This window comes from Vibrio sp. OPT41, assembly GCF_015163595.1.
Taxonomy (GTDB): domain Bacteria; phylum Pseudomonadota; class Gammaproteobacteria; order Enterobacterales; family Vibrionaceae; genus Vibrio; species Vibrio alginolyticus.
On record NZ_JADDYH010000067.1, the window covers coordinates 130,233 to 183,805 of the forward strand.

Below are 53,573 nucleotides of genomic sequence, written 5' to 3' on the forward strand. Positions count from 1 at the left end.
GCATTATCAAGCAAGGTGCACTGGAAGGGTCAAACGTACAAGTAGTAGAAGAGATGGTCGACATGATCACCACTCAACGTGCGTATGAGATGAATGCGAAAGTGGTCTCTGCTGCAGATGACATGCTGAAGTTTGTTTCGCAATCAATGTAAGTATGAAATTGGTGATGATGAAGGAAAAAGCAATGAAATGGCTTTCTAAGAGTTGGGCAGTAGCCGCCGTGTTGCTGGTGGGATGTGCTGGCCGTCAGGAATTTATTCCGCCTGAGCCGAATGCTGAGGAATATGCACCACCAACGCTCGATTACACGCTGCCGGAAACCCAATCTGGTAGCCTTTATCGTCACCAATACACGATGACTCTGTTCCAGGATCGTCGTGCTTACCGAGTTGGCGATGTATTAACGGTTCAATTATCAGAAGAAACCTCATCGAGTAAAAATGCGGGTACTAAGTTCGGTAAAAGTTCAGCAATTAACTTTGTGGCGCCGACCATAGGCACGAAAACTATCGATGAGTTAGGGGTTAGCGTGGATGGCAAACGTAACTTCGATGGCAGTGCATCAAGTTCACAAGGCAACAAGCTTCAAGGTGCCATTACGGTAACGGTACACGAAGTATTACCTAATGGCGTATTGCGTATCAGCGGTGAAAAATGGCTTCGTCTGAATCAAGGCGACGAGTTTATTCGTCTAACCGGTATCGTCCGTGTGGATGATATTAACCGCAGTAACCAAGTTTCTTCTCAACGAATTGCTGATGCAAGAATTACCTACGCAGGTCGCGGAGCGCTAGCTGACAGCAACGCAGCCGGGTGGCTAACTCAGTTCTTCAACAGCCCATGGGTACCTTTCTAATGAAGACAATGCAATCTTTCTTTATGTCTCTCCTATTGGTGTTGACCTTGGGACTACCAGGCACTTCACGTGCTGAAGCGGAAATTCCGATCATGGACTTGGTCGATGTTCGCGGCATTCGAGAAAACCAACTGGTTGGTTATGGTTTGGTAGTTGGCTTAGCCGGCCAAGGTGACCGAAACCAAGTGAAATTTACCTCTCAATCTATTACCAACATGCTACGTCAGTTTGGGGTTCAAATTGATGACAGTATGAACCCTAAGCTACGAAATGTGGCTTCTGTGAGTGTGACAGCGTCCGTTGATCCAATGGCAGGCCCAGGACAAACGTTGGATGTGGTTGTGTCTTCAATCGGTGATGCAAAGAGCCTTCGTGGTGGTACGTTATTGCTAACGCCTTTACGTGGTATTGATGGCGAAGTGTACGCGATTGCGCAAGGCAACGTGGTTGTGGGGGGCTTATCTGCAGAGGGGCGAAGTGGCTCCAAAGTAGAAGTGAACACACCAACGGCGGGTCGCGTTCCGAATGGTGCGACTTTAGAGAGAGAAATCAAAACCGATTTCAACCAACGTGATGAAATCACCCTAAACCTGCGCAAGCCTAGCTTCACTACAGCAAAAAATATTGCGCGTGAAATTAACAACACTTTTGGACCTAACGTTGCAGTTGCGATCAATAAAGCGCGCATTGATATGCGTGCACCAAAAGATACACAGCAGCGTGTCGTCATGATGTCGATGCTTGAAGAAATGAGCGTCGTTGAAGGCCGTAAACCTGCTCGTATTGTCTTTAACTCTCGCACTGGCACCGTGGTGATCGGTAAGAGTGTCAAAGTGAGTGAAGCAGCAGTAAGTCACGGTAACTTAACCGTGCGAATTTCTGAATCACAACAAGTTAGTCAGCCTAATGCGTTTGCAAATGGCGATACGAAAGTCGTTAACCAAACGGATCTTGATGTGAATGAAGATCTCGCTCAGATGGTGATTTGGCCTCCAGGCACGGAACTTAACACCATAGTTAATGCGGTAAATAGTTTAGGTGCCACGCCTACAGACTTGATGTCTATCCTGCAAGCTTTGAGTGAAGCGGGTGCATTGAACGCTGAATTGGTCGTGATATAAGGAGTTAAGGATGAAGCTAGACAGTACCAATGAACAAACTCAGTTAAATTCGATGCTTTATCACGACAATAGTGCATTGGCTAACATCAAGCATAGTCGTGATCAAGAAGGCGCACTTGAAGTCGTCGCAGGTCAATTTGAGGCAATGTTCCTACAAATGGTGTTACGCCAAATGCGCAGCAGTAGTGATGCTCTTGCTGATAAAGACAGCCCGTTTGCCAGTCAGCAACAAGGGGTATTCCGTGATATGTATGACGGTCAGCTGGCGATGGAACTAGCAAAGAAACAGAGCTCAGGCATTGCCAATATGCTCATCCAGCAGCTGAGCCCGTCTATGCGTGAGGTTGCTTTCGATGCTGCGCGCAACATCTCATCCGCTAACGATGGTAAAGCTTCGAATTCTGAATCTATCTCACAAGTAGATTCTAAAGAGGTGGAGAAGAATTCAAGCCTATTTAATACCGCTTCTCAAGCCGTCGCCTCTGTTAAACAGGTATTCGGTGAGGCCGGTATGACTACCGCGTTTTCTCAGCCGTTGATCAGAAAAATGGAGCTGTAAATGAACCTAGTTAATATTGCCCTTTCAGGTTTAGGCGCGAACCGTGTGGCCCTAGACGTAACCGCGCAAAACGTGGCAAACGTGAATACCGTGGGTTACAGTCGTCAACAAGCGTTGATGGCATCTGTCGATGATGGTAAAGCCAATCGCTTAAGTCCAGGTTTAGGGGTAGAAGTCACTAGCATTCGCCGCGTTACTGATCAATTTCTGATTAAGCAAACGTGGTCGACTAACAGTATGGCGGCATACGCATCTGGATACACCAGTAACATGAGTCAGCTGGAGAATACGCTTGGTGCCGATGGTTTCAGTATATCGGCTGGCTTGGACTCGCTAAACGCTGCGCTTAACGATGCGACCGTTAAGCCGGAATCCATACCTTACCGCCAGCAGATCATTAACGAATCTGAAGCTTTGGCCCGCCGTTTTAATACGCTTACCGAGTCTTTATACAATCAACATAAAGACATGAGCGACCAACGTAATGCAGCGCTTAACCACGCGAATAGCCTTATGGAAAATATCGCGAAGGTGAACAAGCAACTGGTAGAGATGCAAGGTACAGGTGGTAACCCATCACAGTTAATGGATGAACGAGATAGGTTAATCGGTGAGTTATCTCAAACCATTGAAATCAAAACAACACAGCAGCATGACGGCAGTGTTCAGGTCACACTAACCTCTGGTCAACCGCTTGTGATGGGTACGGACCATGGCAAACTGGAAGCCATTCCTGACCCGAGTGATCCTTACTTGGCGGACTTACACGTCACGTTCTCGAATCAAAGTTTTGCGATTGGTGACTCGCTTGGTGGCAAATTAGGTGCGATTAATGACTATCAAACCGAAGTGTTGAAACCAAACCAATTGGCTCTGAATGACATGGCGAAAGCTCTCGCGGATGAATACAACGCCGTGCTTGCGACTGGCAAAGACTTAAATGGCAACCCAGGTAAACCTTTGTTCAGCTATGACCCAGCAAACCCTGCAGCCAGTTTGGATATTACCAAGCTAACTCCAGATGAGCTTGCGTTCTCAAGTGATGGAACACCTGGTAACGCAGATGCGTTGCAATCATTGATCGAGTTAAGCAACAAGCCAGTGGCGGTATCAGGTTACGGCTCAGTAAGCTTGAACGATGCCTTTAGTTCAATGGTGGGTCAAACCGCAATTAAAGCACGCCAAGCTAATGCTGATTATCAAGCGAAGTTAGCCATGAACAAGCAAGCGCACGCAGCTCGCGATAATGTTAGTTCCGTAAACAGCGATGAAGAAGCGGCTAACCTAATGATGTTTGCTAATGCGCACAATGCCAACATGAAAGTGATCAGCACAGCAAATCAACTGCTCGATTCTATTCTGCAGTTATTCTAAGAGGAAAGTTTAGATGCGAATTAGTGACAATCAATTTAGTCAAATGATGTTGCACAGCTTGCAGAGCAATAGCGCGGGATTAGGCGAAGCTCTGCAACAGATGTCTACTGGCAAGCGCTTAACCAAGCTGTCTGACGATCCAATGGCTTCGATCAAGTTGCTTAACTTAGACCGAGAAACCAGTGCGATTGCTCAGTACAAAAACAACATTGAAAACGTAAAAACGACGCTATCGAGTCAAGAAACCCATTTAGATTCGATCAAAGAAAGCTTAAAAAGCATGCGAGACATCGCGCTTTGGGGTGCGAACGGCTCTCTTACTGACGAAAGTCGTGGCGGTATGATTACAGAGCTTAAGAGTTACCGTGACTCTATTGAGTCGTCTTTTAACGCGCAGGATGAAGAAGGGCACTACCTTTTCTCTGGTACTAAAACGGATACTGCGGCTGTAAGTAAAGCGAGCGGCAGCTACGTAATTGAAGGTAATAGTGACAAGCGCGTAGTAACAATTGCTAAAGGTGTCACGATGGATTCCAATATGACTGCAAAAGAAATATTGGACCTTGGGGGAGGCCATAACGTGCTTAACCAAATTGATGCGCTGATCAAAGAGTTTGAGAGCCCTACCGCCAACTTCAGAGCTGAAGTTGAGGCGAGTATCAGCGCTATCGACGATACTTTTTCAAACGTACTAGGGACCATGACTGAGATTGGTGGTCGACACAACAACTTAGATCTTGTTGGTGGCGCGCACAGTGAAAACAAGCTGTTCGTTGACAAGGTATCTGGAGACCTCTCTGCTCTGGACTATGGTGAAGCGTCGGTACGATTGAGTAATTACATGGCCGCTTTGCAAGCAACGCAAGCAAGCTATGTGAAGATCGATGGTTTGTCGCTGTTTGACCGTTTATAAGGTTAGGAAGTTCTTTTTATGGTAATGAGTACAGTAGAGGTTAGACCCCATAGCATACGCTTAGGTGGACAAGAACAAGCCTCTATCATGCCGACCCGTTCTGCAGACTCAAGTACGGCAATTAAACCGCGTCCGGCGCAAATTCAGGCTGACACTGCGTCAGCCTACTCTGTATCTGGTATTCAGCTTACGCAGGGTCAGCAGCAAGCCACGGCGGTTCAGATCGCGTCCAAATCGCTGCAGGTGATTGGCAAAGAGCTCACGCAAATTAAACGTGGTTTGACGCAAGCTATTAATCAAGGCGTACAAAATGTTCCTGGTTTGCAGGATACATTGGTTCGTTCTAAAGCCACCATCCAAAAAGTCGTTGAGCAAGCACGTTTCGATGGCCAGAAAGTCCTAAATAACGAACTGCACTTAAAACTGGATAAAGCGGACATTCGTCGCTTTTCTATTCCAGGTTTGAATGTTCATCGCTTAAGCGACAAGGCCGAGCAAATCCGTTTGGATTTTCCTCAAGGTCAAGCGGTGATGATTCAGTTTGATGGACAATCAGACGGTGAGCGAACGGTCAAAATGCTGGATCGCAGCTTGATTGCGTTAGGAATGCGAGCCTCATTAGCCGATGATGGCAGCATTTTATTTGAAGCCAGAGACAACGCTTATCAACAAATGCAGCAAAAGGTGATGGTAACGGGGGAAGGGCACCGATTCCCTGCGGGACAGCCTAACGTTTTGAACTTAAAGTCTGAGCCAGATGGTATTGCGGAGCTCGGGTTTGATCTAGGCTCACGCGACGGCATCAAGCAGACGATTGCCAAAGTAAATCAGCATCTGAAACAAGTTCAAACGAGTTTGCAAGAAGCGAAAGCTTTTCATGGTGAACTGAATACTCAAATGCGTTCTATCCAAACCAAAACCGCACAGCTTTCAGTCAATGAGGTGAATGCAAAACTGGATGGATTCATGCAAAAGTCTGGCGAGTTTACTTCGACTTTTCAGGCATTGAATGCGCAAGCAAACGTGCGTCGTCATACCGTGGTCGCTTTACTGAAGTAACGAACACTCCAATGATTCCCTGCTTTACACTGTTATCGTCCCCCAATAACGAAAACAGCGCACTGTCGGGAATCTCTCTTCGACTCGTCTAGGGCTCGAGTGCTTTTGCCACCGAACGATTCAATTTCTGGAATAGCCATCCAAGTGCTATCAAAGACGCACCTAAGCCTAAGAAGCTTATCGCTCGCCAGAACCCATCCAGAGAGCTCACATCCCATAAGAATACTTTCAGTGCGACACAGGCAAGGACCACTAGACCGACACGCTGCATCATCAGCCCCTGTTGGGTCACGCCGCGCCAAGTCAGCAATCCACCTACGAGCAAGCCAGCCACTGAATAACTGAACAACTCAGCCATGCTGGTTGGCTGATACAGCATCATCGATGTGGTTTGCCAGAATTGACGGATAGACATCCCCAACCAAATGGCTGCAAGTAAAAAGCCTAGACTAGCAATCGCAAATCGATGAACTTGCAACGTATTCCAGCGTTTAAAGGCTGCGATAAGCAGGATGCAAGCTGGTAACAGCCAGCCGATACTCAGCATGTTAAAGATGGGAAGTGCTTGTGCCGAGACGTTATCAGTCACCAACGGCGATTCTGCCGTATTAAGCAAAATAATCAATATAGCGAACGCGCACCAAAGCAAGTAACTATAGATTTCGTAGATACGGCTTAAGCGTTGCGCAAATTGGCTGCGGTAGCTGTATACCAAACCCATAACTAATGCTTGATTGGCAAAGACTGCCGCACTTGTGAAGTCGATGTGCCCCAAGTAACCATATTGCCCCGTTAACCAGTAGTTAGTTTGGGTGAACAATGCCATTAAGAATACATGTAAAAACGCCCCTTCAAACCAGTTGGTCAGTTCTCGGTCCACTTGTTTTAGTGTTGAACGAGCATAAGACAAGATGAAGAGAGAAGGCAGATAACTCACCAGAACCCAAGCCCAATGCCCAGCTTCTACCGGTTGCCATTCGGGGATGAAAGGTAGCAGCGTGAGTCGGATAACCAGTATTCCCATTGCCACTTTAATCGCCCAACTCGCAGGTCGAAATAACCCGAATTGAGCCTGTAAGGCCATTATCGCAACTTGTATTGAGATTGCTGTTGTTAACCAAGTATCACTCAACCAAACAAAAGCGATACCTACGATTAAAGCATGCATAACGGCAGAGCATTCTAATGCCAACGAACGTGCACGCTGACCAAGCACAGCATAGTAAGTGGCCATCAATGCGCAGAATGCAGTCCAATACCACAGGTAGCCTTGCATAAATTCGTCAATATAAAACAACGTAATTAAGCTCATCGCGGGAGCCAGTACCAGCAGAAGCAGCCCACTGAGTTGCGAACGGTCACTAAGTGATTGGCAATATGTTCGATAGCAGATCAGCGCAATACTCACCGCCAATGCGAATAGGATGCTAGCTTCTCGCTCTAACATATACAGCGCATCAAAAGCGATGGTAAGAACAATCAGCGCGGTTGCCGAGACGAGAATGGATGGCAAAAATACACGTAATGACCAGCCTGTACGAAGTGCTGGTAGCCAGATGATCGCAACAAGCAGCGTATAACAGTACGCCATTTGTAGAGCGTTCAGCTCCGGCATTCTGGTGACGGCAGAAAAGGTCAATAAAGTAGTTGCGAGAGCGGTAGCGGTCGGCGAGTTTGTCCACTTGCTTTGATAGTGACGAAAGCGAGGATTGAGCATCCAACCCATTCTCGGAACCGCGAAAATGAGATACAAAGTGATGGAGAGATAAATCGCGAGCCACGAGAACAACCGTTCTGTTGGTACACTCTCAATCAACAGCAACATCCAAATGACATGTGGAATCGCGATACTTGGCGTAATCCATGCCCTACGCACTTTTTGCATCAATAAGGTCGCCGCAAACGAAATCGCGCAGATGTATCCGGCTAACAAAAAGTAGTTGGGTTCACTACCTCCAATCCACAGTGGTGCTGTGTAGCCACCAATTAAGCCAAGCACGGCCATTAACGGCCCTTGTTGCAATGATAATGCTAAACTGAAAAATGCCGCTGAAGCCAAAATGATCAACGAGATACTTGGCGTTAGCATTTGATAAACCACAAAGGCAAAAATGACGGTGCAGTAAATGCCCGTTAATCCCGTACCGGTAACGGCAGCAGGAACATACGTAAAGCCTTGGGCTCGTGCTGCCCGCTGCGGATTCTGTTGTTCTTTACGGTGAAACCACTCGCCAACAAGCACCATAAGTAATGAGATCACAAAGGCAAAGGACACTCGCATAAATGGCGAAAACTGGATGTGACTACCAATCACCTGTACGAGATAACCTCCACCGATCAGCATGGCCAATGCGCCTACCCAAACCAACCAATTTTCTTGGATGTTGCTAAGCAGGCTCTGAACTTTACTCTGAAGGAATGACTCATTTTCTTGACTAAAAACATCCAGTTGCACTTCTCTTATCTGGGCGTACCCTTGATTCGCAGCGCTCTGGTCCAAGTCTAGGTTGGCAGCTGGATCATGTTCCCCAGAGGATGAGACATTTTTCTGTTGTGATTCTATGTGAGGTGACGTCGCTACAGATGGTGTGTCTTTTTCGATGCTGGATTGTTGGTGCACTTGTGGGCTTGAGCCCCCATGGACACTGGCTCGTAGTGATGTGACTTCCTCACGAAGTTTGGTTAGTTCTTTTTCTAAAAGTGCAGCTCGGTTGGCGGCTTTCACTCCGATGAGGATGGCGAGACACGCCATGAACAGTGCTAGTATTACGTACAATCCATTTCTCCTTGCGTACGTCGCGTGACCCACGATTCTTAACTTTGAGCACTTACGCTAAAGCTTAGTTCATGCTCTATGCCTTAGCCTCATATAGTGCTAGGTTCCGCGCTTTCTTTAGAAATCATTCTACATAATGAAACTCAATGCGTAATGATGAATTCGACAAAGTCGCACACTTGTGTGCCACTTTAAGACCTGATGAACAAAAATGAGTCGTTAAGTCATTGGGGGTCAACTATATTCATAGTTCTGATGCGATCGCCAAATGACTTCAAACATGTGCGTTTCGTAGCGATGTCATCGAAGGTCAGTCGTTTGATTTGCACGTTCGGTAGTTTCTATCTGACCGTAAGGCTGAATGTATTCGGGTATAGCGCATTCACGCGAAAAAAGACAAAAACAGGTAATTATTGATGCAAGTGGGTAATGAAGCGCTGGTGCTGTCAGCGGTTGGGGTTATTGGTTTAGGTTGCCAATGGTTAGCTTGGCGATTGCGTTTGCCAGCGATTTTATTTTTGTTGTTGGCAGGGCTGATCGTCGGGCCATTTATGCAGTGGTTAAATCCTGATGAGATATTAGGTAATTTGCTCTTTCCGTTGGTCTCTTTGGCGGTGGCAGTGATTTTATTTGAAGGCAGTTTGACCTTAAATTTTAAAGAAATTCGTGGCGTGAGTGGTTCGGTATGGAGCATTGTTTCCATCGGGGCGATCATTTCGTGGGCGGCGACCAGTATCGCAACACACTATTTCCTCGGCTTTACTTGGGAGCTTGCCATGTTGTTCGGCAGCTTAACCGTAGTAACAGGGCCGACGGTCATCGTGCCACTTCTACGAACCGTAAGACCTAACAGTACGCTTGCTAACATTTTGCGATGGGAAGGGATTTTGATTGACCCGCTCGGTGCGCTTTTTGTTGTGATGGTTTACGAGTTTATCGTATCTCACAGCGCGATAAATAGCGTCGAAGTGTTTGGGACGATCATTGCTGTCGGCGTCATGCTAGGTGCGGCCTCAGGCTATGCAGTTGCGACGATCATGCGTCGCTCTTGGCTACCGGAATATTTGCAGCCATTTGCGGTTTTGATGGTGGTTCTAGGTGTATTTTCGGTCTCTAACCACATTGAGTCTGAAGCTGGGTTACTAACCGTCACCGTAATGGGTATGTGGCTCGCAAACGCTAAAGACATCAATATTCAGCAAATTCTGCACTTTAAAGAGCATTTAACCATTTTACTGATCACCGGATTGTTCATCTTCCTTGCGGCTCGAATCAGTCTGGATGATTTTGCTGCGCTAGGTAGCGGTGCGTTATTGTTGTTTGTATTTATGCAGTTAGTGTCGCGTCCGTTATCGATTTTTCTTTCAACCTTCCGCAGCAACTTGCGTCTCAAAGATAAGCTGTTTTTGTCTTGGGTTGCACCGCGCGGTATTGTTGCTGCTTCGATTTCGTCTCTTTTCGCGATCAAATTGAACGAATACGGCATTGATGAAGCGATTTTACTGGTCCCTATGACCTTCATGGTGATTATAGGAACGGTCGTGTTACAAAGTGCGACGGCACGTCCTATAGCGCTGACATTGGGCGTCGCAGAGCCAGCACCACGCGGCTTCTTGTTGATTGGTGCTAACCGAGTTGCAAGAGAAATAGGGCAGGCGCTAGCGCGTTATGACCGTCGCGTATTAATGACTGACTCAAACTGGGAGTACATCAGTCAGGTTCGTATGTTGGGATTGGATTACTATTACGGCAACCCTATTTCTAGTCACGCGGACGACAACTTGAACTTGATAGGAATAGGTCAAGTGGTTGCATTAACGCCCGATCAGCATTTCAACATTATGGCTTGCATGCAATTCGTCGACGAGTTTGGGGAAGATAAAGTTCACTGCTTACAAAAAGTGAAAACCAACGGCAATGGCAGCGAGAAGCACTCCGTGGCTCAGGAGTACCATGGTAAATTGCTGATGGGCGGCAATGTAAGCTATACCCAGCTAGCCAGTATGTTAAGTCGTGGTGCAGAGGTTAAACACACGAAATTGAGCGATAACTTCACGTATCAAGATTATTTAGCGCATCACAAAGGTAGTTCAGTTGTACCGCTGTTCCATGTAGAAGAAAAAGGAAAAATTCAATTCTGTGATGATCCCGAACAGTTTGAACCAACGACGACAAGCACTGTTGTGTCGCTAATTCTGTCGGACAGCGTAAAGTAAACTACAGAGCAATGTGATCCATTTGCATCATGGGTATCGTACGCTGATTATCTCAATTTGAAGAGAAACTTGCCGGCTTGTTGAAAACGGAAAGCGAGTTTCTTTTCTTATAATGTCAGGGGCAGTCGAGATTCATTACTCGTTTCGGAAAAGTAATCCGGCAAATTCACAAAATTCGCATTGACGTTACTGATAAGGATCGCAATACTGCGCGACTGTTTTACTTTAGGGTGACATTATGGCTCCGCAAACTAACCGAAAAGATTTACACCTAGATGCTGTTTTACATCATGATATGAGCATGAAGCATAAAACGGCGGGTTTTGAGTCTGTCGAGTTCGAACACTGTGCGCTGCCAGAATGTGACTTTCACGCGATCGATTTATCGACAGAGTTTCTTGGTCATCAATTAGCGCTACCATTTTTGATTAGCTCGATGACTGGCGGAGCAAAAGACGCAGAAACGATCAATTGTCGTTTGGCTGAAGCCGCAAGCGAATTAGGTATTGCCATGGGTGTGGGCTCGCAACGGATTAGCTTAGAAGAAAGTCAGCATTCGGGCTTGGGTAAAACCATTCGTGAGTTGGCGAAAGAAGTACCGTTGTATTCCAACCTTGGAGCCGCTCAATTGCTCGATAAAGGTAAACTCGATAATGCGCAACGTGCGGTTGAGGCGATTCAAGCAGATGCCTTGTTTGTGCACGTTAATCCAATGCAGGAAGCGTTTCAGAAAAATGGCGACCACAATTGGGTTGGTGTTTTCCAGGCAATTGAGATGCTTAAATCTCGCGTGAAGGTTCCTATCATTATCAAAGAAGTCGGTTTTGGTATTAGCGGACACGTTGCGCAGCGATTAATTGATGCTGGTGTGGATGCAATTGACGTTGCGGGCGCGGGTGGTACAAGCTGGAGTGCGGTTGAAGGGTATTGCCAAGACAATCCGAAAATGCAGCGTGCAGCCGAGCTTTTCCGCGATTGGGGTGTCCCTACAGCAACATGTTTGGCTCAAATCCGCGCACTGCATCCTACATTACCGTTGATCGCCTCGGGAGGTGTTCATAACGGACTTGAAGCGGCGAAAGCCATTCATTTGGGTGCTAATCTCATTGGGCAAGCTGGTGCGGTATTAAAAGCTGCGACGATCAGCACGCAGTCTGTCGTCGAACACTTTGAACAAATGGCATTAGAGCTGCGTTTAGCGTGCTTTGGTACTGGCTCTTCTAAGGTTGGTGAGCTAACGAAAGCGCGCTGCCTATAGCTTTTAGAATGGCGCGCTTTACACAGAGTCGCTCAATAATTTTTCGATGTCTTAACACGTAGACTGATAATTTCGTTATAGTTGATACAAAAGTCACTTCAGCTAGTGACGCCTTTATTCAGACACTTGAATGGGCACGTGTTGAAGAGATTGAGTTTAATTTTACTATTGTTTGCAACTGGAACCTTAAATTTATGAAAAAACTAGTCATGCTGATGTTGGCGGCTTCTGCTTTGACCGCTTGTAGTGATGAAGTGGGCACTGAAGGCTGGTGTAACGACATGCGCGATAAGCCAAAAACAGAATGGACAGCAGACAACGCGGTAGACTTTGCAAAGCATTGTGTTCTGCAAGATGGTGTCGGCAGCGAGCAATGGTGTGAAAACCTGAAAGATAAGCCGAAAGGTGACTGGACTGCAAACGAAGCGACCAGCTTTACTAAACACTGCATTTTTTAAGCACAGCGGAAAGCGCCTTTTCTGAGGCGACATTCTGTGAGGTAAACACCAAGCGTTATTGCTTGGTGTTTTTGTATCTAAAATAGCTCGATTTTTCACGTGTCAGCGCACCTCCCTCTGAATGGAAAGTTTTACATTTTCGTTTCATTTTTGAAAACCTGTATTGCCTGTCTTTAATTTTTCGTATTGCAATGGCATGGTGTCGAGATAGCCATCTAATTCAATTAGATTCATAACAAAAAGGAATTCAAATGGAAGTACTAAAAGGCTCATGTCTGTGCGGCAAGGTAAAGTTGGAAGTGGCAGATGAATTTAAGTACATGGGAAATTGCCATTGCTCTGAATGCCGCAAGTTCACAGGTTCTGACTATTCATCTGCCGGTGGTATTGCGTTGGATAAACTGCTTATTATCCAAGGGAAAGAAGATATTCAAACTTATCAGAAAAGCGAAAATACCATGCTATGCTTTTGTCGCCACTGCGGATCAAGTCTGTATTCGAAAAAGAACAATGGGATCGTCAATATTCGCCTTGGTATCTTGGATGACACATCTTCTCACAAGCCTGATTTCCATATTTTTGTCGCGTCGAAAGCGCCGTGGCTCGAGATATCGGATAACCTGACTCAATTTGATGCAGGGCCAAAGTAGAGTTGTTGTAGATAAGTATTTAGAAACAGAGCGCGTTACAATACGCTTGCGACACGCTCTGCGCTTTTACTTTGTATATTAGAACGGAGACGACTATCTGGCGTCTTGTAGTTCTTCTAAGCCACCTGCATTGTGCAGATTCGTAAAGCCTTGCGTTTGTAAGTATTGATACGCTTTGCCAGAGCGGTTACCACTGCGACAGTACAACACGATAGCTTGATCTTTATCGACGTCTTGAAAATGTTTATCAAGTTCAGATAAAGGGAAGTTGACGGCATTATCCAAATGCCCTTCAGAAAACTCTTGCGGCGTACGCACATCGACAATCATCGCGCCCTTGTCAATCAATTGCCACCCTTGTTCAGCGCGTTCAGAAGCCGACACGTTGGGGGAGAGGAAGCCAACGCACAACGTTGCAAGAAATAGAGATACGGCCTTTTTCATTGTTTGATTATCCTTTTTAAGAGTACGTAACCACTCTAGATTTGATTGAGCATATTTTCCATCATAAAGAGATGCTAAGTAGTTGTGAATGCGATAATTCGATAGAAAATTTTATTTAATTTAATAAAAAATTTTTATCAAATTCACCTCTTGAACTCTAATTTTTCGACCTTATTATTTTCATCGAAAGCGAGCTGTCGACTCGCAAATCCATCTTGATGTTTATTTTGTCTTTTATTTTTGGTTCCAAGTAGGAGGCACTTAAAAATGAAAATTCGTCCTTTAAATGACAAGCTAATTGTTGAAAGACAAGAGGTGGAAAATAAATCTGAAGGGGGAATCGTTTTAACTTCTCAGTCGGTGAAAAAATCAAACCGCGGGAAAGTCATTGCTGTTGGTTTAGGTAAACGTCTTGAAAATGGCGAACGCGCTGCGATGGAAGTCAAAGTGGGCGACCAAATCATTTTCAATGACGGTTACGGCGTGAAAACCGAGAAAATTGACGGCGCAGAATACTTAATTCTGTCCGAATCTGATGTGTTAGCAATCGTTGAGTAATTATTTTTGTAGTAGTTTTTTGAGGAGATAACCATGGCTGCAAAAGACGTATTATTTGCTAATGACGCACGTCAAAAAATGCTGAAAGGTGTGAACTTACTGGCGGACGCAGTAAAAGTGACACTAGGCCCGAAAGGCCGCAACGTTGTGCTTGATAAATCTTACGGCGCGCCAACCATCACCAAAGATGGCGTGTCTGTAGCGAAAGAAATCGAACTGAAAGATAAGTTCGAAAACATGGGCGCACAAATGGTGAAACAAGTGGCGTCCAAAGCGAATGATGAAGCGGGTGACGGTACAACGACGGCTACCGTACTGGCGCAATCTTTCATCAATGAAGGTCTTAAAGCGGTAGCCTCTGGCATGAACCCAATGGACCTAAAACGTGGTATCGACAAAGCCACTGAAGCGGCGGTTGAGAAACTACGTGAAATGTCTAAGCCATGCAGTGACAAAGAATCCATCACCCAAGTGGGTAGCATTTCTGCAAACAGCGATCGCGCGATCGGTGAAATCATTGCAGAAGCGATGGAAAAAGTGGGTCGCAATGGCGTGATTACGGTGGAAGAGGGCCAAGGTCTAAACAACGAACTGTCTGTGGTTGAAGGTATGCAATTTGACCGCGGTTACTTGTCGCCATACTTCATCACTAACCAAGAAAATGGCAGCGTCGAGCTAGACAACCCTTACATCCTATTGGTGGACAAAAAAGTCAGCAGCATCCGCGAGCTATTGCCTGTACTAGAAGAAGTGGCGAAATCTTCTCGCTCGCTATTGATCATTGCTGAAGACATCGAAGGTGAAGCGCTAGCGACATTGGTTGTGAACAACATGCGCGGCATCGTGCGTGCGACCGCGGTGAAAGCGCCTGGCTTTGGTGACAACCGTAAAGCGATGATGGAAGACATTGCGGTACTAACTGCTGGTACGGTCATCTCTGAAGAAATCGGCCTAGAGCTCGAAAAAGCAACGTTAGAGCAACTAGGTAGTGCGAAGAAAGTTACCATCACCAAAGACACAACAACCATTGTGGGTGGTGCAGCAGAAGCAAGCGCGATTGCTGATCGTGTGGCTTCGATTGAAAAACAAATCGAAACAACCACTTCTCAATACGACAAAGATAAGCTTCAACAACGTGTTGCGAAGCTTTCTGGCGGCGTAGCGGTGATCAAGATCGGCGCTGCAACCGAAGTTGAGATGAAAGAGAAGAAAGACCGCGTGGACGATGCGCTACACGCTACCCGCGCAGCGGTTGAAGAAGGTATTGTTGCTGGTGGTGGTGTTGCCCTAACTAAGATCGCGAAAGAATTGGCGGATCTAAAAGGCGACAATGATGACCAAAACGTGGGTATCCGAGTTGCGCTACGTGCAATGGAAGAGCCTCTTCGTCAAATCGCAACTAACGCAGGTGACGAAGCTTCTGTTGTGGCGAACGCTGTTAAAGCGGGTGATGCCGATTACGGTTACAACGCTGCAACAGGTGAATACGGCAACATGATCGAAATGGGCATCTTGGACCCTGCGAAAGTAACACGTTCAGCGCTTCAATTCGCAGCGTCTGTTGCTGGCTTGATGATCACCACTGAAGCGATGATCACCAACCACGTTGAAGACAAAGAACTTGATATCTAACGTCATCAATCGTTAGTGATTAAGTAAGCGTTAAAATAACAATAATATTGCAAAACCTAAGCGGGCTCGCTTGAGCCCGCTAATCAGTCATTTGAGGTAAGTGTTATGACCCGTTTACCTGCGTTTTCTTTCTCAATATCTGAGCCGGGCGGTAATGAAGCTTCGTCAACGTGGCCGACTGCTATTCACTTCCCCCTCGTTCCAGCTGGGCCAGAGTTTTCAATCGAAAATGCTCTGCCTAAACGTCCGACAGTGACGATATTCACTATCGATCTGTCTCAGTTATTTAAAGGGGACGCTCGGGTCATCCATTAACTGTATCGAAACAGCCAGCGCACGTTGGCTGTTTTTTTCTAATTTAAAGTATTGATAATGTTGATTTTTATTTGATTGCTGCCACTTGTTCAATGATCAATTTGAACTGGGGTAATCGGACCGCAAGCGTACTACACCTTTAAGCCCAGCATTGCGCCGAAAATGATCAATCCCGCCCCACATGCTTGATTGAGTCGATGCTTAATCTTCAACAAGAAAGCTTGTAGCTGGGGTGACGTGAATAAAACAGCAACGATAGAAAACCAAATACCATGCAGCGCAATCATATAAATCCCGTAGAACAAGGCGATGTGTTGCTGACTAGAGTCGGGAGAAATCACTTGGCTAAAAATACTCAGAAAAAACAGCATCGTCTTGGGATTGAGTAAATTACACAGAAATCCCTGCATGAAAAATCGCCACATTGAATACTCGCTCTGTTGAACGGTTTCTGAGTTTGATGCAGGTTGCGAGGAGAATATTCCTTTAATCCCAAGGTAGACAAGATAAGCGGCCCCAAGATAGCGCACGAGATTAAACAACCATTCATTTTGTGAAATTAAGTAACTGATCCCCAGCATGGAGTAAGCGATGTGGATGCTGATCGCCATGCTGATACCAATCGCACTGTACACGCCTGCTTTTCGTCCTTGATTTAAGCTATTTCTTAATACCAAAACAAAGTCTGCGCCAGGGCTAATAACAATAAGCACACCTAATAACGCAAGAGTTACAAATTCCATATCGATTTCCTGTTTGAATGATGAAGTCTGGGATGTAGCGGAATTGTAGGCGTCTTTATTACTGACTATAATCGAAAAATATTCCCATATTGGTGAGAAAAACTCACAGATGCGTCACCTGAAATCTTTTTATGTATTCCACGTTGCGGCGAGCTCTTCAAGCTACACTGAAGCGGCTGACAAACTGAACATTACCCACGGAGCCGTGAGTAAGCAGATCAAGCAACTTGAGCAATATCTGTCTCAACCTTTGTTCTTCAAAGAGGGCAGGAAAGTCGTGTTGACGGCAGAAGGCGAATTACTCAAGACATACACAGAAACGGCATTCCAAACGCTAGAAACAGGCGTGAATACGCTTATTCAAGAGAAGCATCAGCATCTTGAAGTGTCTTGTGAACCGACATTAACCATGCGCTGGTTGATGCCAAGGTTGGCCGCGTTTAATGATGAACACCGTGCTGATGTTCGTTTGTCGACGGCTGGTGGCCCGGTAACATTAGGATCAACTGGGCTTTCGATGGCGATTCGTCGAGACGATTTTGCGCAGCATCACGATTACGACAAAACCATTCTTGTGGAAGAGTGGGTGGGGCCGGTATTTTCTCCTGAGTATTGGCAATCCATTAAAGACAATTTGAAAGCAGCTCGATTGTTGAATAGCCAAACCAGACCGAATGCTTGGGCGGATTGGCAGCAATCAACACGTTGTGAAACTTTCAACGGCAACACTCAGCAATCATTCGCGCATTTTTATTTTTGCATACAAGCCGCAGTGGATGGCTTAGGCGTCGCAATGGGATCGTATCCTTTTGTCATGGACGATATTAAGCGTGGTAATTTGGTCGCACCATTTGGGTTTTCTCCATCAAGTTGCAATTACGTTTTATTGAGTCAAGATAAAAAGCGTACAGAACTCGAACATAAATTTATCACGTGGTTACAAACGCAAATGGCAGAGTGTGTGCCACTGTCATCACAGCAGATTACGCAAGGCGAATAGAAGGCATAGAGCGAGATTACGTCAGTCAGTTTTATGGAAAAAGGCTTAGGAAATTGGAAATGGAAAACCTCAATATTGTTGAAATCAAATCATTTGTTCCGGCGAAAGATTACGCGCTATCAAAACGCTTTTATGAGGCGATTGGCTTTGAAATGGCGTCGGACTTCGGTGATGTAGCATACTTCTCTCAAGGTAGCTGCGCGTTTCTTTTACAGAATTTTTATGAGCCAGAACACGGCAATAACTTCATGATGCACTTGCTCGTAGAAGACGCAGAAAGTTGGCATCAGCACTTATCCAAAGTGGGTCATGAGGAATTTGGTTCGCGTTTGACAGAGCTAGTCGAGCAACCTTGGGGCATACGCGAATGTTGTTTGTTTGACCCTAGTGGCGTTTTATGGCGAATTGGCCAGAACATGAATACTGACTAAAGCCAGTCTTATTTTCACCGCATCTACGCGCAGGTATTGAGATCTCGATATCTGCGCGTTTTCTTTTTTACTTAGCCTTGCCAACGTTTGTAGCGCACTCACGCCTTTTTCGAGGTGGTGTGCGATGGGCTAACGCCAAAAAACTCCTCAAGCAGCATGGCTTTGAGTTCCGCTCTGACTTCTGCGCCACCGATTAACGCCAAAAGTGCGAGTCCTCCTGGAATAAGGATGACCATTAATATCGGTCTTAAAATATACGAAAAGCAGAAGATGGTCGGGAAGAAAATCAATCCTTGGCCTAGTTTGTTTAATACGTACATGAGCGATTCCTTTTGTTTTTATATAAAATGAGCATGATCAATTTTATAAATGAGCGCGCTCAATTTGTCAATCTCAACCACGCAAGGTATGATCCTTTCAGGCTCATTAAGCAGACACATCAATGACGAAGCGACAACAAACCAGAGATAAAATTCTAAAAGCCGCATGGGCATCTTTTGCTCAAAATGGCTATGACATGACGACCACAAGGCAGATAGCGAGAGAAGCAGGAGTAGCCGATGGCACAGTGTTTAGCCATTTCCCGACTAAACTGTCGATTTTGCGCGAAGGGATGCTGGCGCAACTGCAACAGATCAGCCAAGAAACGCTAGTCAGTGTGGAAGGTAAAACCGATATCGACATTGGTTTGGCGCTGACGGAGAAATACTATCGCTACTATTTTGCGAACGTTGAGCTGAGCCGAGCTTTGTTGAAAGAAGTGATTTGGGATTTGGATTATTATCAGTCGTTTAACCAAGCTTTGTTTCAATCTGTAAACGGAAGCTCCGTCCTTGAGGGAAAAATACCGCTGATTTTTGACTGCTATTTTATGACGTTAATCTCGCACTTGAGCCGTGCAGAACCGGATGTTGAAGCGGCACTTGAAGAGCTTCATGCTAAGTTTCAGCAAATCATTGCGACTGCATAACATGGCCCCAACGCAGGATCTGAAAGAATATACTGCCTGTCATCTTATTTGCTGGACTCCCATTTTCTCGTTTCAGTTGGTGTCTCACCAAATAGCCGCTTGTAGCTTTGACTGAACTGCCCGAGATGGAAAAAACCAAAGTCAAAAGCGATTTCTGCAATTGTTCGATTATCTTCAGGGCTTTGTAGCACTCTACGTACTTGATTCAGGCGCATTCGATGTATGAACTGCTTTGGGGAAGTATTACAGCAATGTTCAAAGGTGTACTGTAGTGTGCGACGACTGACGTGTACTGCATCACACAGTTCACTGACGGTTATCGGTGTACGGTAGTCTAGATCCTGTAGCTGTTGTTTTATACGGTGCATCACGTGTTGACGATGAGAGATTGATATCGGATGGCTCGTGTGCAGTGAACTGAGTGAGAACAGCTCCAGCACAATATCTTTTAAGATTGCTTGATGTGTGGTTTCAGACCATCTTGGTTCGGCGGAACCAAGTAACATGCCTAAGTAGTATTTAAGTTGTTGAATGTGTTTTTCCGTCAAACCCGTTAAGTGTAATGTGTTGTTTTGGATACTCCCAAGCTCAAGTTGATTTTCTATGATGTGAACGAAGTTTTTGTCGAGCACTATTCCATAGATAGAAAACTGCTCCGGTGTCATTAACTCAAAATCAGCGCCACCTTGCCTAAGCAAAAGTTGGCTTGAATTAAACTGACTGTGATTTAGGTGTAGCGGCTTATTTTCCGCACTCAAACCCAACCAAATACCTCCCTCTTCAACCCTGCATTGCTGTCTTAGCGAGCGGTTACTGTCTTCACGAAATACATGGAAATTGGGAAATCGTCGTTCTCGAATTTGACCTAAAAATCGACCATCGCTGAGTTGGTCATATTCCTGTTGCCAGTTTATCAGACTCGCAGCTTGTTGGTTTGCATCCTTAGTGTGATGGATGCACAGCATTGGTGCAGTTTGGGGCATTTGGTTACTCATCCTTGTGATGCTCATTCCTTTTTTGTGAGTCATGTTGGAGCAGTATTTACATAACTCATTGTTTATTATTGGTTTATAAATGTTGCCAGTTTTTGATAACGCTACGGAACACATTTAGCAATACTTTCTTAAAGCTTATTGATAGTTCAGCAAAAAGCGAACCAAATAGTGAAGAGGAAGAGCAATGACGGCAACTTATCGTCGGCAACAAGGAAGTAAAGTCTATACCTTTAAGTCATTAGCTGACTTGATGGCGAAAGCGACACCGGAGCGCTCAGGCGATGCGTTAGCCGGGGTTTGTGCTCAGTCAGCGGCAGAACGTGTAGTCGCACAAATGGCGCTGTCTGAGTTACCACTTAAAACGTTTCTTAACGAGGCGGTTATTCCATACGAAAGCGACGATATCACTCGCCTAATTATCGATACGCATGACCTTGAAGCCTTTAAGCCGATTGAGCACTTGACGGTCGGAGATTTTCGAAATTGGCTGCTGAGTGAAGAAGCCGATGGTGAAACGTTGGCTAAAATTCGTCAAGGTTTAACACCAGAAATGGTGGCCGCAGTCAGTAAGATTATGCGCAACCAGGATTTGATTCTCGTTGCTAAAAAATGCCAAGTTGTCACGGCTTTTCGGAATACGATTGGTTTGCCGAGTCGCCTGTCTACTCGCTTACAGCCGAATCATCCCACTGATTCTCTCAACGGTATCGCAGCGACCATTTTTGATGGTCTGATGTACGGAAATGGCGATGCGGTTATCGGTATCAATCCGGCAACAGATAATGTACCTCAAGCTATTAAGTTAATGAACTTAATGGATGAGGTGATTCAACACTATCAAATACCGACTCAGTCTTGTGTGTTAACTCATGTCACGAACACGATCGAAGCCATTGAAATGGGTGCACCAGTCGATCTCGTTTTTCAGTCGATAGGCGGCACGCAAGGGACGAATGATACCTTCGGAATCGACTTGTCGATTTTGAAAGAGGCCCATGAAGCCGCGTTGTCTTTGAATCGAGGCAGTGTAGGAAACAATGTGATGTATTTTGAGACCGGACAAGGTACAGCGCTGTCTGCGAATGCATTTCATGGGGTCGATCAACAGACTTGTGAAGCCCGCGCTTATGCTGTCGCGAAACAGTTCGATCCTTTGTTGGTTAATACTGTCGTTGGGTTTATTGGCCCTGAGTATCTGTTTGATGGCAAACAGATCATTCGTGCTGGGCTTGAAGATCATTTCTGTGGGAAGTTGCTTGGTTTACCTATGGGTTGCGATATCTGTTACACCAATCATGCCTATGCCGATCAGAATGACATGGATAACTTGCTGACACTATTAGGTGTGGCCGAGTGCTCGTTCATCATGGGTATTCCAGGGTCTGATGACATCATGCTCAACTATCAAACTACCTCATTTCACGATGCCCTTTACGCAAGAAAAGTACTCGGTTTGAAGCCAGCACCAGAGTTTGAACAATGGTTAATGGAGATGCAGATTTTCGAGAGCGTGCAAGACGTTCGGTTAAGTGAGCAAATCTCTCGCTCGTTTTCGGGAGCAATTAACCAACTGAATAAGGGGTATTCTCATGGGTAAAGTAATCACCATTGCTCAGTCCCCACAAGATGAGTCTGAAGTTGTCACACATAACCCTTGGGGCAAGTTACGCGACTTCACCTCTGCTCGGATCGCTCTGGGTCGCAGCGGGAACAGTGTACCAACCAACGAGTTACTCTCATTTCAGCTGGATCACGCCCAAGCTATGGATGCAGTGCATTGCAGTTTGAATATTGAGTCTCTCGTTGCTGGTTTGTCGGACTCTTACTCGATTCTTGAAAATACCTTAGAACCTCCAGTGGTAGTGAGCAGTCAAGTGAGTGACCGGCTTATGTACCTGCAAAGGCCCGATTTAGGAAGGCTGCTTGATGAATCTTCTTGGCAAACGCTCAACTTGATAGCAAATGAGCATAACACTGACATTGATCTTGCGATTGTTATTGCTGATGGACTTTCTTCCGTCGCAATTCAAAACCATGCCGTGCCTGTTGTTACTCGATTGATTTCTCTTTTAAGCGCTGATGATGAACATCAATGGAAATTCGCACCTATCACAATCGTAAAGCAAGGAAGAGTAGCGGTAGGGGATGATGTTGGTGAATGTTTTAACGCCAAGGCCGTGCTGGTTTTAATTGGAGAGAGGCCCGGTCTAACTTCTCCGGATAGCATGGGTATGTATCTCACTTGGGGGGCTAAACGAGGCTCTAAAGATTCCCAAAGAAACTGCATTTCCAATGTGCGTCCCCAGGGGCTCAACTATGACGATGCCTGTGAACGCGCATTTTACTTGCTCAAGGAGGCTCGAAAATTACAACTGTCAGGAGTGAACCTGAAAGATCGCTCCGATATCAATGAGCCAAGTGGCGCAAGCGTTGAAGATAAACACAGCGACAACTTTTTAATTTCATCAAAGTAGAAGGATTTACTATGTCTAAACATCAGGAGTACTTGGCCAAAAGGCAGCTAAAAAGAGGCACCGCAGGTTGGATTTTACTTGCTGGCTTAGGTGTCTCGTATGTTATATCTGGTGACTTTGCCGGTTGGAACTTTGGCATCGCTCAAGCAGGATGGGGAGGCTTTCTTATTGCTGCTATCGCGATGGCAATAATGTATTTCACGCTAGTATTGTCTTTAGCTGAAATGTCTGCGGCGATTCCTGCTGCGGGTGGTGGTTACAGCTTCGCAAGACAGGCGATGGGGCCGACAGGCGGCTTTTTCACTGGCTTATCAGTTTTGATTGAATATGCGCTCGCGCCTGCTGCGATAGTGATTTTTATTGGCTCAGCAGTGAATGAATTGGTTGGTATCGATGGCCCTGTTGTTTACGCACTTTTCTACGCCGTCTTTATCGCTATTCATATGGCAGGGGTAGGCGAAGCTCTCAAAGTAATGATGGTCATCAGCGGTTTGGCTGTGCTAGCTATTCTCATTACTGCTGCTGTGCTTATTGGTCATTTTGATGTTAACAACTTATTCGATATTGCTCCGGCGACGGCTCAGGCAACAGAAATCTTGCCGTTTGGGTGGTATGGCGTATGGGCTGCGTTGCCATTTGCAATGTGGTTGTTTCTTGCGGTTGAAGGTGTGCCTTTAGCGGCAGAGGAGGCAAAAAATCCGGCAAAAGATGTTCCCAAAGGCATCATTGGTGCGATGCTGTTTTTATTGCTAACCGCAACTCTCGTAGTCGTCCTTTTGGCTGGTGCGGTTGGCTCAAAGGTCATAGGCGATAGCGCGGTGCCATTAGTTGACGCCCTAAAGCTTACGGGCAATTCAACGGTAGCAATGGCCGTGAACTTACTTGGATTGGCTGGCCTTATCGCTTCTTTCTTTTCAATCATTTATGGTTACAGTCGCTTGGTGTTTGCGCTTTCCCGCGCGGGTTATTTACCGCAAACTTTGTCATTAACCAGTGACAAAAAAGTGCCTTCTCGTGCGCTTTTGGTTCCGGGCGTTTTTGGGTTCTTGGTTTCACTTACGGGTGAGGGGGACTTAATCTTGGCGATGGCTGTTGTCGGTGCGACTGTATCGTACGCATTAATGTCCTTGAGCCATATTTTATTGCGAATTAAACAGCCGGAATTAACTCGTCCATATAAAACGCCTGGTGGGATAATTACTTCGAGTATTTCTCTGGTGCTTTCTTTGATCGCAATGACAGGTGTTTATGCTTTTGATCCCTCAGCCTTTTTCATGACAATGGGATTGTTTCTTATCGGTGGTGTTTATTATGGGTTATACAGCCGCAACAAACTGGTGGCAGCAACCGCCGAGGAAGAGTTTGCCATGCTGTCTGTAGCAGAGCTAGAGCTTGAATCAGATGTCGTACGATAGTCACTTTGATTCTTGTTATTCAGCATATTAAGGGAGCCATAGGCTCCCTTTGTCATTTCTATCAAAAGTGCATAGCGCACAAATGCATCACTTTAACTTTATAAGCGGTTAATCATGTGAAAGTCTAGTCTGGATAACGATGGCGCAAATCCATCACAGGTAAAGGTTAAGTTTTCAAGGAAAGGTCATGATAAATAAGATATTTAATACACTTTTGGGAACAGAGTTACCGATTATTCAAGCACCAATGGCCGGTGTGCAAGACAGCCAAATGACCATAGCCGTCAGTAATGTTGGCGGGCTTGGCTCGTTACCTTGTGGAATGCTGAACAAAGACGCCATCGTAAAAGAACTTCAACTTATCAAGCAGGCAACTAACCGACCGTTTAACCTCAATTTCTTTTGCCATGAAATGCCGGAGTATGACGGCAACAAGCACGAAAAGTGGCAAAAAACGCTGCAACCGTATTTTTCCGAGGTTGATGCAACCGTTCAGGCTCAGCCAAACGCTCCGACAAGGATGCCTTTCAATCATGATATTGCTGACGCGATTGAACCATTTGCACCGCCAGTGATCAGTTTCCACTTTGGTTTGCCAGACGATGATCTGTTAGCTCGAATTAGAGGGTGGGGAGGGAAGATCCTTTCGTCAGCGACCACGGTGGACGAAGCACTTTGGCTAGAAGCAAAAGGCGTTGACGGTATTATCGCCCAAGGCTTGGAGGCTGGTGGACACCGAGGTATGTTTTTATCGGATGATTTAACTACTCAATTAAGTTTGATTGCGTTATTACCACAAATCGCCAAACGGGTGAATTTGCCTGTTATTGCTGCAGGCGGAATCGCTGATAGAAGAGGGGTGGAAGCCGCGTTGAGATTAGGAGCGAGTGCCGTTCAAGTTGGCAGCGCCTATTTGTTGTGTGATGAGGCGAAAACATCGTCTTTACATCGATATGCCATTGCCAGTGAACGCGCGCAACATACCGCTGTGACCAATGTTTTCTCGGGCCGACCAGCGAGAGGCATTGTGAATCGCGCAATGTCGGAGCTAGGCTACATCAGTGAGTTTGCGCCGAAATTCCCATACGCATCCATTGAAATGGCTCAACTAAGAGCGCTTATGGAAAAGCAAAACCGAGATGAATTCACACCGTTGTGGTGCGGACAAAACTCGTCGGGTTGTAAGGAAATATCGGCGGCAGAAATGACATTGTCATTAATGGAAGGCATCGATTTTAACTGATATGCATCTTGCCTTTTAAAGCGATGCTGACTGAATGGTTACGAGTTATCCCTGTATTTATGTAGTAAATCTAATGGGATGTGGCAGTAATCATTCGGAAAGTTTGTGAGTCTGTCTTGGTGCTCATCATCACTTGGTACATAATTTGTGAGTGGCAGTACTTCTACGGCGATCTTGTCGGCGTCCGGTCGTGCTGCGATAAACGCTTTCGCGATGGTGAGATGCTGTTCGTTTTGGCTATAAACACCAGTACGGTACTTCTCACCTACGTCTTCACCTTGCTTGTTAACGCTGTAAGGGTCGATTATCTCAAACAAATACCCCATTAAAGTTTCAACCGAAACTTGCTCAGCATCGAACTGGGTTTTCACGCACTCTGCGTAGCCATCGTATTCGGATTGAGTGTTATCCGTTGTGCCATTTGCTCGCCCGGCTTCTGTGTTGATTACGCCCGGAAGGTGGCGCATAAATTCTTGCACGCCCCAAAGGCAGCCGCCAGCGAAGTAAATTTCTTCCATCACTTTTATCCTAGTCTTTACCGTTGTTGGGATGTAGGGAGCTAACCCCTCTTCTTCTATCCCATTTCCGTTGCCCTATTATCTGTTGATGGGAGCGAGATTCGCAAGGTACAGCTTGGCTAATCAGACCACGCGTTTTTTCCTTTTTACTTTCAATTTCTTTTCATATGAAACATCAGGTGAGTATACTGTAAGCCCATCAATAAGGAGCGAACCTGTGAACCCAAGACAAAATGAAATCCTGCAATTAGTGAACGACCGTAAACGCGTTCAAGTCACGGAGCTTTCTGACATCATTGGCGTGTCGGGTGTGACCATCAGACAGGATTTGAACTTTCTGGAGCAACAGGGCTACCTAAAGCGCATTCACGGCGCAGCTACCGCGTTGCAAAGTGATGACATTGATGCCCGCCTAGAAGTACGTTTCGATATTAAACAATCGCTCGCAAACCAAGCTGCGGATTTGGTCGCACCGAATGAGACAGTGCTGATTGAAGGAGGCAGTGCCAATGCGTTGTTGGCTCGGACATTGGCTGAGCGCGGCGATGTGACCATCATTACGCCATCGGCGTATATCGCCCATCTCATCCGTAACACTTCTGCCAACATTATCTTGCTTGGTGGCGTATATCAGCACCAAGGCGAGAGTTTGGTCGGACCGCTGACTAAGTTGTGTATTGAGAACATTCATTTCAGCACAGCCTTTTTGGGTATTGACGGCTTCCATCAAGACACTGGCTTTACTAGCCGCGACATGATGCGCGCTGAGATTGCAGAAACCATCATTGCGAAAAAAAGGCGCAATATTGTTCTAACGGATTCTAGTAAATTTGGGCAGATTTATCCCTCATCAATTGGTAAGACTGACGAAATATCAGTGCTGCTGACTGACAAAGCCGCTCCGAAAAGTGACCTTGAACAAATCAAAAAGCGAGGTGTGGAAGTCATATTAGGCTGATTAAGCCACGCTTCGTTTTCGCTTCGCGAGCATTGCTGTTGGGGAGAAACCGGTGACTAGCATAGTGCCGCTAAGCACTAGAATTGTTCCAATGATGGTGTTAGAGCCGACGGGCTCATCTAGCACCAAGTAGCCCCATAAGATACCAAAAACAGGAACAAGAAAAGTGACAGTCAGTGCTGACGCTGGGCCGATATCAGAAACTAAGCGGAAATAGAGCAAATAAGCGAACCCTGTGCATACAACGCCGAGCGTGACAACAGAGCTCCATTCGAAATGACTTGGTTCTGCACGCATTGGTAAGAATGGTAGCAGCGGCAGTACCCAAATAACCGCCGCCCACATGCTGCCGTGAGCATTGTCAAAAGCAGGTACTTGTGGCGCATTTTTAGTGTAGTTGGTAGCAATGCCATAGCTGAAAGAAGCCATCAAACTGGCGGCAATAGGGAGCATGGCTTCTTCACCTATGGTTGAAGTATCTAAGCCGACCAAGACTGCAACGCCTCCAATGCCTATTAGCATACCGAGAACAGATTTCGCTGTGAGTGGGCTGCGGTACCAAACAAAGCCAACTAGTGCTCCCCATATTGGGGCGGTTGAGTTCAATATTGCTAAAGTTGATGCATTCAGGGTCTGGGCTGCGTACGCAAAGAGTAAAAATGGAACTGCGCTATTGAATAAGCCAATAATAAAGAAGTGTTTAGTATGCGCAGTTAACGTGAGTTTCTTCTTCAAATATACGGCGATCAATAACAAAGCGACGGCGGCAAATGTAACTCGAAATTCGATTAAGTAAGCTGGCCCGAATGTGTTGGCGGCGACTCGCATAAACAGAAACGAGCCACCCCAAATAGCAGCGAGGCAGAGTAAGCGAAAAAAACTGACGGCAGTCATTTGACATCCTTGGTCGAGGTCTAGCGCCTCATCGATTAATTGTTGCGCTAACAGTGAATTAAACCAAGGATGAGGTCAACCAGAAATGTAATGCCAGTTCCGGATCTGGCTAGCTTGGGCTCACGTTGATGGTGTGTTGTTGATTTGTGATGACTTAATGGCTCTCTGACCATACTGCGAATTCATTTCCACTCGGTTCAGTGAAGTGGAATCGACAGCCGCCGGGGAATTCGAAAATAGGGCGGATAATTTTTCCACCATGCTGCTCTACTTTTGTCTGAGTGGCCTGAATGTCTGAGCTATAAAATACTAAAAGTGCGCCACCATTTGCGGTTTGGTTTATAAACTCAGATTTGAAGAATCCGCCATCCAACCCTTGTCCTGAAAATGCAGAATATTCTGGACCATAATCGGTAAAGCTCCAGTCAAAAGCACGCTCAAAAAATTGTTTGGTCGCACTGACATTAGTGGAACCAAATTCAACGTAATTCAATTTTTCGTGTTGATGCATGGTGAAATCCTTCTCGGTTACTATCGTTTCTAGGCGAACTTTTCTACGATGATGTCGTCCGCTTTCTCGACAAATAATGCGCCATTATCTCTGAGCTCTGTCAGCACATTCTCTACATTATCAGGCAGCACCGCTCGAGTTGAAGCAAGATTAACTACCACATTGTAGCCAAGTTCCAGCGCTTGCATGACGGATTTTTTCACGCAAAAGTCCAAGGCAAGGCCACCGATAACTAAGGTATCAATCCCGTTGAACTTTAGAAATTCATGCGCACCTGTCGTTTTGGTGTCGGCAATATCATGGAAAAAAATACCGTAAGGGTGCGCATCAGGATCCATGCCTTTATTAACTTGAAAATCGTAGTCCAACACGGGTGGTAAACCATCTAGCAGCTCAGAACCTGTTGTGCCAAGCACACAGTGACGGTTCCACTTTATATCCACATTCGGTAAACCAACGGGCTCAAGCATATTGGATGGCGATTCTGCATCCCATTTTGCTTTCGGTGGGTGTAAGTCACGACTGACCAGTTTTAATCGGCCTTTGGCATGATTACTCAGAAGCTCCGGTACGATTTCCAACGCACCTGCAACGGGCAGTTCATTTGGACATAACTCACTAAAGCCTTTCTCTGGATCAACGTCGATCACTGCTGTAGTTTGATAGTTTACTCGAACAGTCATGGCAGACTCCTTGTCTGTCAGATTGTCTGCGTTTATCCACGCAAACAGTTTTGAAAAAAGGTTACTTCGTCGCTAGTCAGCGTATATACCATTGCGGGTTTTCCACCTTTGCCTTTGTTGGTTGAAGCGACTTTATTAGTGGGTTTTAGTACGCCTGAATCTATCAAGCGGCGCTTAATCGTCATTCGGCTGATATCAATACCAAACTCTTGATAAGCAGAAATGATGTCCGCAACCAAAAACTCTTTGTCTAATGCAAACAAAAGAACCGATGTGTATTCAATGGATGCACGAAGCTTTTGCCACGCTTTTTCAATGGTTTTTTGATGATCAAATGCGAGGGTTTCTTCTCCATTGAGAATAGCCTGTAGCGAAAACCATTTAAGTTGGCATTCCGGTACACCTGCATTATTTATTTGCTCTACATTGTTACGATCAACTAAGGCGTAGTGCGTAATGTTTAAGCTCCAGTCTTCTGGATCGCGTTTTGGATCACCGTCGATAAACGCTTCGCTAAAATGGCGAGGGTAGGTATGGATTTTCTCACGGCAAATTCGGCGACGCGCCGCTTCAAAGTTTTCATCGGCCGGGCGTCCGCCTTCACTGGTTAAGTCTTTATCAAAGACAAATCCGCCCGGTAGTGCCCAGACTCCATGGTATGGCCGATTTGGATTTGAACGTTTAATCAACAACACTTCCAATCCCTTATCGGCACAGCCAGATAGCCTGAATGGAATAATGTCGACAGATACGATCATGGTTGGGTCCTAATATTGATTTGTAAGTAATCTAGCGCATAACAAGTGGTCAATCAATGGGTAAGTAACGAGTTGTTAGAAACGTTTTTGGTAGTGTTCGTAATACGGTTTGAGCATAAATTTACGGATGACTCTGACTTATTCACAATGCTTGCTCGAATTCTAGACAAAAAAACCTTATAAAAATGAGTGGTTAGTAACAAAAGTTGACAAACTATAGATGGGTGTTTATTGTTTACGCAAATTAGTTAGTAACAAAAAGTTATATACCCAGGAAGGGCATGTAGAAGGGCACCTAATGACCACCAAACTATTTTCTTCCCGCATCATTCAAAGTGCTTTGGATTTCGATGTCTACAAAGTCAATATGATGAGCGCTGTAACAGCGCTTTACCCTGATGCGATGGTGTCATATAAGTTTATCGTGCGCAGTGAGGAAGACCTCTCTGAGCTTTTGCCCGAGGTAAAAGCCGAAGTCCTTAAACTGCAAGATATTCAATTTACGCAAGAAGAAATTGAATATATTAAGCGTGTCGCGCCTTACCTGAATCCTGACTTTGTTGATGCACTGCGCCATTTCCGTTTCAACCCACAAAGCGATGTCTCTTTCCATAACAAAGCCATGGCTGATGGCTCAAGCCAGTTAAGAATTACCATTAACGGTTTGTGGCGAGACACCATCTTGTACGAAACGATCATCATGAGCATCGTGTCTGAAGTTCGTAGCCGTCAGCGTTGGTCAGATATCCCTGTTGCGCAATTTACCACTGTTTTAGAAGAGAAAGTTCGACACCTAAAGTCGGAACTAAAACGTCGTAACATTACTAACTTTAAATTTTCTGACATGTCGACGCGTCGACGTTTTTCCTTTCAAGCTCAGCGCACTATGCTGGAATATTTGTGCCAGGAAGTGCCGGAATGTTTGACAGGAACAAGCAACTATCACTTAGCAAAAGAGCTAAACTTGACGCCTATCGGCACGGTTGCTCATGAATGGTTTATGGGACACCAAGCTCTGGTGAATGTGCGAGATTCGCAAAAAGTGGCGTTGCAACGTTGGCAAAAAATGTTTAATGGTGCACTAGGTATTGCGTTAACCGATACGATTGGTATCGATGCTTTCCTTAAAGACTTTGATGAAGAACTAAGTAACGCGTACTTCGGTGTACGTCACGATAGTGGTTGCCCTTATAGCTGGGGTGAAAAAATGATTGCACACTACCAGTCGCTGAATATAGACCCATTAACAAAAACACTGGTGTTTACCGACGGACTTAACTTCGAACAAGCGTTAGATATTTGCGAGTATTTCCAAGGACGTATTCAGGTGAGTTTTGGTATCGGTACTTTTCTTGCCAATGATATGGGTGATTATGTCAATAAAGATGGTGACGCCTACCAGCCACTTTCTATCGTGATAAAAATGGTCACGTGCAATGGTTCACCGGTCGCCAAAATCAGTGACGAACCTGAGAAAGCCATGTGTGAAGATATCTTCTTTTTGATGAATCTCAAGCGCCGCTTTGAACAACCTCTTGATTTAAATGAGTGTCGTAAAATGATTGATCGTTTAGAAACTGAAGGTCAAAATTATCTCATCGACGTGTAGGCGTTATCCTCTCTCCTTGATAAGCACCCTCTATCGTTACGACAAATTTATATAGGTAAACGTGGAGGGTGATTTCGTTATAGTAATATACAGAAGTAACCAGATACAGCGCAGGAAAGCACTCAAAAGTTGATGTGTTATCTGCCTTTGATTGGTGTAAATCGATACGTTACAGCATTGTGGACGGTGTATCTCATCCGACACTAAACTCAGTCTAATCACGTAGTTTATTCCCACGTACCATGAGCTCACTCGGGTATAGACGTCTATCTGCTTTTATGACTTTGGGCTTCACGTAGTTGCTTGAATCAGGAGTCAAAATGAACCTAGTAGTACATTTGCAAAAGAAAGCGATCCGAAAATATGGCTATGAGATGGCCACTCGCCAAGCATGGAGGTGTGGTATCAAGGCAAATCTTGTAAAGCGCGTGATTGGCCTTTTTAAAGGACAAATTGTTTGTGTGGTTGAAGGTTGCCGAGCAGAGTTTTCTTCTCCTCTTAATAACCCCCTTCACGAAGATGACAAGCAGGGGCGATATGTGTTTGTTGGCGGTGTATGCTGGGAACCAAATAACATTATAGCGCCTGGTTTCCCTGATTTTATGTTTATGCACGTGCGTAATCTAAGCCACCGTCATAAGTATTTAACGGATGACGAACTATTTTTGAGCTTGGCTTAAAAATAAATCTCATAGACTAGTCCAGCCCAATCATAATCAGTAGTGATACAGTTTTATCTCTGTTGACATTCTGCTGAGTGTTTCTTGACGTACCTCTTATAAAACAGTGTTTCTTTACTTGTTAATAACAGAGGGTTTGTTTTCGTCTGATGTGATTTCCCTTTTGCGATTTACCATAACGCTCATCAAAGCAAACCATACTGGGATGTAAATCATGAATATGAAATCTATCGCAATTGCAACGGCAGTTGTTGCTGTACTAGCAGGCTGTAAAGACAAAACGCCACCAGCTTCAACTCAAGCAAACATTACTTTGGTTGAAGCGGTGACTGAAACGGTGAAAAAGCCGCACCAAGTATGTAAAGACGTGGTAGTAACCGAGCAAGTTGCCCCTGCGGATGACAATAAAATTATTGGTACGGTTGGTGGCGCAGCAGCTGGAGCAGCGCTGGGCAACCAAATCGGTGGTGGCTCAGGTAAAGTGATTGCAACTGCAGCTGGTACGATTGCTGGTGCACTGACAGGTCGTAAGATCCAGGAAAATGTGCAAAAAGGTGATGTAGTAACAACGACGAAAAAACAGTGTCATACAGAATATACGACATCTGATAAAGTAGTGGGTTACGACGTCACTTACGAAGTTTCAGGTGCACCAACGACGGTTCGTTTGGCGAGCAAACCAGCGACAAAAACGTTCCCAATTCAAGATGGTAACGTTGTTCTACCACAATAGTTAGCGACTTAACCGAAGCGATTAACAAGCCCTTTTATCTTTGAGATGAAAGGGCTTTTTCACATAAGCGGCGTTTTCATCTGTTTTCCCATTGGAATGTGCGGCCAGAAATACCCGTTAATTTCCGCGTTCGATACAATCACTTTTCTTAAAGTACGAACGGAAAAAACATGGAAGATTTTTACCTGACCGAGCACGGTTTGGCTGGTTATTTCGAGGCGCAATGGTTCGACAAGTTCATTGAGGAGCAACAGATTGAGATGATAACCAGTCGCTCAAAACAAGTCCCACTTTCTTTTTTGTCATCACCTCACTGCTCCCAAGTTGCTGATTTTATTGCGCAAGCGGTAATCGAAAGCAGCGTTCAGCCGTACTCCCTACTTGAGGTTGGGGCGGCGCTGGGAAGAAATTATTATGAGCTAGTGCAACGCTTACCTAACCTTAAAGAAGCGACGCTTGTGGAGCCTTCAAATAGGTTAATGGATGGCTTGAAGCAACGATTAATAGAAGAACAACGCGTCGGGCTTACTTACCTTCACGATGTGAACACCTTAAACACTTTAGAGGTAGAGAATAGAGATATCGTACAGAAATGTGCTCATGTTGATTTGACGCTAATTAACCAGCCTTTTGAGCTCGATACTCTCCAATCTCGCTTTGATTTAGTCGTATGTTTAAATGTGATTGATCAATGTGAGTCGCCACTTAGCGTGATCAATGCTCTAAAAAAAACCACCAATGTGGGTGGGCTGATCGTTGTCTCTTGCACTTATCAGTGGAACGCGAAACACATCAAAAATAAAGAAGAGGCGGTTGATGATATCAAAGAATACTTTGCTGAAGGCTGGCGTCTAGTATCGGAAGCCGAGCATGAATATCGCATCCGGTTTAATGATCGCTTTGCAAGGCAGTTTTTATCTCACGTAGTCGCTTACGTAAAAACCGATTAGAGCCACATAAAAAAACCGAGCGCTTACGGCTCGGTTTTTTAGTCTTTGGGTTAGAGCACAACTTTAAGTAACGTGCGCTTCTTGTTGCTCTTGCAACTTTTTCTTGCGACGCTCTCGTTTAGAAAGCCAAACCAGAGGCACAACAATCATAATGGTTCCTATTGCCATAAATATGTCTGGCACTTCTCCAAACCAAATCAATCCCACAAACACGGCACCAATTAAGCCACTGTATTCAGCGCTGGCAATTTTGTTGCTATCGATCGAGCGGTAAGCGATGACACATGTTGCTGCATAAATCATGATGAACAAACTTGAGCCAGCAGCAACAGGGAAAGCACTCCAGTCCCAAGGTTCTGCTTCGATCAGAACAAGCAAGAAGGCTACTGGAATACCTGCCAAGTTTGTCATCAATAACGTTTGCATCACAGACTGATTTTTTGGCAGTTTTCGAATGAGCAAGTTATTGATTGCTAAAGTAATTGCAACAACTAAAGCTGAAATGGCTGCCCAATCGATTTGGTCTGGACGAATGATGACCAATACACCGGCAAAGCCCATTATCGCTGCGGCGACCGATTGCTTAGACAACTGTTCTCCAAAAAAGATTGCTGCAAGCGGCAACATGATTAATGGCGCGGCGTAAAAGATCGCGTTCGCAGTTGCGAGCGGTAAAGATGAGATCGCCAAAACCATGAATATTGCACCAAGTAACCATACGTGAGCGCGAACAGCATGCCACTTAAACCCTTCAAGAAAAGGCGCATTTTTTGTTAGCAAGTAGACTGGCAGCAGGAAAAGCACCGCTGAAATTTGTCGGAAAAAGACAAATTGAAAAATAGGCACTTCATTTCCGACACTTTTAATTAAAGAGTCCGAAAGCACCGCAATGAGATTTCCAACAATTAATAGCAGCATCGCTGCTCCGACCGATGTAACTTTCACTTTTTCCTCTCCTCTGTCTTTGCCAAAGAGTAGGTGATGTCATAGGATGAAGTGAAGTGATATTTATTAGTTTAAGTATGAGATTTTTAGATAATGAAATTGCCACCACTCAGAGCTGTTCACTGTTTTGAATCTGTTGCCAGAAACTCTAGCTTTTCGCTTGCTGCTGAAGAACTCAATGTGACGCAAAGTGCCGTTAGCCACCAGATACGATTATTAGAAGATTACTTGGGTGAATCATTATTTATCCGCCAAGGCAGAAAGCTCTCTTTGTCCGATACGGGCACCCGCTATTTAGAGGATATTAGCCCAGCAATTAGCTCAATTGCGATGGCCAGCCAAAAGGTGCGAGAAGGGGACAAAGGCAGCATACGGTTGGCGATTTATAGCTCGCTCGCCGTAAAGTGGCTTATTCCGCGTTTGTCTGATTTTAAGCGCCTACATCCAGAAATCGATCTGACACTCAATATGGTCGTTGGTGATCCTGAACAGACAGACAGCGTTGGCGATTGTTTTATCACGGTAGAGAAGCCAAAGCGAAACTACATGTCGGTAAAGTTATACGCGGAGACGTTGTATCCGGTCTGCAGCCATAAAATTTGGAAAGAGTTGCAAGATCAACCTATTCCAGAAGCGCTTTGGCGATACCCTATTTTGTCGACAGACTCAATTTATCGAGAGAGAGGAAAAGATTGGGCAGAGTGGTGCAGAGCGGGCGGTTACACCTTGCCGAAAGATGTCGATGTTCAACATTTTAGTCATATGTTGTTGGCAATAGAGGCGGCGCGTTATGACCAAGGCATCGCATTTGCGAATGATTTTATGCTCAATGAAAGAGATAAAGCACATGATTTGGTGTACATCCCTTCTCATGGATTGGAAACCGGCGACAGCTTTTATTTTATTCATAAAAAGAGTCGAGCCAAACAAGCGGAAATCATCAAACTCACTAACTGGTTGAAGCAGCAATGCTTGTGAAATGACTAAATTGTCAAAATTAAGAAAGAAAGTGGCAAAGTTGTGTCTAAATATTTCATGTTTTATTGAGTTTTTATTCATTAACATCCACTTGGTTTTGAAACCAAGTGAAATGGATAGCATGGCATGCTTAAGGATGGGCAAAACACAACCTCAATAATTAACAGGCAGTGAAATACAATGTTTAAAAAAACATGGCTAATGACAGCCCTTCTAGCAACATGTTCTGTTGCAAACGCAGCTCCTTACGTTGGTGCATCTGTAGGTCAAGCATCGTTTGGTGATGTTAATGGCTCTATCAATGGTGGTGGTACTAACGCTAGCACTAAACTTAAACTTGAAGATGACTCAAGCCTTTCAGGCAAAGTATTCGGTGGTTACAAATTCAACGAATACATTTCTCTAGAAGCAGCCATTGGTGGTTACGATGCTTTAGACGGCAAAGTTGTTACTGTTGGTGATATGAAGTATCTATCGATTCAGCCAAAAGCGACTCTACCGATTGGCGATCGTTTCAACCTTTTTGCTAAAGCTGGTCTTTCTTACTTCAATGCTGAATTCAAAATTAGCAACTCTGTGATTGACGGTAGCGCAGGCCATACCACCATTTCTGACAGCACTGTAACAGGCATGTACGGTTTAGGCGCAGAGTTCGCTATTACTGAAAACTTTGCTCTACAAGTTGAATGGGAATACATGATGCCTGAGCTAGACATTGCGAAATTTGGCAATGAAAAAGTAACGGTTGATGCAGACATCAATGTGTTCTCTGTAGGTATGAGCTACCGTTTCTAAGAATACTTATTCAAGTTACCTCTTGGCTTAGTAAACGTTTTTGACTTCTGTTGGTCGAGCTGAGTCCAAGCTTTGAATTTGTTTAGATATAGCACAGGAAGTTTAGTTGCTAAGCGTCCTGTGCTATTTTTTTTGCTTTGGAATAACTCTTAGGAATCTTTGTGAACGATGTCAATCTTAGGTATCTGGATCTACTGTTAAAGCACTTTGAACCTCACCAGTATCACCTTGTTACGCTTTCTGAGCTAGAAGCGGTGATTTGCACGTCGAGGCGCAATGTTTCTATTGTGATGAAAAAGCTTGCCACTTACGATTGGGTCGATTGGCAACCTGCGATTGGCCGAAGTAACGCTAGCCGTCTCAGTATTAATATTTCCCTCCAACAAGCGATGACCGAGTTTTTGGTTGAGGAGCTTGGCAGAGGAAGAATGAACTCAATAACGAAACTTATTGATTGGTTCGGTCAAACCGCGGTTAGAGCACTGACTATCGCTTCTGAAAAAGTGAATCGATTGAACGAATCAAATAACGCTATTTTGATTTCTTCTTACCCTTGGGTATCCAAAATCGACCCTGCGAATACTTACCGTCACACTGAATTACACGTCGCGAAAAGCGTTTATGACGTATTGCTGACCCAAAATTCCAATGGTGGTATCGAGCCATCGTTAGCACACGAATGGAAAATGGAAGGCAAGGTAATGACGTTATGGTTGCGGCCGGGCATATATCGCCATGATGGTGAACCCCTTAACATACAGGATGTGGTTTGGAGTATAGAAAGACTCAGGGAGATAAAAGGACCAGTTCACGAGCTCTGGCAATGCATTGATAGCGTGGTTGCAGAAACATCTAACTGCTTAAAAATCATATTGAAGCATCCGAACAAGTTGTTTCCATACATGCTAGCAACTCCTCATGCGTCTATTCTGTGTCGAGATGTCGTCTCTTTCGGTTCTAGTTATTCCTACCACATAGGGACTGGACCATTTAAAATCAGCGGCTGGAACCAGGAGAGTATGACTCTTGAAGCGCACAAAGAGTATTTTTCAGCACGCGCATTGTTAGATCAAATAACGCTGTCTCATGGAGATGTTAAAACCTTAAATATGTTGAGCTTTAACCAAAGCTCCGATCACGTTGAAGTGGAAAAAATTAGCGCATTTTCATATGTGACCTACCGCGAACGCGTGGAATCCCAACTCACAAAAGAGACTTGGTATCAACTCGCTGATTACATCCATGTGCAAAAGCGAATTTATGATGCGCCAAGTGCCGTTGACAACATTCAGTTAGAGACTCATGAGCAAGATTTATCAATAACAGATGGTGGTGTGATACCTAAACTGAAAGGTAAAGTGGTATTAGCTGAACCTGTCTGGACGATACCGAGTCTAATTCGCCATTCCGAATGGTTGCACAGTGTGATTCGTGCAACGGGATTAGAGTTAGAGATCATTGTTATTGATGACATTAGTTTTCCTGAGGTAGTGTCTCACCAAGCAGACTTGCTCTTCATTGAGGAAGTCATGGAAGCACCATTTGAATATGGCATCTTCGAATGGCTGTCGATAGCAACTGGACTGCGTTTTAGTTTTGATCAAAGCCAGATGTTAAGCCATAGAGAAAAGGTTCGCAGAGCGATGGCAGATGATCACTCGCTACAGTCTTTATTAAACCTAGAGAAAGCGCTGCGCGATCAGTACCTATATTTGCCTTTGTTTGTTGGCTACGAAGAAGTGACAAAAACACAGCAAGTGCGAGGTGTGCAGGTGAAGAATACAGGCTATAGCGATTTACATAGGTTATGGATTGCTCATTCACACTAGAGTCTGTGTTCAAGATTATGCAAATGTCCAACGCATAAAGCCATCGAAATGATGGCTTTATAAGGGCGTATCGGATTAGAAGTTGTACGACACACTTGCGCCAACAACCCATTGGTTTGCACTATCAATGATAGATGAGTCGCTGATACCGCTGCCTAGGCGCGTGTATTGTGTCATTTGGCTTACTTGCCAGTTGTCGTTGATTGGCATAACAAGTTTGTAGCCCACACCATAGCTTACCGTTGAATCACCTTTGTATGCTTTGCGGTTTGCGTTTGCTTCGCGTTGTTTTACACCAAAGTAGTAATCTACGTAGTCTTCACTTTGATAAGTTAGGTTAGCAAAAGGAACAAAATCAACACTACCGAATTTCATGATGTGGAAGTAAGTCGCGCCCGCTAAGTAACCTTTGTAAGCACCACTGATATCGTGCTGAAGGTACGTAGAAATGACGTTGTTTTGATCCAGTGTAAAGTCTGCGTTTAAACCTAGATCGACGGCGAAGCGGCGTTTATCTGTGCCTTTCAGGCTTTTCGCTGTATCACCGTCGCGCATTACACCGCTACCTACAAGGTAGGCACTCATGTTGATTAACTCATTGGTGTTACCGAAGAAGCGGTAGTTAATGCCACTTAGGTCGGCATTAAAGTCGTCACCATGGTAACCACCGTTGAGAATTGGTGCTGTATTATGCTTTTGATCTTTGAAAAGATCGCTGCCTTGAGCCACACCAGCTTCTACGTTCCAACCGCCTTCGTTGTTGTAGATGTTACCGTTACGAATGTAAGTATCGCCAGCGAAAGCTGAGCCAGCAGCTGTCAGAGTAAGTAGTGCAATTAATGTTTTTTTCATCATTTTTCCGAGTTGTTCTGTTTTGTTTTGAACACTGTACAAAATGACGTTGTAAGCATCTATCGGCAAAGCGTATGGAAATGTAATGAACAATCAGGGTAAGAAGCAGAATGTTGCTTCAGAATAGAAAGGTTGCTGGAATAGCTTTCGTTAAAACAGCGAAAAAATCCGAGCTGGGGTGGCTCGGATTTTGGGTATTTATCAGGTATTGATACTAGCTTCTTACTGTTTCGTTAAGTTGTATAGTGGTGCTAGGTCACCCGTTACTTTTTCGCCATTCATGTCTAGCTTCATAAGTACGTTTTCACCAACAAAGTATTGGTTTGGTGCATCTTCATTTGTCAACGTTACGATGCTGCCATTTGCGTCCCAAGTGAATTGACCTTCAGATTTTGATTGACCGTCTTCTTTGTCTTGGTAGCTTTCTTCAAGTACGTAAGTGCCATCTTGATTTAGTGTGATGGTCATATCGATACCAGCACAATCCGCGCAAGGTAGTGTTCCTTTGTAGGTGCCGTTCCAGTCCAGAGCACTTTGTGCGTTGTGTTCAGAGTCTACAAATGTCTCTTCAGTAATTACCTGTTCTTCTTCTACTGGTAACGTGTCAATTGTCTCAGTCGTAACGTCTGCACTGGTGGTGACTTCAGTTTCCGTTGCCTGAGGTACTTCAACTGCGCTTGTTTCGGCAGGTTTCTCATCTTGACAGCCTGCAAGAATGATTACCGCGCCTGTTAGTGCCAACATTGTCTTTTTCATTTTATCCCTCTTTAAATCAAGATTTTGTATGAGAGTAATAGTAGACATTTATCGAGGATTTGCGTCATCAAAAAGCAATAGAATGATCTAACTATGTCAATAAAACCGGATATGAGCATGAAATTGTCAGGAAAATCAGAACAATGTAAATGTTGCTTTGGGTATCAAGCTTGAGCCCACAGACAAATATCTAAAAGGGGATTGTGAGCGAGTTAATTGATAACAGCCCACATTGTTGTGAGCTGTATTATCAACATCATCTAAGAAACGTTATTGAAGCTTGAGCGTGAAGTGCCTCGTTTTGTGCTTCGTTGATCAGAAAACAGCTCCGCAATAACCTGACGATTTAATTCGCCTTTCAAATTGCCGTGCTTATCGATGACGGGCAGTGAATATTCACACGACATGACTTCAGTCAGCACTTGCTCAATGGCTAAATGTGGAGAGATGGTAGGCACCTCTTCATAGATATCATCACGCCAATCTGATAGGTGAGTTAACTTCGCTGCGTTTAGCAATCCTTGCTGTGTTATCACGCCTTGATAGCCTGCATTGGTCTCATGGTAGGCATAATCACGTTTAACACGTTTCATTTCACTCAGCGCATCTTCAATGGTTTCAGCGCGAACACAGTACGAAGGTGGCTGCATCAGCGTTTCGACCGTCAGTGCTCGCGCTCTATTGACGTCTTTTACAAAGGCTTCAACGTACTCATCGGCAGGATGCAGTAAGATTTCGTCCGGTGAACCTTGTTGGACAAGTTCACCGTCTTTAAGAATCGCGATGCGATCGCCAAGTCGAAGCGCTTCATCTAAATCATGAGTAATGAAAATAATGGTTTTGTGCAGCTTCTGTTGCAGCTCTACCAACTGATCTTGCATTTCGCTCCGAATCAGAGGGTCCAATGCTGAGAAAGCCTCGTCCATCAACAGTATTTCGGCGTCGGTAGCCAGTGCCCGTGCAAGGCCCACACGCTGTTGCTGTCCACCCGATAGTTGAGCAGGATACTGGTGCTCATAACCCGTCAGTCCAACGGTTTCTAACCATTCATTTGCTTTTTCTAAGCGCGCCTCTTTATTTATTCCCTGAACTTCTAAACCATATGCGATGTTGTCGATAACAGTGCGATGAGGCAGCAAGCCAAAGCGTTGGAACACCATAGACATCTTGTGACGGCGAAACTGTTCAAGCTCTTTGTTAGAAAGTTGCATGACATCCACCCCTTCTACCAAAATCTGCCCCATGGTTGGATCGATTAATCGGTTGAAGTGGCGAATCATGGTGGATTTTCCAGAACCGGATAATCCCATAATGACAAAAATTTCACCCTTTTGAATTTGCAGGTTGATGTCTTTTAGTCCGACCGTGTGGCCCGTTTCCGCTAAAACCTGCTCTTTACTATGTCCCAACTTAACGCGCTCAATCACGCTATTGGGTTTGGGGCCGAAGATTTTATACAGACCGCTGATTTCGATAAGTGGACTAGTCATGTTTTGAGTCTCCTAAATGAGCTTGAGTGCGTTTCGCATACGCTTGTGAAGCACGGTCAAAAAGGATTGCTAGGGCGACAATTGCTAAACCATTGAGAAGACCAAGAGTGAAATATTGATTGGTAATAGACTTTAGAACAGGCTGACCTAAACCTTTTACCCCAATCATTGATGCGATGACCACCATTGACAGTGCCATCATGATCGTTTGGTTAATTCCCGCCATGATGGTTGGCATTGCAAGCGGAAGCTGAACCCCAAAAAGCCGTTGCCGAGTGCTGGCACCAAATGCGGTTGCGGCTTCCAATACTTCTTTATCAACTAGACGAATGCCCAAATTGGTTAAACGAATAACCGGTGGAATCGCGTAGATCACTACTGCGATAAGGCCAGGAATTTTCCCGATGCCCAATAACATCACAACTGGAATGAGATACACAAATGCCGGCATGGTTTGCATGACGTCTAGTAATGGTGTTACCACCGACTGAATGCGATTAGAGCGCGCCATAGCGATGCCGATAGGGATACCAAGTGCGATGGCAAGCATAGTACATACAGTGATGATACTGAGCGTGCGCATAGTATCTTCCCACATTCCAAAATAGCCAATCAGAATCAGCGAACCAAAACATGCAGCGGCCAGTTTCCAAGAGCGGCTAGCGGCATAAACGAGAGTGGTGCAGACACCTAAAATAATGAACCAAGGTGTAGAAATCAGAAGTTTTTCAAACCAGACAAGAAACGCCAGGAGCGGATCAAACAGAGACTCAATGAGTTCACCATACTCGCGAGAGAAATCTCTGTAGGCGCCGTCGAGTGTTTTGCGAATCGCCCTGAGATCAGAGGCATCCATTTCCGGGAATTCGCTGAGCCAATTTGAGTCAGACATATGTACTTCCTTTTTCTGATATACCTAAGCGCTTTCAAGAAACTTAATTTGGCAAGAAGAGTAGGGCACCTAGGCCAAGTAATGGTCGTTCGACAGGTTCTTTATCGAACGTATTACTCTTTAAGCTCAGGCGAATATCGTCAAACTTCTCTTTTTCGTTCCTTAGGTATACATCCTTTAAAATAAAACAATCATTAGTGTTCAAACTAATGATTTGCTTGGATTATAGTTTTTCTTCTTCAATAAAATGAACACATTAGCGTGTATTTGTATGAAAAATCTGCGCAAACTAACGTTTTTATTATCCGGTTAATTAGAATTGATCTTTTTGCTCGTTTGTCATCGAAATTTCTAAATTATTAGATGTCTAATTAATGCTGATGTATTACGTATTTGTCGTGTTGATTTTTGCAAACTTAGTTTATTGGCATATGCTAAAAATGTTATTGGCATATGCCAGTTTAAGGCGTAATTTGACTCCGTGTTTTTGAGGGACAATGATGGCAAGACCAAAGATAGAAAGACGAATATGCGGACGTGCGGCTCACCACTGCTTTAAGCCCAATGGCATTCCATTTAATCAGTTGGAGCAAGTCGCCATATTACCAGAAGAGTTAGAAGCGCTACGTTTAGCCGACTTAGAGGGGCTTAGCCAGCAGCAAGCTGCGGAGCAGATGGGCGTTTCTAGACAAACTTTTGGTAACACAGTAAAAAGTGCAAGGTTGAAAGTCGCAAAAAGTTTAGTTGAAGGTCATGCATTAGTTTTTCCGAATGAGGAGTCAAACTTATGATTTATGCTATTCCTAATGATGGTGAGCGGGTGGCAAACCACTTTGTAAAAGCACCATACATTGCTATTTATTCTGATACTGACGGTATGCTAAAAAACTTAGCGAACATAGCTTCTATGCCACAAGCGGGTTGTAATGCGAAGTCTCAGTTGATTCAGTCTCTAAAAGGGTACAATGTGGATGCTGTTCTTGTGCGAAATATCGGTGAACGTGTATTGGCAAAGCTACTTAGCAGTGGCACGCCAGTATTTAGGCTGTCTACTCGTAGTTCCTTGGAAGATGTGCTTGCGGTTCCAAGAGAGCCTTTGATTGAGCCCTCTCAAGGACGTCCATCAAACAATCATAAGAAAAGTGTTCACAAAGAAAAAGGCGGCTGCGGCTCCTGTGGTTGTGGTGGCCAAAAATCAAAAACCTCCTTGTTGGCAAGACCTAAAGCGCTACTCAAAGCAACATCTAGCCCTGCTATACTTAAGCTAGAGTCGATGGCTAATAAGGCAGGTTAATATGGTTTGGTTATTTACCTTTCTTGGTTTTCTCGCAATCATTTTGTTGATGTCACTTGGTGTCATTTTTCATAACAAGCGTATTCAAGGAAGTTGCGGCGGTTTAAACAACGTCGGTGTTGATAAAGTATGCAACTGCGAAACCTCATGCGCAGAACCTGAAAGGCGTTTACATCAAATCTCAGAGCCTAACTCATCACCTGAGCACTAAGGCTTTTGGCCCATTGCGGCAAGGTTTGCCGAAACCAGTCCAAATACTTGCTGGTCTGCGGATTCTCTCTGGAGACCAGTATGTTGACTACCTCGACAACGATCCACGCTTTTGCTAGTCCGATATCGCGCGCCAATGCTGTTGTTTCACCTTTCTCTGCGCACTTTATATACTTGCCTGCTACGTTCAAGTAATCATCAAATGTGCCCATGCCCTCGATGAGCGGCGCTAAATCTATCGCGACATGCCCTGTAGAGAAGCGCTCCCAGTCGAACAGCACCAGCTCGCCATTTCTACGCTGTCCCCAGTTTCCAGCATTCGAGTCTCCGGAGATCAAGTTCTGTCCATCGAAAAGGTGCGCCGATCGTTGTTGGAGGTTGTGGAAGAACTGTTCTGTCTCTGAGCCCAGTTCAAGTGTTGCGAGTGCTTGTTGGGTCGCTTGTGGTGTCCACTGATGGCGGTGATAAATACCATCTGATATTGGTGGAAGTTGGTGCAGTTTGACGAGTTGTTCAATGACTCGAGGATCTTCAAGTAAGAATGCTTGCTCGACTGCGTGGGGAACGTATTCAATGTGCAGAACGTTTTTCTGGTCGTCGAGTTGAATCAAGCGCGGTACGTGTATTCCAAGCGCGTTAAACTGCTCGGCATAGCGTTGATAAAACGCCACTTCTATTTGAGTAGGGTTACGTTTTTCTATTACTTGGACGCCATCTTTTTCGATGAGAAAAACTTTGGCACTGCCCATTTGGTTGAGTTCTTGTTGCGACACCGGACTTCCTGTGTTCATGTAGAGAAATCTCACCTTAATCGCTGCACTCACGTTTGCCAATAGCCACGACAAAGTGCCTCAAAAATATTAAATGCAACCGTTTAAATATGATTTTGCTGTGAGTGTCTAAATTTTACACAGTCTCGCCTGTACTCCGATAAATTCGTTCTACGCTTACTATTCGTCTTAATAAAGGAGAACCAAAATGGCTGTAATGAAGCAGGATATTCCAAATCGTGTAACGGTTTACCATGACAATATCGATCAAGAACAAGAGCTGAAAAATGCGATGCTGCCAGAGAAACCGCGCTACTTTAACGGTGCTCCGACTTACAAAGCGAACAGCATCGAAGAGTTTGAAAGCAAAATCAGTCAGATAGGTTTGTCTCTCGATAAATAATTTTTCTTTTACCTAAAAGCGCCCTCAAAATGAGGGCGCTTTTTTGTTTATGTGATTGATTTGAATCTTAGGGAATTAACCTTGTTGTGCACTGCCTTGGCAGACCTGTTTTTGCACTGCTGGTGGCGCGGGCTCGTAATGGCTTAAAGTCATACTAAAACTGCCTTCACCACCCGTGATGGAGCGCAATCGACGAGCGTAATCTTGCAGCTCATTTACTGGTGACTTGGCTCTGAGTAAGGTGAAGCTGCTGTCTATTGGCTCGGAGCCTTCGATTAAGCCTCGGTTTCCAGATAAATCACCAGAAACATCGCCAACATTCGCGGTTGGGATGTGCAGTTCCATCTGGACAATGGGTTCTAGCACAATAGGATCTGCGTTGTTAATCGCATCTAAAAAGGCTTTCTTACCTGCGATGACAAACGCTATTTCTTTCGAATCGACGGAGTGATATTTACCGTCATAAACGGTGACTTCCACATCCTTAATTGGGTTGCCAGAAATCGCGCCTTCCTCTAACGCTTGCAAAATACCTTTTTCAACAGCAGGAATGAGCGCGGTTGGAATGGCGCCACCCACCACTTTGTTGATGAACTTAAATCCGGCACCACGTTCGAGTGGACGAACCTTCAATTGCACTTCACCAAATTGGCCTGCACCGCCACTTTGTTTTTTGTGTCGATAATGCCCTTCGGCAGGTTTGGTGATGGTTTCAAAGTATTCGACGCTTGGTTGGCAGGTTTCGACGTCCAGTTTGTACACGTTCGCCATCTTTTCTAATGCGACTTTGAGGTGAAACTCCCCTTGGCCGCTGATGATGGTTTCGTTGGTGCGAGCGCGATGTTCGATGCGCAGCGAAGGATCTTCACTGGCAATTTTATTCAGCACATCTCCTAATTTTTGCTCATCTCCACGCTTAAGAGGCTTCAAGCACAAAGAATACATGGAGTCAGGAAGGTCCAACGTTTTGAGTTGAACACCATCTTCTTCGTGAGAGTCATGAACGATTGAATCGAATTCGAGATCATCCACTTTGGCTAAAACGCAGAAGTCGCCTGCAAGCGCGCGAGGGATCTCGGTTCTATCTTTGCCCTGCAGTTGATATAAGTGCCCAACTTTAAATGCCTTGTTGCTTTCGCCAATATAAAGCTGGCTGCCCGCATTGATTTCACCCTGATACACACGTAAGTAGGCAAGTTTTCCCATATATGGGTCGACGCTGACTTTGTACACGTGTGCGACGGTGTGCTCTAAGGTTTCGCAATTTACTTTGATTTTTTTGCCGTTCTTTTCCAGTAGAGGAGGGTTACCCTCGTTTGGCATGGGCATGATCTCCGCCAAGGTGCGCAGCAGCAACTCGACGCCCGCGCCGGTTTGTGCTGAGACAAAACAGACCGGAATCACATGTCCAGTTCTCAGTGCTTCTTCAAACGGATCATGCAGTTGCTCTGCGGTGAGTTCAGAGCCTTGTTCCAGATACAGTTCCATCAGTTCTTCATCGACTTCGATGACTTGGTCAATTAAGGTCTCATGAGCTTCATCTACTGTTGCAAGTAAGGTTTCTCGTCCCAATTCTGGTTCGAAATAGCAGTCAACTACAGATTCCCCGTCAGTCGAAGGTAAGTTGATCGGCAAGCAGTGGTCACCAAAATGCTCAACGATGTTCTCCATCAATCTCTCTAACTGATTACCGTGGTTATCGAGCTTATTGATGATGATCATCTGACATTTTTGCTGCTCTTTTGCAAAGGTGAATAAGCGATCGGAAGTTTGGTTAAGCGGTGTTTGAGGGTCGATGACAAGGGCGGATGTTTCAACGGCAGGAAAAACGCTGATAGTACGGCCAAGTAACTCGTTTTGTCCCGGAGTGTCGATGATATTGAGCCGGTGTTTATTCCAGCGCAGTGCGACTGGCGTTGCTTCAATACTGTGTTGATATTGGATGGATTGAGGGTCGAAGTCGGTAACAGTATCGCCTTTTTCTACGCTGCCTAAATGGTGGGTGGCATCGCAGGTGAAGAGCAGTTTTTCTATCAGTGTGGTTTTACCGGTCCCGGTTTGACCGACAAAAGCGATATTGCGTATTTTATTGATAGGCATAAAGCCTCCTTGCAAGATGGCGTGAAAAACCTACGAATTGCTAGGAAGTGGGTTGTTATAGAAACCCACGCACTGCATTGGAGTAGGGCGGGATTACCGCCTATTCGTTTTCCACGTCATTTTCCGGATGACTCGATGCATAAGACCACCTTCTTGGACTACTGGAATCTTAGCATGCCTCAATAACCATATAATTTATGTGATTTATTTCATGATGGGGCTGATTGTTTTTTAATCGAGATCATAAACTCAGAGGTTCTGACTTTTGGAGCAAAACCTCTGGATTGTTTAGGCTATTTGGAAAGAACGATTTCGCCGTCGCGATAAACCAAGCTTGGCGTTACATCTTGTCCTAGTAACACCGGGCCATCAAGATCGACAACGCTTGCCTGAGCAGCAATAGGTAACGCGGCTCGCATCGCCAGCGACGTCCCCAACATACAACCGGACATGAGGCTAAAACCGAGTTTTTGGGCGTCGTCGGCTAATAATAGTGCTTCAGTGAGCCCGCCAGTTTTATCTAGCTTAATATTCACCATTTCATATTTGCCAACCAACTGATGCAATTGCTCTCTGGTGTGACAACTTTCATCGGCGCAAAGTGGAATGGGGTGCGGAATGCTGGCGAGTACGTCATCGCAGTCTTGTGGCAACGGTTGTTCGATCATGGTGATGTCTAGCGGTTCGAGTTGAGCAAATACCGTCGCGAGGTCGAGGTTTTGCCACGCTTCATTCGCATCTAAGACAATTTGTGCGTGCGGCGCGGCATCGCGTACTGCTGCAACGCGCTCAATCACGTTTTCACCATCCAGTTTTACCTTAAGCAGTTTTGCGCCTTGGCTAAGGTAAGCTTGTGCCTGTTTTGCCATCGCTTGCGGCTTGTCGATAGAAACCGTCATCGCCGTCACAATCGCCTCGGGTAACGTAAAGAGGTCGTGAACCTGCTGCTTTTGGCTCAAAAGCGCGTGAAGATGCCAAAGGGCGCAATCCAATGCATTTCTTGCCGCCCCTGCGGGTAATAACGATTGAAGCTGGCTTTTGAGAACCATGACATCAGCTTCGCCTTTGGCATACAAACTTTGCAGTTCATGCGCGGCGTGAGAAATCGCCTTAATCACCGATTCAACCGATTCACCATAACGAGGGTATGGCGTGCATTCACCTTGGGCGGTCATGCCTCGATGTTCAATTGTCACGCGGACTACGTGGCACTCTGTCCGACTGCCGCGAGAGATGCGAAATGGTGTCGCCATGGCAATCGTGACGGGTTCTACATGAATTTTCATCTCACTAGTTTTCCCTAAACCGCAGTTATTTTCTAAACCGTAAATGTTTCTTAAATCGTAAGGAGCCTATCTGCAACCGCATCAACGCCAAAACGCACAGGGTCGGTGACGGGCACCTGGTATTTGTCGCTCCAATCCTGGCATAACTGGGCTGCATCTTCTTCGCTGATCGCCGAAGTGTTCAAGCAAATACCCACTAATTGAGCGTTTGGATTTGTTAGGCGAGCAGCGGCCAGATTCGCTTCTATCGTTTGTTCAATGGTTGGTAAGTTCGCATGTGGTAAGTTGCGGATGTGCGGGCGACCAATCTCATGGCACAGTATCAGAGCGTCAGCTTGTGCGCCGTGAAGTAAGCCCAAACTTACGCCAGCAAATGAAGGGTTAAACAATGAACCTTGCCCTTCGATGATGTCCCAATCGTGATCGGTGAACTCAGGGCTGATCGCTTCTACTGCGCCGGAGATAAAATCGGCAACTACAGCATCAATCGAAATGCCACTGCCTGCGATGAGAATTCCGGTTTGACCCGTTGCTTTGAACTCTGCACGACAGTTTTTACGCTTCAATGCATGCTCAATGGCAAGGGCAGAGTACATTTTTCCAACGGAGCAATCTGTCCCTACAGTAAGTACTCGCTTGCCTGCGCGAGCTTTGCCATTGCCGACCTTGAGCGGGGCATCATAATGGCGAACATCATACAGTTTGGTTAATCCGCGTTGTTCTAGATCGGCAAGGGGAGCAAATTCCGCCAAACGTTGGTGCATGCCCGATGCAATTTCAAATCCCATCTCTGCCGCTTCAAGTAAGGTTGCTTGCCAAGCTTCGGGAATGACGCCTCCTGGATTTGCTGTGCCGAGCACCAGCGTTTTTGCTCCTTGCTGCTGCGCTTGTTGTAGTGTCATGTCGGTTAAACCAAGCGATACGGTTTCTGGCGTCAGGCGGATTTGGCCAAGACAAATCTCAGGTCGCCATTGATATATGCCACGCGCGGTTTTTGCTGCGAGTGGATCGGTTACATCGCCAAGAAAAAGTAGGTAAGGTTGAGCAATTTGCATGATGGTTCCCTTCGTCATCGTTATTGCTCATTAATGTAGCCAGACTGATTTAGGAAACCGAATGCTTATTTGTTAGGCAGGTATAACTTCAGGTTATACCTTTAAACCATCTGTTGTTTTAGGGCGGTGATAAATTGCTTTGTCGCAATGGATTGAGGTGTGTGCTCTGCGAATAAAATAGAGACAGAGAAGGACATATTTGGCTCCAAAGCATGCACGGAAACGGCATTATCTTGGCGATATTGTTTTGCAGTCCAAGGGTCTACAATCGCGAATCCTGCTTCGTTTTTCACCAGTTCAGCCGCCGCGGAGTAGCTGCGGACGGTAATGGCATGTTGATAATGCTCGTCACGCGCTGACAAGGTTTGATGTAACAGCAAGCCCAGAGGGTCTCGGCTATCTAAACCGATAATGGGTAAATCGTGACTGATGAGTTCTTCTAAAATGACGGTTTTTTCTGCGGGTATCGCTGCGCTTTTAGGAGCGATCAGTGCTAAGTTTTCTTTCAATAACACGTGCCCCATGATCGCTGGTGGTGTTTCTTCACCGAACGCAATGGCGACATCCAGTTCATGTTTCAGTAATCCTGAGCACAGCTCATCGCGATTGGCCGTTAATAGCTCAAAGGAGATGCCGTGCTCTTTCGACAACAACGCGACAGTCGGCGCTAACAAGTGCGCGGCCAAAACAGGCGGGGCACCGACTCGTAAATGTTGAGTTCCCTGTTTGACTTTGTTGGTCAGAGAGCGAAATTGTCCGAGTTGTTGATAGACTTTTTCAGCCTCTGGCAATAAGGCTTTGGCTTCTTGAGTGGGAACGAGACGGCCCTTTACACGCTCAAATAAAGCGAAGCTCAGTTGTTGTTCTGTATGGGCGAGAACTCGAGTGACATTAGGTTGGGAAACGTGCAGTAAGCGAGCCGCGCCTGACACCGTTCCTGCTTGCATAATGGCGTAAAAGACTTCTAATTGCCTTAAGTTCACTGCGATTTCCCCCTGCTCATGTTGGTCACTTCAGAATACCCAACCTTGCTGATAAGCGATAGAGGCAAAAGTGCTGGCGTAAAAAAATAGGAAGACGATGTTGGTTGCCTTCCTATCTCGCTTTTTCAATTTCTCAACTTCTCAATTTCTATGCTTCACTTTGCTGCTGCATGAAGGGGCAGGTCGTTAAACGGCTCGACGTCTCGACTGAGTAATCCCATCAAAATCACTGCTAACACCATGACAGCAGCTGCGATTGCAAAACCGTATTGTGTTAGTTCGTAATGACTCAACATTGCAATCAGGACGTAACTGAGAGATTGAATGGTGGTGGCAAACATGCTGATGCCGCCATCGACGCGACCTCGTTGATGAACCGCTACGGTGTGATGCATCCAGTTGACTCTCGCAATGCGATTTAGCGCGTTAAATACGCCAAACAGCGCCGTAAACAATAAGATGGTCAGCGGGCTCATCGCAAAACTCATCCCGATAAGCGCAAAAGATACCATAACCATCGAAGCGAACATAATGTGGCTATGGGAGGCACGGCTTAGCACTTTGGTGACAATAAAGCCGGTTAGCAACGAACCGAGGCCAAAACTGATGTTGAACCCTGCAAACCAATCGCCAGAGATGCCTTGTTCAGAAAACCAAATCGGCACCAGTTTGCTCAAATACGTCAATGCAGGATAAGAGAGGCAAGAGAGCAGAATAAAGCCATAAAATCGGGGTTCGAGACGGAATATTTGTTTGCTCTCTTTGAGTTGCGCGATGAAAGCAACGGATTTTGACGCCCTTAATTGTTGGGTATAAGGCGTCAGAATATAGAACATCGCTGCTAACGCAGAGGCGCTGGCCGCAAACAAAGCAAACTCTTTCATACCCCACATTTCAAGCAAAACAATACCCAACGCGCCAGCTCCGAGGGTTGTGGATTGCATTACAATTTCTTGCTGACCCGAAATTTTCGCATACTCATGGTGCTGATAATTTTCTTGGGTGAAGGCGTTGTTGGTCGTCCATGCAAAATTACTCGAAACCCAATACACCAATTGCGCAAAAGCCAGCAACCAGTGTGACTCAAACCCTAACCAATAAGCAATGAACACCACCAAAGCCATACCCGATTGAATCCATTGATTGAGCACGAGTAGTACTTTGCGTGAATGTCGGTCAATTAAAGTGGAAAAGAAAGGCGTTGCTAGAAAAGAAATCGCGGTGCAGCTCAGAGAAACTAAAGCTACGAAAGTGCCCATGTTAGGTTCGGAAAGCATGACCCATGGCAGCGCCATCATGAATAAGCCAGAGGAGATACTGTCGAAGAAGCGGCCAGCTAAGTACGGCTGAGTTTTATTTTTCATTATGTTTGCCTCTAACTCCCGATGGATTTCAAAAGGTTGATGTCCAACTGTCTTGTGGTTAACAACCAAGTCGTTCGCGCTGAATACATTATCTTGAGATCGCCGGGGTTTAGCGTTAATTAAGATGGTGCAACTTTAAAACCTCAAGTAAACTTGAGGTAAAGCATTTTTTTAACAAAATTGATACGCAGGGAGTCAAGGATGGAAATCAGCGTAGGAGAAGTGGCAAAACGTTCTGGAGTGAAAGTATCTGCCCTACATTTTTACGAGCAAAAAGGACTGATTTCGAGCTGGAGAAATCAAGGTAATCAGCGTCGCTACCATCGCAGTGTGTTGCGCCGTGTTGCGGTGATCAAAGCAGCGCAGCAAGTTGGGTTGTCGTTAGAAGAAATTAAACATGCGTTAGATGAACTGCCGAAACACCAAGCCCCTAACAAAGCGCAATGGGAAGAAATGGCAAGCCATTGGCATGAACAGTTAGAACAAAAGATTCAAAAACTTAAAGCGTTGCAAAACGATTTAGGCGGATGCATTGGCTGCGGGTGCTTGTCGTTAGAAACCTGCGCACTTCGAAACCCAGAAGATGTATTAGGGAAAGACCACTCGGGGTCGAACTTAACGTTAGAAGAAGAGTAGCGATTATCTCTATTCTTTGTCGAAACTGTCGACTACGATCGCGCCCATCGAAGCAGGCATTGTGATGACGATAACGCGTTTTATCGCAACCAAAGGCTCATTCATGAGTGGCAGTTTATCAAGACAGAAAAGTACTAACGCTACCACAACGGCCGCAATGAGGTACGCGATAACCACACGAAAAATAAAGATGGATACGCGATTCTTGATGTGGCTTTGAAACACGCTTTGATACGCGAAAAAACTGAGGAAAATGACAGAAAGACTTAACAGCATGAGCAAGTTTGCCATTGGTAGGCTCTCACCCAATCGCCACGCTTCCTCCGAAAATGAGATCGGGACTGCTAGGGCAAAAGCGCCAACCAATACTTGGCTAGCGTCTTCTAGATTAAAGTGGCTGCTCATGCTGTTTATTCCATTATTCGCTTGCTAGATGTAAGAGCTTTTCAAAACGCTCATTACCGTGCAGCAATTCGAGGTCTCGTTCTTCGGCAAGTAAATCACGAATGGATGGGCTGTATTCAATTGCGCGTTCCAAGTCTTCAATAGCTTGCTCTTCGATACCAAGGCGAGAGTATGCACACGCGCGTTGATACAGTGCAGGGCCGTTGGTGTAATCGACTTCAAGTACGCGGTTACAAATGCTAAGTGCCCAATGGTATTCGTTGATTTCCATCGCTGCGTCGGCTTTGTAAGTCAACGCTTCTAAATCACCTGGACGAATTAATAAGATTTCATCATAGATCTCAATACGTTGTTCTGGAGTTTGAGAGCTTTGTGCACGTAGCCATAAGTTATGGATCTCGTTGATTTTCTCAATCTCTTTGTTGTTTTCGCTGATAATGCGAGTTTTGCGTTTTAAATCTCGCTCAAGGGCGACAAACTTTTTCTCGTATTCTTGGGCGATCTTCTCCAATCGTTTATCAGCCATCTCTTTGGTGTTGTGTTTAAACTCGCGCAGAGATTGCCATCCGACAAAGGCAATCAGCGATGCGACACCAGCAATGATGTAGAAGAAGTATGTAACGGTCACGTTGGCATAGTTCAACGATTTATCTGCGACCGTTAGCTCGCGATCGGTGATCTCTGTGATCATTCGCTTTTCTAGGCTTTGATAGTCCTGACGCAGCGCTTTTAGTTCATCTAAAATATAGCGTTCCATTAATGGTCTATCTAACAGA

The 53,573-nt window shown here is 45.2% G+C and carries 57 protein-coding genes; 34 read left to right on the forward strand and 23 right to left on the reverse strand.

What is annotated here, in order from left to right:
- The 7 genes from IQP38_RS26730 to IQP38_RS22350 form a co-directional block, all read left to right on the forward strand.
- Window positions 1-152 (forward strand): flagellar basal body rod C-terminal domain-containing protein (locus tag IQP38_RS26730; protein ID WP_322621762.1); only part of this gene is annotated, 152 nt, incomplete at its 5' end.
- Between the two features lie 32 nt (window positions 153-184).
- Window positions 185-856, forward strand: coding sequence for a flagellar basal body L-ring protein FlgH (flgH, locus tag IQP38_RS22325; protein ID WP_017635111.1), 672 nt, complete (start codon window positions 185-187; stop codon window positions 854-856).
- Window positions 841-1,977 (forward strand): flagellar basal body P-ring protein FlgI, encoded by a 1,137-nt coding sequence (locus IQP38_RS22330; RefSeq protein ID WP_086026720.1) that lies wholly within the window; start codon window positions 841-843, stop codon window positions 1,975-1,977. The genes flgH and IQP38_RS22330 overlap by 16 nt, the downstream gene beginning before the upstream one ends.
- Window positions 1,978-1,987: 10 nt before the next feature.
- Window positions 1,988-2,536, forward strand: coding sequence for a rod-binding protein (locus IQP38_RS22335; protein WP_005374002.1), 549 nt, complete (start codon window positions 1,988-1,990; stop codon window positions 2,534-2,536).
- Window positions 2,537-3,910, forward strand: a complete 1,374-nt coding sequence (gene flgK, locus IQP38_RS22340; RefSeq protein ID WP_005374000.1) for a flagellar hook-associated protein FlgK — start codon at window positions 2,537-2,539, stop codon at window positions 3,908-3,910.
- Window positions 3,911-3,923: 13 nt separating this feature from the next.
- A complete protein-coding gene (flgL, locus tag IQP38_RS22345; RefSeq protein ID WP_005373998.1) occupies window positions 3,924-4,823 on the forward strand; it encodes a flagellar hook-associated protein FlgL in 900 nt (299 codons plus the stop codon).
- 18 nt (window positions 4,824-4,841) lie between these two features.
- A complete protein-coding gene (locus IQP38_RS22350) occupies window positions 4,842-5,882 on the forward strand; it encodes a flagellin (RefSeq protein ID WP_005373996.1) in 1,041 nt (346 codons plus the stop codon).
- A gap of 88 nt (window positions 5,883-5,970) precedes the next feature.
- Here IQP38_RS22350 and IQP38_RS22355 read toward each other — a convergent pair whose 3' ends face one another.
- Entirely contained in the window at window positions 5,971-8,634 is a 2,664-nt protein-coding gene (locus IQP38_RS22355; RefSeq protein WP_416222593.1) for a DUF2339 domain-containing protein, read from the reverse strand.
- A gap of 440 nt (window positions 8,635-9,074) precedes the next feature.
- Here IQP38_RS22355 and IQP38_RS22360 point away from each other — a divergent pair, with 440 nt between their 5' ends.
- The 4 genes from IQP38_RS22360 to IQP38_RS22375 all read left to right on the forward strand — a co-directional run bounded on the left by IQP38_RS22360 (window position 9,075) and on the right by IQP38_RS22375 (window position 13,240).
- Window positions 9,075-10,874, forward strand: coding sequence for a cation:proton antiporter (locus IQP38_RS22360; RefSeq protein ID WP_104980407.1), 1,800 nt, complete (start codon window positions 9,075-9,077; stop codon window positions 10,872-10,874).
- A 238-nt stretch (window positions 10,875-11,112) separates the two neighbouring features.
- A complete protein-coding gene (gene fni / locus IQP38_RS22365; protein WP_025768016.1) occupies window positions 11,113-12,132 on the forward strand; it encodes a type 2 isopentenyl-diphosphate Delta-isomerase in 1,020 nt (339 codons plus the stop codon).
- Window positions 12,133-12,326: 194 nt separating this feature from the next.
- On the forward strand, window positions 12,327-12,590 hold the full coding sequence (locus IQP38_RS22370; protein WP_005373992.1) for a DUF3012 domain-containing protein: 264 nt from the start codon (window positions 12,327-12,329) through the stop codon (window positions 12,588-12,590).
- A gap of 251 nt (window positions 12,591-12,841) precedes the next feature.
- A complete protein-coding gene (locus IQP38_RS22375) occupies window positions 12,842-13,240 on the forward strand; it encodes a GFA family protein (RefSeq protein ID WP_017635116.1) in 399 nt (132 codons plus the stop codon).
- 93 nt (window positions 13,241-13,333) lie between these two features.
- Here IQP38_RS22375 and IQP38_RS22380 read toward each other — a convergent pair whose 3' ends face one another.
- Window positions 13,334-13,684 carry a rhodanese-like domain-containing protein gene (locus tag IQP38_RS22380; RefSeq protein ID WP_042523331.1) on the reverse strand — a complete coding sequence of 117 codons (351 nt, stop codon included), beginning with the start codon at window positions 13,682-13,684 and terminating at the stop codon, window positions 13,334-13,336.
- 267 nt (window positions 13,685-13,951) lie between these two features.
- Between IQP38_RS22380 and IQP38_RS22385 the strand changes: the two genes are divergently transcribed.
- The 3 genes from IQP38_RS22385 (at window position 13,952) to IQP38_RS22395 (ending at window position 16,189) form a co-directional block, all read left to right on the forward strand.
- A complete protein-coding gene (locus IQP38_RS22385; protein ID WP_005373989.1) occupies window positions 13,952-14,242 on the forward strand; it encodes a co-chaperone GroES in 291 nt (96 codons plus the stop codon).
- Between the two features lie 33 nt (window positions 14,243-14,275).
- Window positions 14,276-15,874, forward strand: a complete 1,599-nt coding sequence (groL, locus tag IQP38_RS22390; RefSeq protein WP_005388702.1) for a chaperonin GroEL — start codon at window positions 14,276-14,278, stop codon at window positions 15,872-15,874.
- 105 nt (window positions 15,875-15,979) lie between these two features.
- Complete coding sequence (locus IQP38_RS22395; RefSeq protein WP_005373984.1) at window positions 15,980-16,189, forward strand: hypothetical protein; 210 nt, start codon at window positions 15,980-15,982, stop codon at window positions 16,187-16,189.
- A gap of 131 nt (window positions 16,190-16,320) precedes the next feature.
- Here the strand turns inward: IQP38_RS22395 and IQP38_RS22400 are convergent, their stop codons facing one another.
- Window positions 16,321-16,932, reverse strand: a complete 612-nt coding sequence (locus tag IQP38_RS22400; RefSeq protein ID WP_005388704.1) for a LysE family translocator — start codon at window positions 16,930-16,932, stop codon at window positions 16,321-16,323.
- Window positions 16,933-17,041: 109 nt separating this feature from the next.
- Between IQP38_RS22400 and IQP38_RS22405 the strand changes: the two genes are divergently transcribed.
- Together IQP38_RS22405 and IQP38_RS22410 are read left to right on the forward strand one after the other, a co-directional pair.
- A complete protein-coding gene (locus IQP38_RS22405; RefSeq protein ID WP_005388706.1) occupies window positions 17,042-17,932 on the forward strand; it encodes a LysR family transcriptional regulator in 891 nt (296 codons plus the stop codon).
- A gap of 59 nt (window positions 17,933-17,991) precedes the next feature.
- The gene (locus IQP38_RS22410) at window positions 17,992-18,363 is read left to right on the forward strand and encodes a VOC family protein (RefSeq protein WP_053304622.1); all 372 of its coding nucleotides are present in this window, start codon (window positions 17,992-17,994) and stop codon (window positions 18,361-18,363) included.
- A gap of 98 nt (window positions 18,364-18,461) precedes the next feature.
- Here IQP38_RS22410 and IQP38_RS22415 read toward each other — a convergent pair whose 3' ends face one another.
- Window positions 18,462-18,683: a hypothetical protein gene (locus IQP38_RS22415; protein ID WP_017635120.1), complete on the reverse strand. Its 222-nt coding sequence runs from the start codon at window positions 18,681-18,683 to the stop codon at window positions 18,462-18,464.
- A 122-nt stretch (window positions 18,684-18,805) separates the two neighbouring features.
- Between IQP38_RS22415 and IQP38_RS22420 the strand changes: the two genes are divergently transcribed.
- On the forward strand, window positions 18,806-19,333 hold the full coding sequence (locus tag IQP38_RS22420) for a TetR/AcrR family transcriptional regulator (protein ID WP_005373975.1): 528 nt from the start codon (window positions 18,806-18,808) through the stop codon (window positions 19,331-19,333).
- Window positions 19,334-19,377: 44 nt separating this feature from the next.
- Here IQP38_RS22420 and IQP38_RS22425 read toward each other — a convergent pair whose 3' ends face one another.
- Window positions 19,378-20,328, reverse strand: coding sequence for a helix-turn-helix domain-containing protein (locus tag IQP38_RS22425; protein WP_104976286.1), 951 nt, complete (start codon window positions 20,326-20,328; stop codon window positions 19,378-19,380).
- A 184-nt stretch (window positions 20,329-20,512) separates the two neighbouring features.
- On the opposite strand from IQP38_RS22425, the gene IQP38_RS22430 reads away from it, so the two are divergent.
- The 4 genes from IQP38_RS22430 (at window position 20,513) to IQP38_RS22445 (ending at window position 25,460) form a co-directional block, all read left to right on the forward strand.
- Entirely contained in the window at window positions 20,513-21,925 is a 1,413-nt protein-coding gene (locus tag IQP38_RS22430; RefSeq protein ID WP_005388715.1) for an ethanolamine ammonia-lyase subunit EutB, read from the forward strand.
- The gene (gene eutC / locus IQP38_RS22435) at window positions 21,918-22,802 is read left to right on the forward strand and encodes an ethanolamine ammonia-lyase subunit EutC (RefSeq protein WP_104980409.1); all 885 of its coding nucleotides are present in this window, start codon (window positions 21,918-21,920) and stop codon (window positions 22,800-22,802) included. The genes IQP38_RS22430 and eutC overlap by 8 nt, the downstream gene beginning before the upstream one ends.
- A gap of 11 nt (window positions 22,803-22,813) precedes the next feature.
- The gene (eat, locus tag IQP38_RS22440) at window positions 22,814-24,217 is read left to right on the forward strand and encodes an ethanolamine permease (protein WP_104980411.1); all 1,404 of its coding nucleotides are present in this window, start codon (window positions 22,814-22,816) and stop codon (window positions 24,215-24,217) included.
- Between the two features lie 187 nt (window positions 24,218-24,404).
- Window positions 24,405-25,460, forward strand: a complete 1,056-nt coding sequence (locus tag IQP38_RS22445; RefSeq protein ID WP_104980413.1) for an NAD(P)H-dependent flavin oxidoreductase — start codon at window positions 24,405-24,407, stop codon at window positions 25,458-25,460.
- Between the two features lie 38 nt (window positions 25,461-25,498).
- On the opposite strand, the gene IQP38_RS22450 is transcribed toward IQP38_RS22445, so the two are convergent.
- Window positions 25,499-25,978 (reverse strand): peptide-methionine (S)-S-oxide reductase, encoded by a 480-nt coding sequence (locus IQP38_RS22450; protein ID WP_005388723.1) that lies wholly within the window; start codon window positions 25,976-25,978, stop codon window positions 25,499-25,501.
- A 217-nt stretch (window positions 25,979-26,195) separates the two neighbouring features.
- On the opposite strand from IQP38_RS22450, the gene IQP38_RS22455 reads away from it, so the two are divergent.
- The gene (locus IQP38_RS22455) at window positions 26,196-26,936 is read left to right on the forward strand and encodes a DNA-binding transcriptional regulator YciT (protein ID WP_104980415.1); all 741 of its coding nucleotides are present in this window, start codon (window positions 26,196-26,198) and stop codon (window positions 26,934-26,936) included.
- Here IQP38_RS22455 and IQP38_RS22460 read toward each other — a convergent pair whose 3' ends face one another.
- From IQP38_RS22460 to IQP38_RS22475, 4 genes are all read right to left on the reverse strand, one after another.
- Complete coding sequence (locus IQP38_RS22460; RefSeq protein WP_005373960.1) at window positions 26,937-27,830, reverse strand: DMT family transporter; 894 nt, start codon at window positions 27,828-27,830, stop codon at window positions 26,937-26,939.
- A gap of 154 nt (window positions 27,831-27,984) precedes the next feature.
- Window positions 27,985-28,341 (reverse strand): VOC family protein, encoded by a 357-nt coding sequence (locus tag IQP38_RS22465; RefSeq protein ID WP_042523322.1) that lies wholly within the window; start codon window positions 28,339-28,341, stop codon window positions 27,985-27,987.
- A 29-nt stretch (window positions 28,342-28,370) separates the two neighbouring features.
- On the reverse strand, window positions 28,371-29,024 hold the full coding sequence (locus IQP38_RS22470) for an isochorismatase family protein (protein ID WP_054579245.1): 654 nt from the start codon (window positions 29,022-29,024) through the stop codon (window positions 28,371-28,373).
- A gap of 32 nt (window positions 29,025-29,056) precedes the next feature.
- On the reverse strand, window positions 29,057-29,782 hold the full coding sequence (locus tag IQP38_RS22475) for an NUDIX domain-containing protein (protein ID WP_005373953.1): 726 nt from the start codon (window positions 29,780-29,782) through the stop codon (window positions 29,057-29,059).
- A 298-nt stretch (window positions 29,783-30,080) separates the two neighbouring features.
- Here IQP38_RS22475 and pncB point away from each other — a divergent pair, with 298 nt between their 5' ends.
- The 4 genes from pncB (at window position 30,081) to IQP38_RS22495 (ending at window position 33,754) form a co-directional block, all read left to right on the forward strand.
- The gene (gene pncB / locus IQP38_RS22480; protein WP_025998656.1) at window positions 30,081-31,391 is read left to right on the forward strand and encodes a nicotinate phosphoribosyltransferase; all 1,311 of its coding nucleotides are present in this window, start codon (window positions 30,081-30,083) and stop codon (window positions 31,389-31,391) included.
- Between the two features lie 320 nt (window positions 31,392-31,711).
- Window positions 31,712-32,071 (forward strand): hypothetical protein, encoded by a 360-nt coding sequence (locus IQP38_RS22485; protein ID WP_017819785.1) that lies wholly within the window; start codon window positions 31,712-31,714, stop codon window positions 32,069-32,071.
- 214 nt (window positions 32,072-32,285) lie between these two features.
- A complete protein-coding gene (locus IQP38_RS22490) occupies window positions 32,286-32,804 on the forward strand; it encodes a glycine zipper 2TM domain-containing protein (protein ID WP_104980417.1) in 519 nt (172 codons plus the stop codon).
- Between the two features lie 170 nt (window positions 32,805-32,974).
- A complete protein-coding gene (locus IQP38_RS22495) occupies window positions 32,975-33,754 on the forward strand; it encodes a methyltransferase domain-containing protein (RefSeq protein WP_104980419.1) in 780 nt (259 codons plus the stop codon).
- Window positions 33,755-33,817: 63 nt separating this feature from the next.
- Here IQP38_RS22495 and IQP38_RS22500 read toward each other — a convergent pair whose 3' ends face one another.
- Window positions 33,818-34,699, reverse strand: a complete 882-nt coding sequence (locus IQP38_RS22500; protein ID WP_005373940.1) for a DMT family transporter — start codon at window positions 34,697-34,699, stop codon at window positions 33,818-33,820.
- Between the two features lie 93 nt (window positions 34,700-34,792).
- Here IQP38_RS22500 and IQP38_RS22505 point away from each other — a divergent pair, with 93 nt between their 5' ends.
- The 3 genes from IQP38_RS22505 to IQP38_RS22515 all read left to right on the forward strand — a co-directional run bounded on the left by IQP38_RS22505 (window position 34,793) and on the right by IQP38_RS22515 (window position 38,301).
- A complete protein-coding gene (locus tag IQP38_RS22505) occupies window positions 34,793-35,677 on the forward strand; it encodes a LysR family transcriptional regulator (protein WP_005387224.1) in 885 nt (294 codons plus the stop codon).
- Window positions 35,678-35,857: 180 nt separating this feature from the next.
- A complete protein-coding gene (locus tag IQP38_RS22510) occupies window positions 35,858-36,472 on the forward strand; it encodes an outer membrane beta-barrel protein (protein ID WP_005373936.1) in 615 nt (204 codons plus the stop codon).
- A gap of 161 nt (window positions 36,473-36,633) precedes the next feature.
- Window positions 36,634-38,301, forward strand: a complete 1,668-nt coding sequence (locus tag IQP38_RS22515) for an ABC transporter substrate-binding protein (protein WP_104980421.1) — start codon at window positions 36,634-36,636, stop codon at window positions 38,299-38,301.
- A 75-nt stretch (window positions 38,302-38,376) separates the two neighbouring features.
- Here IQP38_RS22515 and ompV read toward each other — a convergent pair whose 3' ends face one another.
- The 4 genes from ompV to IQP38_RS22535 form a co-directional block, all read right to left on the reverse strand.
- Complete coding sequence (gene ompV / locus IQP38_RS22520) at window positions 38,377-39,153, reverse strand: outer membrane protein OmpV (protein ID WP_104980423.1); 777 nt, start codon at window positions 39,151-39,153, stop codon at window positions 38,377-38,379.
- Window positions 39,154-39,375: 222 nt separating this feature from the next.
- Window positions 39,376-39,909: a copper resistance protein NlpE gene (locus IQP38_RS22525; protein ID WP_005373930.1), complete on the reverse strand. Its 534-nt coding sequence runs from the start codon at window positions 39,907-39,909 to the stop codon at window positions 39,376-39,378.
- 260 nt (window positions 39,910-40,169) lie between these two features.
- The gene (locus tag IQP38_RS22530; RefSeq protein WP_104980425.1) at window positions 40,170-41,399 is read right to left on the reverse strand and encodes a quaternary amine ABC transporter ATP-binding protein; all 1,230 of its coding nucleotides are present in this window, start codon (window positions 41,397-41,399) and stop codon (window positions 40,170-40,172) included.
- On the reverse strand, window positions 41,392-42,291 hold the full coding sequence (locus IQP38_RS22535; protein ID WP_005373926.1) for an ABC transporter permease: 900 nt from the start codon (window positions 42,289-42,291) through the stop codon (window positions 41,392-41,394). Before IQP38_RS22535 ends, IQP38_RS22530 begins: the two co-directional genes overlap by 8 nt.
- Window positions 42,292-42,791: 500 nt before the next feature.
- Between IQP38_RS22535 and IQP38_RS22540 the strand changes: the two genes are divergently transcribed.
- From IQP38_RS22540 to nqrM, 3 genes are read left to right on the forward strand one after another with little or no spacing between them, the layout of a single operon-like run.
- On the forward strand, window positions 42,792-43,082 hold the full coding sequence (locus tag IQP38_RS22540) for a DUF134 domain-containing protein (protein ID WP_005373924.1): 291 nt from the start codon (window positions 42,792-42,794) through the stop codon (window positions 43,080-43,082).
- Window positions 43,079-43,585: a NifB/NifX family molybdenum-iron cluster-binding protein gene (locus IQP38_RS22545; protein WP_104980426.1), complete on the forward strand. Its 507-nt coding sequence runs from the start codon at window positions 43,079-43,081 to the stop codon at window positions 43,583-43,585. The genes IQP38_RS22540 and IQP38_RS22545 overlap by 4 nt, the downstream gene beginning before the upstream one ends.
- A 1-nt stretch (window position 43,586) precedes the next feature.
- Complete coding sequence (gene nqrM, locus IQP38_RS22550; protein ID WP_025768002.1) at window positions 43,587-43,796, forward strand: (Na+)-NQR maturation NqrM; 210 nt, start codon at window positions 43,587-43,589, stop codon at window positions 43,794-43,796.
- Here nqrM and IQP38_RS22555 read toward each other — a convergent pair.
- Window positions 43,774-44,586, reverse strand: coding sequence for a phosphotransferase (locus IQP38_RS22555; RefSeq protein WP_170890210.1), 813 nt, complete (start codon window positions 44,584-44,586; stop codon window positions 43,774-43,776). The two genes, nqrM and IQP38_RS22555, sit on opposite strands and share 23 nt — an antisense overlap.
- A gap of 187 nt (window positions 44,587-44,773) precedes the next feature.
- Here IQP38_RS22555 and IQP38_RS22560 point away from each other — a divergent pair, with 187 nt between their 5' ends.
- Window positions 44,774-44,968 (forward strand): hypothetical protein, encoded by a 195-nt coding sequence (locus IQP38_RS22560; protein ID WP_005373920.1) that lies wholly within the window; start codon window positions 44,774-44,776, stop codon window positions 44,966-44,968.
- Window positions 44,969-45,043: 75 nt separating this feature from the next.
- Here IQP38_RS22560 and fusA read toward each other — a convergent pair whose 3' ends face one another.
- The 5 genes from fusA to IQP38_RS22585 form a co-directional block, all read right to left on the reverse strand.
- The gene (gene fusA / locus IQP38_RS22565; protein ID WP_104980430.1) at window positions 45,044-47,068 is read right to left on the reverse strand and encodes an elongation factor G; all 2,025 of its coding nucleotides are present in this window, start codon (window positions 47,066-47,068) and stop codon (window positions 45,044-45,046) included.
- 293 nt (window positions 47,069-47,361) lie between these two features.
- Window positions 47,362-48,354 carry an N-acetyl-D-Glu racemase DgcA gene (gene dgcA, locus IQP38_RS22570; RefSeq protein WP_033906306.1) on the reverse strand — a complete coding sequence of 331 codons (993 nt, stop codon included), beginning with the start codon at window positions 48,352-48,354 and terminating at the stop codon, window positions 47,362-47,364.
- A gap of 50 nt (window positions 48,355-48,404) precedes the next feature.
- Window positions 48,405-49,409 carry an N-acetyltransferase DgcN gene (gene dgcN / locus IQP38_RS22575; protein WP_104980432.1) on the reverse strand — a complete coding sequence of 335 codons (1,005 nt, stop codon included), beginning with the start codon at window positions 49,407-49,409 and terminating at the stop codon, window positions 48,405-48,407.
- Between the two features lie 101 nt (window positions 49,410-49,510).
- Window positions 49,511-50,392 carry a LysR family transcriptional regulator gene (locus IQP38_RS22580; RefSeq protein WP_025767997.1) on the reverse strand — a complete coding sequence of 294 codons (882 nt, stop codon included), beginning with the start codon at window positions 50,390-50,392 and terminating at the stop codon, window positions 49,511-49,513.
- 155 nt (window positions 50,393-50,547) lie between these two features.
- Window positions 50,548-51,756 (reverse strand): MFS transporter, encoded by a 1,209-nt coding sequence (locus tag IQP38_RS22585; RefSeq protein ID WP_017635140.1) that lies wholly within the window; start codon window positions 51,754-51,756, stop codon window positions 50,548-50,550.
- Window positions 51,757-51,957: 201 nt separating this feature from the next.
- Here IQP38_RS22585 and soxR point away from each other — a divergent pair, with 201 nt between their 5' ends.
- Window positions 51,958-52,392 (forward strand): redox-sensitive transcriptional activator SoxR, encoded by a 435-nt coding sequence (soxR, locus tag IQP38_RS22590; protein WP_005373898.1) that lies wholly within the window; start codon window positions 51,958-51,960, stop codon window positions 52,390-52,392.
- 9 nt (window positions 52,393-52,401) lie between these two features.
- Here soxR and IQP38_RS22595 read toward each other — a convergent pair whose 3' ends face one another.
- Together IQP38_RS22595 and IQP38_RS22600 are read right to left on the reverse strand one after the other, a co-directional pair.
- Window positions 52,402-52,797: a DUF2391 family protein gene (locus IQP38_RS22595; RefSeq protein WP_005373896.1), complete on the reverse strand. Its 396-nt coding sequence runs from the start codon at window positions 52,795-52,797 to the stop codon at window positions 52,402-52,404.
- Window positions 52,798-52,810: 13 nt separating this feature from the next.
- Window positions 52,811-53,573 (reverse strand): tetratricopeptide repeat protein (locus IQP38_RS22600; protein ID WP_228010162.1); only part of this gene is annotated, 763 nt, incomplete at its 5' end.

Bases quoted from the DNA above. Each gene is read 5' to 3' on its own strand.
- flgH (WP_017635111.1), top strand. From the start codon at position 185: ATGAAATGGCTTTCTAAGAGTTGGGCAGTAGCCGCCGTGTTGCTGGTG.
- IQP38_RS22330 (WP_086026720.1), top strand. From the start codon at position 841: ATGGGTACCTTTCTAATGAAGACAATGCAATCTTTCTTTATGTCTCTC.
- IQP38_RS22335 (WP_005374002.1), top strand. From the start codon at position 1,988: ATGAAGCTAGACAGTACCAATGAACAAACTCAGTTAAATTCGATGCTT.
- flgK (WP_005374000.1), top strand. From the start codon at position 2,537: ATGAACCTAGTTAATATTGCCCTTTCAGGTTTAGGCGCGAACCGTGTG.
- flgL (WP_005373998.1), top strand. From the start codon at position 3,924: ATGCGAATTAGTGACAATCAATTTAGTCAAATGATGTTGCACAGCTTG.
- IQP38_RS22350 (WP_005373996.1), top strand. From the start codon at position 4,842: ATGGTAATGAGTACAGTAGAGGTTAGACCCCATAGCATACGCTTAGGT.
- IQP38_RS22355 (WP_416222593.1), bottom strand. From the start codon at position 8,634: ATGGCGTGTCTCGCCATCCTCATCGGAGTGAAAGCCGCCAACCGAGCT.
- IQP38_RS22360 (WP_104980407.1), top strand. From the start codon at position 9,075: ATGCAAGTGGGTAATGAAGCGCTGGTGCTGTCAGCGGTTGGGGTTATT.
- fni (WP_025768016.1), top strand. From the start codon at position 11,113: ATGGCTCCGCAAACTAACCGAAAAGATTTACACCTAGATGCTGTTTTA.
- IQP38_RS22370 (WP_005373992.1), top strand. From the start codon at position 12,327: ATGAAAAAACTAGTCATGCTGATGTTGGCGGCTTCTGCTTTGACCGCT.
- IQP38_RS22375 (WP_017635116.1), top strand. From the start codon at position 12,842: ATGGAAGTACTAAAAGGCTCATGTCTGTGCGGCAAGGTAAAGTTGGAA.
- IQP38_RS22380 (WP_042523331.1), bottom strand. From the start codon at position 13,684: ATGAAAAAGGCCGTATCTCTATTTCTTGCAACGTTGTGCGTTGGCTTC.
- IQP38_RS22385 (WP_005373989.1), top strand. From the start codon at position 13,952: ATGAAAATTCGTCCTTTAAATGACAAGCTAATTGTTGAAAGACAAGAG.
- groL (WP_005388702.1), top strand. From the start codon at position 14,276: ATGGCTGCAAAAGACGTATTATTTGCTAATGACGCACGTCAAAAAATG.
- IQP38_RS22395 (WP_005373984.1), top strand. From the start codon at position 15,980: ATGACCCGTTTACCTGCGTTTTCTTTCTCAATATCTGAGCCGGGCGGT.
- IQP38_RS22400 (WP_005388704.1), bottom strand. From the start codon at position 16,932: ATGGAATTTGTAACTCTTGCGTTATTAGGTGTGCTTATTGTTATTAGC.
- IQP38_RS22405 (WP_005388706.1), top strand. From the start codon at position 17,042: ATGCGTCACCTGAAATCTTTTTATGTATTCCACGTTGCGGCGAGCTCT.
- IQP38_RS22410 (WP_053304622.1), top strand. From the start codon at position 17,992: ATGGAAAACCTCAATATTGTTGAAATCAAATCATTTGTTCCGGCGAAA.
- IQP38_RS22415 (WP_017635120.1), bottom strand. From the start codon at position 18,683: ATGTACGTATTAAACAAACTAGGCCAAGGATTGATTTTCTTCCCGACC.
- IQP38_RS22420 (WP_005373975.1), top strand. From the start codon at position 18,806: ATGACGAAGCGACAACAAACCAGAGATAAAATTCTAAAAGCCGCATGG.
- IQP38_RS22425 (WP_104976286.1), bottom strand. From the start codon at position 20,328: ATGAGTAACCAAATGCCCCAAACTGCACCAATGCTGTGCATCCATCAC.
- IQP38_RS22430 (WP_005388715.1), top strand. From the start codon at position 20,513: ATGACGGCAACTTATCGTCGGCAACAAGGAAGTAAAGTCTATACCTTT.
- eutC (WP_104980409.1), top strand. From the start codon at position 21,918: ATGGGTAAAGTAATCACCATTGCTCAGTCCCCACAAGATGAGTCTGAA.
- eat (WP_104980411.1), top strand. From the start codon at position 22,814: ATGTCTAAACATCAGGAGTACTTGGCCAAAAGGCAGCTAAAAAGAGGC.
- IQP38_RS22445 (WP_104980413.1), top strand. From the start codon at position 24,405: ATGATAAATAAGATATTTAATACACTTTTGGGAACAGAGTTACCGATT.
- IQP38_RS22450 (WP_005388723.1), bottom strand. From the start codon at position 25,978: ATGGAAGAAATTTACTTCGCTGGCGGCTGCCTTTGGGGCGTGCAAGAA.
- IQP38_RS22460 (WP_005373960.1), bottom strand. From the start codon at position 27,830: ATGACTGCCGTCAGTTTTTTTCGCTTACTCTGCCTCGCTGCTATTTGG.
- IQP38_RS22465 (WP_042523322.1), bottom strand. From the start codon at position 28,341: ATGCATCAACACGAAAAATTGAATTACGTTGAATTTGGTTCCACTAAT.
- IQP38_RS22470 (WP_054579245.1), bottom strand. From the start codon at position 29,024: ATGACTGTTCGAGTAAACTATCAAACTACAGCAGTGATCGACGTTGAT.
- IQP38_RS22475 (WP_005373953.1), bottom strand. From the start codon at position 29,782: ATGATCGTATCTGTCGACATTATTCCATTCAGGCTATCTGGCTGTGCC.
- pncB (WP_025998656.1), top strand. From the start codon at position 30,081: ATGACCACCAAACTATTTTCTTCCCGCATCATTCAAAGTGCTTTGGAT.
- IQP38_RS22485 (WP_017819785.1), top strand. From the start codon at position 31,712: ATGAACCTAGTAGTACATTTGCAAAAGAAAGCGATCCGAAAATATGGC.
- IQP38_RS22490 (WP_104980417.1), top strand. From the start codon at position 32,286: ATGAATATGAAATCTATCGCAATTGCAACGGCAGTTGTTGCTGTACTA.
- IQP38_RS22495 (WP_104980419.1), top strand. From the start codon at position 32,975: ATGGAAGATTTTTACCTGACCGAGCACGGTTTGGCTGGTTATTTCGAG.
- IQP38_RS22505 (WP_005387224.1), top strand. From the start codon at position 34,793: ATGAAATTGCCACCACTCAGAGCTGTTCACTGTTTTGAATCTGTTGCC.
- IQP38_RS22510 (WP_005373936.1), top strand. From the start codon at position 35,858: ATGTTTAAAAAAACATGGCTAATGACAGCCCTTCTAGCAACATGTTCT.
- ompV (WP_104980423.1), bottom strand. From the start codon at position 39,153: ATGAAAAAAACATTAATTGCACTACTTACTCTGACAGCTGCTGGCTCA.
- IQP38_RS22525 (WP_005373930.1), bottom strand. From the start codon at position 39,909: ATGAAAAAGACAATGTTGGCACTAACAGGCGCGGTAATCATTCTTGCA.
- IQP38_RS22530 (WP_104980425.1), bottom strand. From the start codon at position 41,399: ATGACTAGTCCACTTATCGAAATCAGCGGTCTGTATAAAATCTTCGGC.
- IQP38_RS22535 (WP_005373926.1), bottom strand. From the start codon at position 42,291: ATGTCTGACTCAAATTGGCTCAGCGAATTCCCGGAAATGGATGCCTCT.
- IQP38_RS22540 (WP_005373924.1), top strand. From the start codon at position 42,792: ATGGCAAGACCAAAGATAGAAAGACGAATATGCGGACGTGCGGCTCAC.
- IQP38_RS22545 (WP_104980426.1), top strand. From the start codon at position 43,079: ATGATTTATGCTATTCCTAATGATGGTGAGCGGGTGGCAAACCACTTT.
- nqrM (WP_025768002.1), top strand. From the start codon at position 43,587: ATGGTTTGGTTATTTACCTTTCTTGGTTTTCTCGCAATCATTTTGTTG.
- IQP38_RS22555 (WP_170890210.1), bottom strand. From the start codon at position 44,586: ATGAACACAGGAAGTCCGGTGTCGCAACAAGAACTCAACCAAATGGGC.
- IQP38_RS22560 (WP_005373920.1), top strand. From the start codon at position 44,774: ATGGCTGTAATGAAGCAGGATATTCCAAATCGTGTAACGGTTTACCAT.
- fusA (WP_104980430.1), bottom strand. From the start codon at position 47,068: ATGCCTATCAATAAAATACGCAATATCGCTTTTGTCGGTCAAACCGGG.
- dgcA (WP_033906306.1), bottom strand. From the start codon at position 48,354: ATGAAAATTCATGTAGAACCCGTCACGATTGCCATGGCGACACCATTT.
- dgcN (WP_104980432.1), bottom strand. From the start codon at position 49,409: ATGCAAATTGCTCAACCTTACCTACTTTTTCTTGGCGATGTAACCGAT.
- IQP38_RS22585 (WP_017635140.1), bottom strand. From the start codon at position 51,756: ATGAAAAATAAAACTCAGCCGTACTTAGCTGGCCGCTTCTTCGACAGT.
- soxR (WP_005373898.1), top strand. From the start codon at position 51,958: ATGGAAATCAGCGTAGGAGAAGTGGCAAAACGTTCTGGAGTGAAAGTA.
- IQP38_RS22595 (WP_005373896.1), bottom strand. From the start codon at position 52,797: ATGAGCAGCCACTTTAATCTAGAAGACGCTAGCCAAGTATTGGTTGGC.